The organism is Gordonia prachuapensis, assembly GCF_036350515.1.
In the GTDB taxonomy this organism is placed as follows: domain Bacteria; phylum Actinomycetota; class Actinomycetes; order Mycobacteriales; family Mycobacteriaceae; genus Gordonia; species Gordonia prachuapensis.
Genome location: NZ_JAZDUE010000012.1, coordinates 1 through 57,671 on the forward strand (window position 1 = coordinate 1; position 57,671 = coordinate 57,671).

At 67.6% G+C, this 57,671-nt stretch carries 52 protein-coding genes and 1 riboswitch (1 of these 53 running past the window's edge); of the genes, 22 read left to right on the plus strand and 30 right to left on the minus strand.

Going from position 1 to position 57,671, the window contains the following annotated elements:
- Positions 1-54: 54 nt before the first annotated feature.
- On the minus strand, positions 55-1,311 hold the full coding sequence (locus tag V1Y59_RS14820; protein ID WP_330505733.1) for an ABC transporter substrate-binding protein: 1,257 nt from the start codon (positions 1,309-1,311) through the stop codon (positions 55-57).
- Positions 1,312-1,619: 308 nt separating this feature from the next.
- Entirely contained in the window at positions 1,620-3,206 is a 1,587-nt protein-coding gene (locus V1Y59_RS14825; RefSeq protein ID WP_330505734.1) for an MFS transporter, read from the minus strand.
- Positions 3,207-3,355: 149 nt separating this feature from the next.
- Here V1Y59_RS14825 and V1Y59_RS14830 point away from each other — a divergent pair, with 149 nt between their 5' ends.
- Positions 3,356-4,384 (plus strand): TIGR00341 family protein, encoded by a 1,029-nt coding sequence (locus V1Y59_RS14830; RefSeq protein WP_330505735.1) that lies wholly within the window; start codon positions 3,356-3,358, stop codon positions 4,382-4,384.
- A gap of 18 nt (positions 4,385-4,402) precedes the next feature.
- On the opposite strand, the gene V1Y59_RS14835 is transcribed toward V1Y59_RS14830, so the two are convergent.
- A complete protein-coding gene (locus V1Y59_RS14835; protein ID WP_330505736.1) occupies positions 4,403-5,056 on the minus strand; it encodes a GAP family protein in 654 nt (217 codons plus the stop codon).
- A 126-nt stretch (positions 5,057-5,182) separates the two neighbouring features.
- Here V1Y59_RS14835 and V1Y59_RS14840 point away from each other — a divergent pair, with 126 nt between their 5' ends.
- From V1Y59_RS14840 to V1Y59_RS14850, 3 genes are all read left to right on the plus strand, one after another.
- Positions 5,183-6,133, plus strand: coding sequence for a DUF1214 domain-containing protein (locus tag V1Y59_RS14840; RefSeq protein WP_330505737.1), 951 nt, complete (start codon positions 5,183-5,185; stop codon positions 6,131-6,133).
- 68 nt (positions 6,134-6,201) lie between these two features.
- Complete coding sequence (locus V1Y59_RS14845) at positions 6,202-7,896, plus strand: SulP family inorganic anion transporter (protein ID WP_330505738.1); 1,695 nt, start codon at positions 6,202-6,204, stop codon at positions 7,894-7,896.
- Between the two features lie 58 nt (positions 7,897-7,954).
- A complete protein-coding gene (locus tag V1Y59_RS14850) occupies positions 7,955-9,352 on the plus strand; it encodes an amidohydrolase family protein (protein WP_330505739.1) in 1,398 nt (465 codons plus the stop codon).
- 3 nt (positions 9,353-9,355) lie between these two features.
- Here the strand turns inward: V1Y59_RS14850 and V1Y59_RS14855 are convergent, their stop codons facing one another.
- Positions 9,356-10,528: an ATP-grasp domain-containing protein gene (locus V1Y59_RS14855; protein ID WP_330505740.1), complete on the minus strand. Its 1,173-nt coding sequence runs from the start codon at positions 10,526-10,528 to the stop codon at positions 9,356-9,358.
- 218 nt (positions 10,529-10,746) lie between these two features.
- Between V1Y59_RS14855 and V1Y59_RS14860 the strand changes: the two genes are divergently transcribed.
- The gene (locus tag V1Y59_RS14860; protein ID WP_330505741.1) at positions 10,747-11,715 is read left to right on the plus strand and encodes an EamA/RhaT family transporter; all 969 of its coding nucleotides are present in this window, start codon (positions 10,747-10,749) and stop codon (positions 11,713-11,715) included.
- A 75-nt stretch (positions 11,716-11,790) separates the two neighbouring features.
- Here V1Y59_RS14860 and V1Y59_RS14865 read toward each other — a convergent pair whose 3' ends face one another.
- On the minus strand, positions 11,791-12,675 hold the full coding sequence (locus tag V1Y59_RS14865) for an SCO6745 family protein (RefSeq protein WP_330505742.1): 885 nt from the start codon (positions 12,673-12,675) through the stop codon (positions 11,791-11,793).
- Positions 12,676-12,798: 123 nt separating this feature from the next.
- Between V1Y59_RS14865 and V1Y59_RS14870 the strand changes: the two genes are divergently transcribed.
- Both V1Y59_RS14870 and V1Y59_RS14875 read left to right on the plus strand, forming a co-directional pair.
- Entirely contained in the window at positions 12,799-13,248 is a 450-nt protein-coding gene (locus V1Y59_RS14870) for a nuclear transport factor 2 family protein (RefSeq protein WP_330505743.1), read from the plus strand.
- Between the two features lie 4 nt (positions 13,249-13,252).
- Positions 13,253-13,930 carry a phosphoribosyltransferase gene (locus V1Y59_RS14875; protein WP_330505885.1) on the plus strand — a complete coding sequence of 226 codons (678 nt, stop codon included), beginning with the start codon at positions 13,253-13,255 and terminating at the stop codon, positions 13,928-13,930.
- Here the strand turns inward: V1Y59_RS14875 and V1Y59_RS14880 are convergent.
- The 6 genes from V1Y59_RS14880 to V1Y59_RS14905 all read right to left on the minus strand — a co-directional run bounded on the left by V1Y59_RS14880 (position 13,916) and on the right by V1Y59_RS14905 (position 21,416).
- The gene (locus V1Y59_RS14880) at positions 13,916-16,531 is read right to left on the minus strand and encodes a helix-turn-helix transcriptional regulator (RefSeq protein ID WP_330505744.1); all 2,616 of its coding nucleotides are present in this window, start codon (positions 16,529-16,531) and stop codon (positions 13,916-13,918) included. The two genes, V1Y59_RS14875 and V1Y59_RS14880, sit on opposite strands and share 15 nt — an antisense overlap.
- A gap of 86 nt (positions 16,532-16,617) precedes the next feature.
- Positions 16,618-17,370 (minus strand): ABC transporter permease, encoded by a 753-nt coding sequence (locus tag V1Y59_RS14885; RefSeq protein ID WP_330505745.1) that lies wholly within the window; start codon positions 17,368-17,370, stop codon positions 16,618-16,620.
- Entirely contained in the window at positions 17,367-18,323 is a 957-nt protein-coding gene (locus V1Y59_RS14890) for an ABC transporter ATP-binding protein (RefSeq protein ID WP_330505746.1), read from the minus strand. Before V1Y59_RS14890 ends, V1Y59_RS14885 begins: the two co-directional genes overlap by 4 nt.
- A 79-nt stretch (positions 18,324-18,402) precedes the next feature.
- Positions 18,403-20,097 carry an alpha/beta hydrolase gene (locus V1Y59_RS14895; protein ID WP_330505747.1) on the minus strand — a complete coding sequence of 565 codons (1,695 nt, stop codon included), beginning with the start codon at positions 20,095-20,097 and terminating at the stop codon, positions 18,403-18,405.
- 12 nt (positions 20,098-20,109) lie between these two features.
- The gene (locus V1Y59_RS14900) at positions 20,110-20,622 is read right to left on the minus strand and encodes an LppA family lipoprotein (RefSeq protein WP_330505748.1); all 513 of its coding nucleotides are present in this window, start codon (positions 20,620-20,622) and stop codon (positions 20,110-20,112) included.
- 197 nt (positions 20,623-20,819) lie between these two features.
- Positions 20,820-21,416 carry an LppA family lipoprotein gene (locus V1Y59_RS14905; protein ID WP_330505749.1) on the minus strand — a complete coding sequence of 199 codons (597 nt, stop codon included), beginning with the start codon at positions 21,414-21,416 and terminating at the stop codon, positions 20,820-20,822.
- Between the two features lie 87 nt (positions 21,417-21,503).
- On the opposite strand from V1Y59_RS14905, the gene V1Y59_RS14910 reads away from it, so the two are divergent.
- Positions 21,504-21,836 carry a WXG100 family type VII secretion target gene (locus V1Y59_RS14910; RefSeq protein WP_330505750.1) on the plus strand — a complete coding sequence of 111 codons (333 nt, stop codon included), beginning with the start codon at positions 21,504-21,506 and terminating at the stop codon, positions 21,834-21,836.
- A gap of 36 nt (positions 21,837-21,872) precedes the next feature.
- Entirely contained in the window at positions 21,873-22,163 is a 291-nt protein-coding gene (locus tag V1Y59_RS14915) for a DUF1330 domain-containing protein (protein WP_330433231.1), read from the plus strand.
- Positions 22,164-22,169: 6 nt separating this feature from the next.
- Here the strand turns inward: V1Y59_RS14915 and V1Y59_RS14920 are convergent, their stop codons facing one another.
- The gene (locus V1Y59_RS14920) at positions 22,170-22,736 is read right to left on the minus strand and encodes a TetR/AcrR family transcriptional regulator (RefSeq protein ID WP_330505751.1); all 567 of its coding nucleotides are present in this window, start codon (positions 22,734-22,736) and stop codon (positions 22,170-22,172) included.
- A 117-nt stretch (positions 22,737-22,853) separates the two neighbouring features.
- Between V1Y59_RS14920 and V1Y59_RS14925 the strand changes: the two genes are divergently transcribed.
- On the plus strand, positions 22,854-24,053 hold the full coding sequence (locus V1Y59_RS14925) for an oxygenase MpaB family protein (RefSeq protein WP_330505752.1): 1,200 nt from the start codon (positions 22,854-22,856) through the stop codon (positions 24,051-24,053).
- Between the two features lie 29 nt (positions 24,054-24,082).
- Here V1Y59_RS14925 and V1Y59_RS14930 read toward each other — a convergent pair whose 3' ends face one another.
- The 4 genes from V1Y59_RS14930 to thiO all read right to left on the minus strand — a co-directional run bounded on the left by V1Y59_RS14930 (position 24,083) and on the right by thiO (position 26,746).
- Positions 24,083-24,472: a hypothetical protein gene (locus tag V1Y59_RS14930; RefSeq protein ID WP_330505753.1), complete on the minus strand. Its 390-nt coding sequence runs from the start codon at positions 24,470-24,472 to the stop codon at positions 24,083-24,085.
- Between the two features lie 180 nt (positions 24,473-24,652).
- A complete protein-coding gene (locus tag V1Y59_RS14935; RefSeq protein ID WP_330505754.1) occupies positions 24,653-25,453 on the minus strand; it encodes a thiazole synthase in 801 nt (266 codons plus the stop codon).
- 1 nt (position 25,454) lies between these two features.
- Positions 25,455-25,652: a sulfur carrier protein ThiS gene (thiS, locus tag V1Y59_RS14940; RefSeq protein WP_330505886.1), complete on the minus strand. Its 198-nt coding sequence runs from the start codon at positions 25,650-25,652 to the stop codon at positions 25,455-25,457.
- Entirely contained in the window at positions 25,652-26,746 is a 1,095-nt protein-coding gene (gene thiO, locus V1Y59_RS14945) for a glycine oxidase ThiO (RefSeq protein ID WP_330505755.1), read from the minus strand. Before thiO ends, thiS begins: the two co-directional genes overlap by 1 nt.
- A riboswitch (TPP riboswitch) is annotated at positions 26,740-26,854 on the minus strand. It overlaps the preceding gene by 7 nt.
- Before the next feature lie 356 nt (positions 26,855-27,210).
- Between thiO and thiE the strand changes: the two genes are divergently transcribed.
- Both thiE and V1Y59_RS14955 read left to right on the plus strand, forming a co-directional pair.
- Positions 27,211-27,888, plus strand: a complete 678-nt coding sequence (gene thiE, locus V1Y59_RS14950) for a thiamine phosphate synthase (RefSeq protein ID WP_431309184.1) — start codon at positions 27,211-27,213, stop codon at positions 27,886-27,888.
- 200 nt (positions 27,889-28,088) lie between these two features.
- Positions 28,089-28,619: a hypothetical protein gene (locus V1Y59_RS14955; protein WP_330505757.1), complete on the plus strand. Its 531-nt coding sequence runs from the start codon at positions 28,089-28,091 to the stop codon at positions 28,617-28,619.
- On the opposite strand, the gene V1Y59_RS14960 is transcribed toward V1Y59_RS14955, so the two are convergent.
- Positions 28,594-29,076: an NUDIX hydrolase gene (locus V1Y59_RS14960; RefSeq protein ID WP_330505758.1), complete on the minus strand. Its 483-nt coding sequence runs from the start codon at positions 29,074-29,076 to the stop codon at positions 28,594-28,596. The genes V1Y59_RS14955 and V1Y59_RS14960 overlap by 26 nt on opposite strands.
- Before the next feature lie 356 nt (positions 29,077-29,432).
- Here V1Y59_RS14960 and V1Y59_RS14965 point away from each other — a divergent pair, with 356 nt between their 5' ends.
- The 3 genes from V1Y59_RS14965 to V1Y59_RS14975 are packed head-to-tail and all read left to right on the plus strand — an operon-like array spanning position 29,433 to position 34,450.
- Positions 29,433-30,878: a hypothetical protein gene (locus V1Y59_RS14965; protein ID WP_330505759.1), complete on the plus strand. Its 1,446-nt coding sequence runs from the start codon at positions 29,433-29,435 to the stop codon at positions 30,876-30,878.
- Positions 30,875-31,882, plus strand: a complete 1,008-nt coding sequence (locus tag V1Y59_RS14970; RefSeq protein ID WP_330505760.1) for a glutamate ABC transporter substrate-binding protein — start codon at positions 30,875-30,877, stop codon at positions 31,880-31,882. The genes V1Y59_RS14965 and V1Y59_RS14970 overlap by 4 nt, the downstream gene beginning before the upstream one ends.
- A gap of 39 nt (positions 31,883-31,921) precedes the next feature.
- Positions 31,922-34,450 (plus strand): serine/threonine-protein kinase, encoded by a 2,529-nt coding sequence (locus tag V1Y59_RS14975; RefSeq protein ID WP_330505761.1) that lies wholly within the window; start codon positions 31,922-31,924, stop codon positions 34,448-34,450.
- A gap of 246 nt (positions 34,451-34,696) precedes the next feature.
- Here the strand turns inward: V1Y59_RS14975 and V1Y59_RS14980 are convergent, their stop codons facing one another.
- The 5 genes from V1Y59_RS14980 to fgd form a co-directional block, all read right to left on the minus strand.
- Complete coding sequence (locus V1Y59_RS14980; protein WP_330505762.1) at positions 34,697-35,899, minus strand: acetate kinase; 1,203 nt, start codon at positions 35,897-35,899, stop codon at positions 34,697-34,699.
- Positions 35,896-38,016: a phosphate acetyltransferase gene (pta, locus tag V1Y59_RS14985; protein ID WP_330505763.1), complete on the minus strand. Its 2,121-nt coding sequence runs from the start codon at positions 38,014-38,016 to the stop codon at positions 35,896-35,898. Before pta ends, V1Y59_RS14980 begins: the two co-directional genes overlap by 4 nt.
- Before the next feature lie 91 nt (positions 38,017-38,107).
- Positions 38,108-39,721, minus strand: a complete 1,614-nt coding sequence (locus tag V1Y59_RS14990) for an FAD-binding oxidoreductase (RefSeq protein ID WP_330505764.1) — start codon at positions 39,719-39,721, stop codon at positions 38,108-38,110.
- A 96-nt stretch (positions 39,722-39,817) separates the two neighbouring features.
- The gene (locus tag V1Y59_RS14995; protein WP_330505765.1) at positions 39,818-40,366 is read right to left on the minus strand and encodes a TetR/AcrR family transcriptional regulator; all 549 of its coding nucleotides are present in this window, start codon (positions 40,364-40,366) and stop codon (positions 39,818-39,820) included.
- 145 nt (positions 40,367-40,511) lie between these two features.
- On the minus strand, positions 40,512-41,528 hold the full coding sequence (gene fgd / locus V1Y59_RS15000) for a glucose-6-phosphate dehydrogenase (coenzyme-F420) (protein ID WP_330505766.1): 1,017 nt from the start codon (positions 41,526-41,528) through the stop codon (positions 40,512-40,514).
- A gap of 140 nt (positions 41,529-41,668) precedes the next feature.
- Between fgd and V1Y59_RS15005 the strand changes: the two genes are divergently transcribed.
- A complete protein-coding gene (locus V1Y59_RS15005) occupies positions 41,669-43,573 on the plus strand; it encodes an ABC transporter ATP-binding protein (protein ID WP_330505767.1) in 1,905 nt (634 codons plus the stop codon).
- 93 nt (positions 43,574-43,666) lie between these two features.
- Here V1Y59_RS15005 and V1Y59_RS15010 read toward each other — a convergent pair whose 3' ends face one another.
- From V1Y59_RS15010 to V1Y59_RS15025, 4 genes are read right to left on the minus strand one after another with little or no spacing between them, the layout of a single operon-like run.
- Positions 43,667-44,077 (minus strand): TIGR03668 family PPOX class F420-dependent oxidoreductase, encoded by a 411-nt coding sequence (locus V1Y59_RS15010; protein WP_330505768.1) that lies wholly within the window; start codon positions 44,075-44,077, stop codon positions 43,667-43,669.
- Between the two features lies 1 nt (position 44,078).
- Positions 44,079-44,321 (minus strand): hypothetical protein, encoded by a 243-nt coding sequence (locus tag V1Y59_RS15015; RefSeq protein ID WP_330505769.1) that lies wholly within the window; start codon positions 44,319-44,321, stop codon positions 44,079-44,081.
- Positions 44,322-44,337: 16 nt separating this feature from the next.
- Entirely contained in the window at positions 44,338-44,718 is a 381-nt protein-coding gene (locus V1Y59_RS15020; protein WP_330505770.1) for a YidH family protein, read from the minus strand.
- A 10-nt stretch (positions 44,719-44,728) separates the two neighbouring features.
- Positions 44,729-45,703, minus strand: coding sequence for an alpha/beta hydrolase (locus tag V1Y59_RS15025; RefSeq protein ID WP_330505771.1), 975 nt, complete (start codon positions 45,701-45,703; stop codon positions 44,729-44,731).
- A gap of 263 nt (positions 45,704-45,966) precedes the next feature.
- Between V1Y59_RS15025 and V1Y59_RS15030 the strand changes: the two genes are divergently transcribed.
- Entirely contained in the window at positions 45,967-49,836 is a 3,870-nt protein-coding gene (locus V1Y59_RS15030; RefSeq protein WP_330505772.1) for a Pls/PosA family non-ribosomal peptide synthetase, read from the plus strand.
- 238 nt (positions 49,837-50,074) lie between these two features.
- Here V1Y59_RS15030 and V1Y59_RS15035 read toward each other — a convergent pair whose 3' ends face one another.
- Positions 50,075-50,500: a DoxX family protein gene (locus tag V1Y59_RS15035; protein ID WP_330433252.1), complete on the minus strand. Its 426-nt coding sequence runs from the start codon at positions 50,498-50,500 to the stop codon at positions 50,075-50,077.
- 220 nt (positions 50,501-50,720) lie between these two features.
- On the opposite strand from V1Y59_RS15035, the gene V1Y59_RS15040 reads away from it, so the two are divergent.
- Both V1Y59_RS15040 and V1Y59_RS15045 read left to right on the plus strand, forming a co-directional pair.
- Positions 50,721-52,076, plus strand: coding sequence for a M1 family metallopeptidase (locus tag V1Y59_RS15040; protein ID WP_330505773.1), 1,356 nt, complete (start codon positions 50,721-50,723; stop codon positions 52,074-52,076).
- 7 nt (positions 52,077-52,083) lie between these two features.
- Positions 52,084-53,343: a lipopolysaccharide biosynthesis protein gene (locus V1Y59_RS15045; RefSeq protein ID WP_330505774.1), complete on the plus strand. Its 1,260-nt coding sequence runs from the start codon at positions 52,084-52,086 to the stop codon at positions 53,341-53,343.
- Here V1Y59_RS15045 and V1Y59_RS15050 read toward each other — a convergent pair.
- Entirely contained in the window at positions 53,286-54,152 is an 867-nt protein-coding gene (locus V1Y59_RS15050) for a glycosyltransferase family 2 protein (RefSeq protein ID WP_330505775.1), read from the minus strand. The genes V1Y59_RS15045 and V1Y59_RS15050 overlap by 58 nt on opposite strands.
- A gap of 70 nt (positions 54,153-54,222) precedes the next feature.
- Here V1Y59_RS15050 and V1Y59_RS15055 point away from each other — a divergent pair, with 70 nt between their 5' ends.
- Together V1Y59_RS15055 and V1Y59_RS15060 are read left to right on the plus strand one after the other, a co-directional pair.
- Positions 54,223-54,927, plus strand: coding sequence for a glycosyltransferase family 2 protein (locus tag V1Y59_RS15055; protein ID WP_330505776.1), 705 nt, complete (start codon positions 54,223-54,225; stop codon positions 54,925-54,927).
- 7 nt (positions 54,928-54,934) lie between these two features.
- Positions 54,935-55,276, plus strand: coding sequence for a DUF2304 domain-containing protein (locus V1Y59_RS15060; protein ID WP_330433257.1), 342 nt, complete (start codon positions 54,935-54,937; stop codon positions 55,274-55,276).
- Positions 55,277-55,406: 130 nt separating this feature from the next.
- Here the strand turns inward: V1Y59_RS15060 and V1Y59_RS15065 are convergent, their stop codons facing one another.
- Together V1Y59_RS15065 and rfbA are read right to left on the minus strand one after the other, a co-directional pair.
- Complete coding sequence (locus tag V1Y59_RS15065; protein WP_330505777.1) at positions 55,407-56,027, minus strand: dTDP-4-dehydrorhamnose 3,5-epimerase family protein; 621 nt, start codon at positions 56,025-56,027, stop codon at positions 55,407-55,409.
- A complete protein-coding gene (gene rfbA / locus V1Y59_RS15070) occupies positions 56,028-56,903 on the minus strand; it encodes a glucose-1-phosphate thymidylyltransferase RfbA (protein ID WP_330505778.1) in 876 nt (291 codons plus the stop codon).
- 96 nt (positions 56,904-56,999) lie between these two features.
- Between rfbA and rfbB the strand changes: the two genes are divergently transcribed.
- A protein-coding gene (rfbB, locus tag V1Y59_RS15075) for a dTDP-glucose 4,6-dehydratase (protein ID WP_330505779.1) crosses the window boundary here: on the plus strand, positions 57,000-57,671 show its 5' portion. Its footprint extends 333 nt past the window's final position; the window shows 672 of its 1,005 coding nt (coding positions 1-672); it begins with the start codon at positions 57,000-57,002; its stop codon lies off the right edge, out of view.

The window sequence follows — 57,671 nt, forward strand, 5'->3', positions numbered from 1 at the left end:
CCCCCCCCCCCCCCCCCCGACCCGTTGATCACCGTTGCGCTGGATTCCGTTGCGCTAGATGGCGCCCGGAATCAGTCGGAGCACGTCCGGGTTCGGGGTGATGTAGCCACCGCCAACCGGTTCGGTGGTGCGGTCACCGGTCACCTCGAACAGCAACATCTCGGTGGTGCAGTTCGGCGTCGTCGGCTTGTTGCAGGTGAGCTGCGGGCCAAGGAAGCTCTGGAAGTCCGTGAGCCCCTTCAGTCCTGCCAGGACGTTAGGTCCGGTGAAATCGGTGACGTTGGCCGTGTTGAGACCGTTCACGAAGTCGACCAGCGTGGCGAAGGTGCCGTAGGCGTAGAAGCCGCCGGTTCCCTCGGTGTCCTCGACATAACCCTCGGCGACCTCCAGGTTGGATTTCGCGGGCTCCGGAGCGGACTCCATCGACGGCGGCTGCCAGATCGGCGAGTAGGTCTGCGCGCCGACCGCGTCGGCACCCATGGTGTCGATGAACTCGGTGCACGCGGCCATGAACATGGTGCCCTGATATCCCACCGACCGCAGCGACTGCGCCAACTGGGTGCAGGTGTTGTCGTTGGGTGAGGTCATCAGACCGGCAGCGGCCGGGTCACCGTCGGAGAGCGTGGTCGCCAAGGCGGTGAAGTTGGGTCCCGCCGGCGGATAGTAGATGCCGTTGACGTCGATGCCCAGCTGCTGACCAAGCGGCACCATCAAGGTGTCGAAGACCTGGTGTGCCTGCGGGAGGTCGGCGTTCGCAAGGGTCAGCGACGTCTTGTCCGCCTCACGCAGCGACTGCATGAAGCCGACCAGGAATGCGGCGGCAGGAGGTCCGAAGTAGACGCGGTTGTCCGCGGCTGCACCGGTGGCCGTGTTGAACGGGATCTGACCGACCATCGGGATTCCGGCGGAGGTCAGGATCGGGACGGCCGCCTGCGACTCCGAGTTGTACCCGTCGATCGCCGCCACGACGCCCGCCTGGACGAACTGGTTCGCACACGAGATCGTCGATTCCGGCGCGGTCTGGTCGATGCCGCAGTCGATGATCTCGAGGGGGCGGCCGGCGATTCCGCCGATCTGGTTGTTGATGTACTCGAGTGCGGCTTCCTTGCCGGTGGTGACGCCGGGCTGGGTGCCGGGTCCCTGCGACGGATTGAAGAGTCCGACCCTGATCGGCTCGCCGCTGGCCGCGACGCCGCTCTCGTCTGCGGCACCACCCCCGTTGTCGCCACTGTCCTCGGTACACGAGACGAGGGCGAACGCACATGCCGCGGCCACGGCGGCCGCGAACACGCGACCAGTTCTCCTACGCATACTCACATGCCTTTCCCGCCGGTTCCGGGCACGACTGTTCGACCCGGGAGGGCTTCGAGTTTTCAGAGTTGAGCGCCGGACCGCCGGCGGCGGTTCGGGGGCCCGATCGACAGATTGTGATCTGAACCACTCGCAACGTAGCTGCTGCCTTACAGCCGTGTCAAGCTGTTCTGGGAACCCAAATGTTCTGTCCCCGAATGTCACCCGCACCGCAACGTGGGTCAGATGTCCAGAAAGTCACGCGTTCATCAGACACGTGACAACGCCTATCGTCACATTTCGGACATCGAGATAACGGCTGGTGCGGCTCAGTCGGTGAGCCGTTGCTGCGACGCGTAGCGGGCCATCGCCTCACGCTCTTTCGCGCGGTTCGGATACCCGAACGCCACGATGACCGCGCCGAGGACGACCACGATGATCGCAGCACCGTATGCGCGGGAATCTCCGTCCACGAACGCATTTCGGGCGGCGTCCATGATCTGCTCGGCGTACTGCGGGTAGCGGGAGGCCAATACCTCGGCGCTCGAGAACGACTTGGTGAGCGCGGCCTCGGTCTGCGCGGTGACCTGGTCGGCCTCCGGCGAGGACGCGATGGAATCCGACAGCGCGCTCGCATAGCCGGCGGTGAGGATGGCGCCGAGAAGTGACTGCATGATGGCCCCACCGAGATCCCGCTGCAGATCCGACATGCTCGACGCCATCCCGGCACGCTGCACCGGAACCGAACCGGTGAGGGAATGGGACGCAGGGGTACCGGCGAAACCCACACCGATGCCGATCAGCAGGTACGCGCCGATGACCGCCCAGACAGATGCCCCTTCGTCCCACGTGAGGAATGCGACCAGGAGTCCGGCGACGATGAAGACATAGCCGACGAGCAAGGTGAATCGCGAGCCCATGGACTCCACCAGCTTCGCCGATTGCGGAGCCACCACCACCATCGCGCCGGCGGCGGGGATGATCATCGCCCCCGCCTCCAGCGTCGAGTAACCCAGCACGTTCTGCAGGAACTGCTGCCCGATGAACATGGCGCCCATGAGTGTGCCGAACACGATGATGCCGCCGACCGCGGCGACCCAGAACGTTCTTCGGCGCGCGATGCGCAGGTCGAACAGCGGCACCCGGACGCGCAGCTGACGTATGACGAATGCGACGGCCGCGACCAACGCGATCGCGGTGAGGACGAGGACGGCCGTCACCATGTTCCCGAGCGGCGCGAAGTTGAGCGCGAGCACCGTGGCGCCCACCAGGACGATCGACAGGATGCCGCCGATGTTGTCCGGGGTGGCGGCAGCGTCGCCGTCGTCGGCGGGCACCACGAACCACGCACCGACGAGCGCGACCACGGCGAGCGGCAGGGTCACCAGGAACACCGAGTTCCAGTCGAACACCTCCAGCAGCCCGCCCGACAGCACCGGTCCGGACGCCGAGATCGCGGCTCCGAACGCCGACCACGCCGCGATCGCCTTGGTGCGCCTGGCACCTGACCAGAGAGCGGTGATCACGGCCAGCGTCGTCGGGTAGGCGAGGCCCGCCGAGATACCTCCGACGACGCGGGCACCGAACAACACCTCGAAATTCGGTGCGAGACCGGCCACCAGCGACGCCGGTATCGACAGTGTCATGCCGTACACCAGCATTCGTTTGCGTCCGTAACGATCTCCGAGGGCGCCGAAGTAGAGCACCGACGCCGCCAGGCCGAGCGAGTAGCCGACCGCGATCAGATTCAGCTGTGTCGAACTCGCATCGAGCGCCTCACCGATGTCGGGTAGGGCCACATTGGCAACGGCGAGATTGATGTTCGCGACACCGGCCACGAGGATCAGCGCGGCCAGAACGATGGGGGCGCGCAGCGGCGCCACACCGTCCTCGGTCCGCGAACCCGTGGCCACCACGCATCGAGCGTAGGCCGACATCCGAGGGCGGGTATCTCACGTGCGGGAATTCGTGCTGCGAGAGTCACATTCGGGCCACTTTCGGGCGCGCGGTCGGCTTTGCTCCCGGGCGTCTGCCTAAGATCACCGACGAAGGCACACCGACCACGGTGGTGTGGCACGAACAGAAAGGCGCCGCCGCGGTGCTCAACCTCATCCCCGACTCGCAACGACGCACACTCGACGAGCTCCGCGAACGACTCGACTTCGACGCGGGTGAGAGGTCGTCGAAGCGTTCGGCCTTCTGGATCATGCTCACGCTCTCCGGCATCATCGCCGTCTCGGGTGTGCTCGCCGACAGCACGGCGACCGTGATCGGGGCGATGATCGTCGCGCCGCTGTCCACACCGATCCTCGGAATCGGCCTCGGGATCGTCACGGCCCGGGCCCGGCTGGTGTTGTCGAGTTTCACCTACGTGCTGAGCGGCCTCGTCCTGGTCACGTTCTTCGGGTGGCTGTTCGCCCAGTTGATGCCCGATCCGATCAGCGTGCTCTCCAACTCTCAGGTTCTGGGACGGACCTCGCCGACACTGGTCGACCTGTTCGCGGCGATAGCCACCGGATTCGCGGGCGCCATCGCCATCACACGACGAGACGTCGGGGACGTGCTGCCCGGTGTGGCGATCGCGATCTCGCTGGTGCCGCCGCTGGGTGTCGTCGGAGTCTGCCTGGGGACCGGCTCCCCGTCGCTGGCGCTCGGCGCATTCGTCCTGTTCGCGTCGAACGTCATCGCGATGATCATCACCAGCATCGTCGTGTTCACGACGGCGGGCTATGGGCGCGAGGCCGTCACGGAGGCCACCCACGAAGGGCAGGCCGCGCCGCGGCGCGGACGGGTGTACGTGATCCTGACGGCCGCGCTGATCGTGGTGGCCGTGCCGATGATCATCAACTCGCTGTCCTCGTTGTGGTCGAGTCAGATCGCCGCCGCCGCCGACAGCTGGCTCACGGACGCCGGCGACACCGGCGGCGAGGTCACCGACGTGTCGTGGAGTGGCAGCACGGTCACGGTCAGTGTGCTCGCGCCGCAGGAACTCCCGCCGATCGACGACCTGCAGACGACCGTCGACGACCTCGTGCCGTGGGACCCCGAGGTCGTGGTGGTGCACACAGTGGGTGGTCGGCAGGGCGGGGACTGACGCCCCGACGCGGGGGGACTAGCTGATCCCGGAGATACCTTTGCCGATCAACACGAATCCGATCACCAGGATCAGCACCGCCATGACCGTCGAGTTGTTCGCTTCGAGCCAGACCTTGAGGCGATCCAATGGCTCACGTAGTCGTTGCGCCGCAACCTGGTATGCGATCACCGGGACCGCCACGGTGGTCGCCGCCAGCACGGTGAACACGATCACCGCGACGGTGTCGGAGCCCGCCGACAGGCCGGCCGCCGCGATCGTGACGCCCGCGGCGATGCACATCATCAGGTTCTTGGGATTGATCGCCGACAACGCGAAACCCAAGCCGAGGGCGGCCGGCACCTTCATGTCGTCGATGGCGGCCATCCACTTCGGTGTCGCGTGATCGCCTGTTCGCGACCGCCATTGCCGCAGTCCGACGCTGAGCAGCACGACACCGAGGACCAGCTTGATCCAGCCACCCGCAGTCGATGTCGAGTCGCCGAAGGCCCCGCCCACCAGAACGAAAACCGTTGTGGCGACAGCGATTCCGGCAATCCATCCGATCATGAACCCGATACTCGTGGTGCGCGCGTGGCGACCGAGCAACATGAGGATCGCGCCGATGATCGGGATCGGCGATATCGCGACACCGACGGCCAACGGGAGCAGATCACCGATTACCGAACCCATGTCAATCCCTTCACACGAGGACATCGCCGGTAAGCAACGTACCCGAACGCGAGCCACCCGAAGCAGAACTCACCGTCACGGCACTAGGCTTGTCCACGGCACCGACGCCGATGACAGGGAGAAACGATGACCACCACCGTGACGCCCGAGAGCTATATCCGCGCGGAGGTGGACGGCCGGTTCGCCGTCTTCCAGCAACGCGCCGGCGGGAAAGTCAACGAGTTCTATCTGATCGCGCGACCGGTCCCGACCGACGAGCAGCCGGTGGTGCGGATGAATCGCGACACGCTGTATGGCGGCGGCGTGATCGACACCGCTGAGGGGGCAAGAGTTTACGTCCCCGAGGTCACCGACGGCCGCTACATCTCGCTCATGGTGATCGACAACGACCACTACACCGTCGACATCTTCCACGAACCGGGCTGGCACGAGATCACCTCCCCCACCCGATACTGCGTCGCGGTGCCGCGAGTCGAACTCCACGACATGCACGACGAGGACGAGATCGCCCACGTGGTCGGCATCTTGCACCAGTTCGAGATCGACGCGAAGAGCGCCGAGACCTTCGTCCCAGCCGACTGGGACTACGCCTCGATGTTCGCCTTGCGAGCACAATACGAGGAGGAATTCCGCACGTTCACGCAGTACCCGACCGGTTGGATGGGTCGCCGAGGTGAGACCGATGACGCGACCCGCCATCTCGCCGTCGCCGGCGCGTGGGGACTGTTTCCCGAACACGAGGCCGTGTACATCAATTACGCCGGGCCACGTGATGCGACCAAGGCGTATTCCGCGACCTACACGGTGCCACCGTGTGACGCGTTCTGGTCGATCGCCGTCTACGGCAACGACGCGTTCTTCCACTCGGACAACGCCACCCTCAGTCCCGCCACCACGCAGTACAACGACGACGGCACGTTCACCGTCTACTTCGGCTCCGCCGATGTCGTCGGCGACAAGCCCAACCGGCTCGACATCACCGACGGGTGGAACTTCCTCTTCCGCGTCTACAAGCCGGGTGACAGCGTGCTCGCCCGCGAGTACACGCTGCCCGACGTCGTCGAAGTGAGCGAGTGAATGAGCCGGGCCTCGCAGGCGACATCGCCGGACCGCCGATGATCGGCACCACGTTCTAGGATTCTCCCGTGGCTGTCCTGACCGATCGGCTCAAGCGTCCACGCCTCCGTCTCGGTCGGCCACGCCCGGCCGACGCGGTCTCGGGTCTTGTCACCGCGCTGTTCTCCATCCCGGAAGGCATGGCTTACGCCAGCATCGGCGGATTCAATCCCGTCAACGGCCTGTATTCCGGCATGGTGTCGACCTTGATCGGTTCGGTGTTCTCACGCACCGTCCTGATGGTGACGACGCTGACCAGCGCGATCGCGTTGTCGTCGAAGAGCGTGCTGGAAGCTGCCGACCTCGACCCCACCGACGTCGGCAACATCGCGATGCTGACCATCGCCGTGGGCGCGGTGATGCTGTTGTTCGGCCTGCTGAAGGTCGGCGCGATCATGGACTTCGTCTCCAGCGCGGTGATGACCGGCTTCACCCTCGGCATCGCGGTCCAGATCGTAAGCGGCGTCCTCAAGGATGTGACCGGGTACAACCCGACTTCGCACAACACGCTGGTCAAGTTCGTCGACGCAGCCGCCCATATCTCCCAGTGGTCTGTCGCGGCCGTCACCATCTCGCTGACAACCGTCGCGGTGTGGGCCGTGTTCCGCCTCGTGAAGTCCATCGAGTCCTACGCGATCCTCATCGCCCTGGTCCTCGTCACCGCGATTTCGGCGATCATCGACCCCGACATCGAGACCGTCGGCGACATCGCCGAGATCCCCAACAGCCTCCCGCCGGTCACCGTGCCCGACCTGACGAAGCTGCCCGAACTCATGCTGGGCGCGTTCGCCATCGCACTCGTGGCATTGGCGCAGGCCGCGGGTATCTCGGCGGCCGTCCCGAACCCGGACAAGTCCCGGCCCAGCGCATCCGGCGACTTCGCCGCGCAGGGTGCCGCCAACGTGATCGGCGGATTCTTCGGATCACTGGCGACAGGCGGTTCCCTCTCGCGCACCGGTGTTGCGGTATCGGCCGGCGCACAGACCCGGTGGGCGGGCATCTTCGCCGGCGCCTGGCTGCTCGTCCTGGTCCTCGCCGTCGGATCGGTCGCCCAGATCATCCCGATGGCCGTGATCGGCGGCCTGCTCTTCGTGATCGGTTTCGAGCTCATCGCTGGTCGCTGGGACGACGTCCTTCTGGTCTGGCGCTCGGCCCCGTTGAGCGCTGTCGCCATGGTGGTGACGTTCGTCGCGACGACCCAGATCCCCTTGCAGAACGCGATCCTGGTCGGTGCGGCGATCTCGCTCGTCCTCTACTGCGTACAGGCAGCCAGGTCAGCGGAATTGATCAGCCTGGTCAGGACTTCCGAAGGCTGGCACACCGCGGATCCACCGGCCGAACTCGTGTCGGATTCGGTGACGGTGCTGCATTACTCGGGGGTGTCACTGTTCGCCGAGGTTCCACGGATCTCGGGCGAGTGGCCGCGAGTCGCAGAGCGGGCCACCAGATGTGTGCTGATCCTGAGCGTGCGGACACTGCCTGGCGTCCCGTCGGCGACAGTGCAGAAGCTACTCATGCGTCAGGCGGACATCCTCCGGGAGAGCGGCGGGCGCTTGATCATTGCCGGGGTCCCACCGGACCTGCGGCAACGGATGCAGCGGGCCGGGCTGCTCGACGACATCGGGGCGGACAACGTCTTCCTCGCCACCGGCGTGCTCTTCGAGTCACTCGAGAAGGCCTACACGGAGGCCGAGCGCTGGGTCGTCGAACAGAAACAGCGGTGACCACGATTCGAGAGCACTCATCCGGCCGTTTCGGTCCGTGTGTGTTTTCGTGTTCCGGGTGAGCACCACTCATCTCGGTCAGATCTTCCATGTCGCCGGCAGCCCGACGGTCTTCGGCGCCGACGACTCGTTGGCGTGGTTCTCCGACGGCGCGCTCGTCGTCGACGACGCGGGCACGGTCGTCTACTGCGGGCCGCGTGAGGGGCGGCCGGCCGACGATGCAGAGGTGATCGACGACCACGGCGACGCCTTCCTGATCCCCGGTTTCGTCGACACCCATATCCACTTCCCGCAGACGTACTCGGTCGACGCCTATGGAGGCGGCCAGTTGCTGGAGTGGCTGGACTCGTGCATCTTTCCCGCCGAAGCGCGGCTCGCCGATCCGGCGTTCGCCGAGCAGATCGCCCGCGACTTCACGGCCCGGCGGATTGCCGCAGGCACCACAGCGGCGATGGTATTCGGGTCAGCGTTCAGTCACGCCCAGGACGCGCTGTTCGCCGAGACACGACGCGTCGGGTTGCGGCTGATCAGTGGCCGGGGCATCCAGACGGTCGGCGGACCGTCGGCGCAGGCGTTGCTCACCTCCGAGCGCGATGCCGTCGAGCTCACCGCCGCGGAGATCGACCGATGGCACGCAGCGGACACCGGATCGGTGGACACTGCCCTTCTGCACGCCGCGATCGTGCCGCGGTTCTCGTTGTCGGTGACCACCGACACCCTCGCCGCGCTGGGCGAACTGTACGACGACGTGCGCGATCGAGGGGTGTACGTGCACACCCACCTCAACGAGAACAACCGACCCGGGACCGGCGAGATCGACATGGTGAAGCGGAGTTTCGAGGTCGCCTCCTATCTCGACACCTACGACGGGAAGTTTCTGCCGGGCGGCCGCGTGGGCGGCAAGAGCCTGCTGGGTCGGCGCACGGTGATGGCACATGCGGTGCACTGCACCGACGGCGAGCTCACCCGAATGGCCGAGACAGGTACCTCGATCGCGCATTGTCCAGTGTCGCAATTATTCTTGGGCTCGGGCACCATGCCGTGGCGTCGCACCGTCGAGGCCGGGGTGACCGTCGCCGCCGGCACCGATGTGGGGGCCGGCGACGAATGGCTGATCTCGCGCGTCCTGTCCGACGCGTTCAAGGTGCATCTCAGCGAGCCCGGCGATGCGAGTGTGGCGATTCATCCGGCCGAAATGCTGTTCACCGGAACGCTTGCCGGCGCCCGAGCGCTCGACATGGAGGAGCGCTTCGGCAACTTCGACGTGGGCAAGGAAGCCGACTTCCTGGTGATCCGGCCCGAGCGCTGGGCACCGTTGGAAGCGATTCTGGCGCATGGTGTTCGCGCCGACGACGACCGGACAGCCCGCGACCAGACCCTGTTCGCGCTGCTGATGGGTCTGCGTGAACCCGCCATCGCCGAGGTCTATGTCCGTGGCGCACGTGTCACGGCCTGACCCTCACTCCGAGATGCGCAGACCGTCCCAGGTGTGGTCGTGCATGAAGCCCTCGGCCAGACCCACCCGGTACTTGATGCAGCTCCGCATGATGCCCAGATATGCCAGCGGCAGCATGAGTGCCGGCCGGTTGTCGCCGGGCGCACCGACGACGTCGCGCGCACCGCGGAAGTCGTGGAGGAACTGCCACAGACTCCGGTCACCCCGGGAATCCTTGCGCCAGCCGTAGAGCAGCATGCCCAACCCGATCATCTTGTCCACGGTGGCATCGGGGGTGATCACGTCGTCGTTCTCCCCGAAGAACGCCCGATCGACCCGGTCCTCCGGGGCGAACATCATGATGCCGCTCGTCGCACGTGGATTGCATTCGATGCAGTAGAGACCGCGTTCGGGATGCTCGATGAAGTCGAACCCCACCTGCCCGGTGAAGTTCATCTCGCGCACGAAGTCCTCGATCCACGCGTAGATCCCGTCATGCTGCACGGACCGGAAGTTCAGACATGAACTGCCGCCGATGGCGTAGTCGACCGGATACGTCGCGTGCGCATGTATGCGGCCGTCGTGCACGACCGAGTACGTGCAGTACTGCGTCCCCGACACCCATTCCTGCGCGAGCCACGGATTGAGCGGATCGAACTCCAACCAGTCGAGCGAGTCCCCCGGCGACACTTTGTGAACCGTCTGTGAGCCTCGGGAATAGCATTCTTTGAGAGCGAACGGGGCATCGAAATCGAGCGCGGCCACGTCCTGCGGCCCCCGGACCTCGGCGTACTTCATCGTCTGAATGCGCCGTGCGGTGAGCAGTTCCTGGAACTCGAACTTGTTGTGGAGACGGTTCTCCGTGTCGAAATCGGAAAGAAACAATTCGCATTCCGGCGGGAAGATGTCCACCATCATCGACAGGATGTCGGTCTCCTCGTGAATGGGGATGACCATGTCGACCTTCTCGTCGGCGACGATCTTCGCCAGCGCGTGACAGTAGGCGCGGGGCTCGAACTTCGGCGCCGGCACTCGATGAAACGCCGACGTCGCGTGGGAGAACCTGGTGATCCCGATCGGGATGCTGTCGACGATGGCGACCCGGTGACCGGCCGCCGACATCAATCGGGCCAATTCGAGGGTCAGAAACGACCGCCCGAAGGTGATCAGGACGTGCTTGCGCTCGGAAGTGCCCACCGACGTGAGTGTAGGGAGACCCTTCTCGGGTTCTGTTGTCGGTGTCGGGGTCTACGGTGTCTGTGTCTGTATTGCCTGTACCCGGGTCATCTGATACCTGCGTCATCCGATACCTGAGTCATCCGATCGCTCGAAAAAGGAATAGGCACTCAGAAGGCAGCGTTGCACAATGCTGTCGTGTGGCCCGGCCTGTCGAGACCAGTGCAGGAGGTTGTCGAATGTTCGTGATCGGCGTCATCGCCGCGTGTCTGGCTGCCGTGGCCTACGGCATGTCGACCGTGCTGCGTGCGCTCGGCGCACGCCGGGTCGCGATGACCGCTCGCGACGAGGGGACCGAATCGCGGCACACGAACGCCGCCGGCGGTCCGTCGCTGCATTCCACCACGTCGACATTCATGGACCCGGCTTTCATCCTCGGCACCCTGCTGGTCGTCATCGGTTTCGCCGGTGGCGCCTTGGCGGCGCGGTTCCTCCCGTTGTTCCTGTCGCAGACCATCGTCTCGGCCAACCTCGTGGTCACCGCACTGCTCGGCACCATCATGTTGAGTATCGCGCTGCATCTGCGGGACTGGGTCGCGATCTGGCTCGTCGTGCTGTCGCTGTGCCTGCTCGGGCTGGCGGCCGAGAAACACACCGGCGGCGGCGAGAGTGCCATCTTCCACTGGGAGCTGTTCGTCGCCACGCTGATCCTCTGCGCATTCGCGCTGTTCGGCGTCTACCGACTGGGCAAGCACGCCGCGATCGTGGGTGGCGCCATGGCGGGCCTGCTGTTCGGCATGATCGCGATCGCGGTGCGTGTCCTCGACGGCGTACAGCCCACCTTCGACCCGGTCGTCCTCCTGCGCGACCCGGCCGCGTGGACGATCGCGGTCGCCGGTGCGGTCGGCTTCTTCGTGCAGACCGTCGCGCTCCAGATCGGCGCCGTCAACGGGGTCACCGCCGTGCTCGTGGTCGGTGAGACCGCGGGCCCCAGCCTGGTCGGCGTACTCTTCCTCGGCGACGCCGCCAAACCCGGCCTCGAGTGGCTTGCGATCGTCGGCTTCGCCGGAGCGGTGGTCGGTGCGGTGCTGGTGGCCTGGTACGGCGCCGGCGATCCCGACCATTTCGGCGAGGCCCCACCCATGAAGGGCGGCTGGCGTCGCGGCCGCGAGACGGAATCCGAGTCCCGGTCCGAGTCGGCGTCCTGACGTTCCGGCCGCACCTTCCGCTTCTGGCCGCAGTTCCAGGTCCAAGCCGGACTCCGGAACTGCGGCCAGAACGCGTCAGTCCTTCTTGCGAGTGCCGGGCAGGATGCCCGCGTCGATGACGGCCTTCACGTATGGGCGGGTGCGCGCCAGCAGGTCGTCGACTCCGCTACCGGACCACGCGGGTGCCGACAACAGATCGGTCTCGTCCTCGATGGCCCCATAGAGCGTTGCGCCCGCATCGGTGAGCCGATGGCCGTCGTCGGTGCGTTCGACCACACCGCGGGCGGCGAGGCGATCGACCGAGGCCTCCCATTCCTCGTCGGACCAGCCACGGGTGAGCTGGACCAGTTTGCGGCCGAGCACGCGACGTTGGACGGTCGGGTCCGGGAGTTCGGCCTCGTGGAACACCACGGCGTCGATCCCGCCGAGCTGATGGTTGACGAGCGCCGCGATGTGGTTGTCGCCGCGCCACTCCCGGATGATCGCGATGGCATGCCAGAGCGCGACGTGCGGAACGTCGGGGACGGCCGACGCGCCCCACCCGGCCGCCAGCGGACGCCCACCCATCGGCAGGTCGACAGCGATCTCGCGGTAACGCTTCTCCAGTTCGCGGATCTCGGCGTCGTCGATGCGGTCGCCGAGCACGGCCCGGAGCTGTTCGTCGAGCATCTGGTCACGCCGGGCGGCGACCCGGTCGAGTCCGACCTCCCGGGCCGCGGTCCAGGCCGGGACGATCACCTCCGGGGAGAAGTTGTAGAAGGCCGCGGTGACGAGCGCAGCGTCGCAGTCACCCATCGGCGCGCCGCGGGCACCCACGTAGAACGCACGCGAGTCGAGCCCGGTGTCCTCCTGGGCTGCCCGGTGACCTCGGTTGAAGTAGGCGAGAACGTGGAACGGCTCGAGGGTCTCGTAGGCCTTGCGGGCGGTCTGGTGATCGGCGTCGCCGACGGGTGAGGTCATGCGGTCCACACTCGCGTCAGGGGCCGACACTGTCAACCGCCTCATCTGCCGCCACGGCCTACCACCCGCATCCGGTCGGCCAAATCCTCCCGCCGCGATCACCGACCCGGTAGATGTTGACTCATGGACGATCTCGACGCGATCAAGCAACTCAAGTACCGCTACCTCCGTGCCCTCGACACGAAGGACTGGGATGTGTTCGCCGAGACACTGACCGCCGACGTGACCGGCGAGTACGGGTCGAGTCTGAGCTTCACCACGCGCGACGAACTCGTCGACTTCATGCGCACGTCGGTCGGCCCCGCGGTGATCACCGAGCACCGCGTCACCCATCCGGAGATCGACGTCGAGGGCGACGAGGCGACCGGGCGCTGGTACCTGCAGGACCGGGTCATCGTGCCGGACTTCCAGTTCATGTTGTTCGGTGCCGCGTTCTACGCCGATCGGTATCGGCGGACCGAACACGGCTGGCGGATCTGCGCCACCGGCTACGACCGCACCTACGAGGCGAAGATGAACCTGGCCGACGTGCCCAGCTTCGCCCTCGATGTCGGCCCGGCGATCCGGGTGTGACGTGATGTCGCCGCGTGGTGGGACCTTCGCGAACCGGCTCGACGCCGGCGCTGCACTGGGGCGGCGACTGAGCAACGATCGCACGCTGGTCTCCTCGGCGGATCAGGTCGTCGTCCTCGGTCTCGCGCGCGGTGGCGTACCGGTGGCCCGGGAGGTGGCGACCGCGCTGGGCGCCCACCTCGATGTGCTCGTGGTGCGCAAGCTGGGCGCGCCCAGCCATCCCGAGTTCGCGATGGGCGCCATCGCGGCGGGCGAGATCGTCGTCAACGACGACGTGCCCCGCCGGCTCGGTGTCTCGGCGGAGCAGTTCCAGCAGATCGTCGACCGCGAAGATCGCATCCGGGTCGACCGGGAGCACCGTTATCGTGAAGGGCGCGAACCGGTCTCACTCGCCGGACGGATCGTCGTGCTGGTCGACGACGGCTTGGCCACCGGGTCGACGATGGAGGTGGCGCTGCGGGCCGTCCACGCCGCCGGGGCGAGTGCGGCGATCGTCGCCGTACCGACCGGCCCGCGGGATGTGCTGGACCGATTCGGCCGCGACAGGCACGTCGACGACGTGGTGTGCGTGACGACCCCGGAGCCGTTCTACGCCGTCGGCGGCTCCTACGACGACTTCCGCCAGGTGTCCGACGACGAGGTGCGGCGCTGTCTGAGGTCCGCGGACTCAGGCGGTGGGTGAGTTCGCCTTGAGCAGCAGCGCGGCGATCTCGGAACGGTCGGCCACGTCGAGTTTGGTGCACGCCCGGTAGATGTGGCCCTCGACCGTGCGAACCGACACGGTGAGCCGTTGAGCGATCTCCTTGTTGGACAATCCGGCGGCGACCAGATTCGCGATCTCCCGCTCACGGGTGGTCAACGGTAATGGCTGTGCAGCCTCCACCAGCGCCGGGGTGCGCAGGCCACCGCACTCCGAGGCGAGACGGTTGGCCACCGCAGCGGACGCCACGGTGGCGGCCCGACTGCCGTCGGCCTCGTGCAGCACACTTGCCTGCGCGGCCGTGTCGGCAGCGGAGAGCTTGAACCCGAGTTTCTCGAATTCGGTTGCGCACAAATCGAGTTCGACCGCGTCGCGCGCCTCCAGCGCTTCCGCATGCCGGGCGTAGAGACCCACGAGCGGGCCGTCGATCCGCGTGGCCAACTCCTGCAGCCGGGCGGCGCCGGATGCGTCGGAGAACCGTGCGGCGGAGTGCAGCGCCTCCGCCTCGATCGCGAACTGGGCGGACGCACGCGCGTCGTCGGCAGCTTTCAGCGCGGTCTGCACGGCCAGCGAAACAGTGCCCGCGGCGGCCTCCTGCCACGACTTCGCGATGGCGAGCATCGGACCGAACACCGCGATGTGCCGTCCGTACTTGTCCTGGGCCTTCCGCAACTCGCGCGCCGCGGAGTCGACCTGGCCGCCGGCGCTCAACGCCTGCACCAGATAGAACATCGCCGGATAGTTCCAGGATTCGGCGACGCCGCGACCGCTGTCGAGGGTGGCCAGTGTCTGCTCCATCCGGCGGCCGACCGATGCGCTGTCCCCGCGGGCCATGTCCACCACCGAGACGAGGATGCCCGCCATCCCCCAGCCCAGATACTGCCCGACCGTGGAGAAATGCACGTAGCGGTCGGCGCGCGACGCCGCCTCGTCCAACTGGCCGGTGAGGGTGAGGGCGAGGATCTCACCGAGACCCGCGGGAAAGCGGAGCAGACCGTCGGTCACGGCTTCGGCAACCCGCGCGCGTGCGGCCAGCGCGGCGACCTCGTTGCCCCGACCGGTCACGGCCAGGGCCAGACTGCCGCCGAACACGCCCCACGCCACCGCCCACGGACTGGGGTTGGGCGAGTTGAGCACCTCGTCGGACAACGCGATGGCGTCCTCCACGCGGTTCTCGAAGATCGCACACGTCGACGCGATCCCGGTGACAACGAGCGCGAGGTTGGGGTCGGTGACCTTCTCCTGGAGCATGGCGAGGATCTCGTCGGCGCGATCGGCGTCGCCGATCGCCCAGAAGACGGTGGCGAACCGCAGGCCGCCCCAGAACACCAGCTCGATCTCGTTGAGGTCATCGGGCCGGAATCCGGACAGGACGTCGTCGGCCTCGACCGCGTAGCCCTGCCACATCAGCGACCGGGCCAGTGGTTCGGCGGCGGCGAAACCGCTGCCCTCGGCGACGGCGGCGCGCGCGAATCGTTCACCCAACGGGGCATTGGCGAAGGCCAGGGCGTCGCGCGCGGCAGCGCTCATCAAGCCCGGATCGATGGCGACATCGCTCTCCAGCGCGAGGTCGGCCAGTCGGATGCGTTCGGCGGCGGTGTCGGTGCCGCGGCCCTGCAGCGCCTTGACCAGTTTGCCGCGCAGCCGCCGCGACGACGCGAGCCCGAGCCGGTGGCGGATGACCTCACCGAACAGTGGATGGTTGTACTGCACGGTGAGTCGTCGACCGTCGCGCAGAATCCGCACGAGACCGGCGATCTCCGCCTCTTCCACCGCCTCGTCGCCGGCGAGATCCCCGAGGACGTCGATGTCGAGCGGTTCACACAGGGCCAGATATTTGAGGACCTTGAGGACCGGGTCGTCGAGCTGCTCGATGCGGCTCTCCAGCAGCGACGCGAGTTCCGAGGTGATGGCGGCGCGACCGCGCAGCTGCCAGATGCCGTTGACCTGCCGCAGCGTGCTGGCCTGCCGTGCACCCTCGACGAGGTGCCGCAAGAAGAGCGCGTTGCCGCCGGATGCCTCCCACATGAGGTCGGCCGACAGGCCTTCGAGCTGTCCGCCGAGCACCGATTCGATCAGCTCGACGCTCTGACGTTTGGTGAACGGCGAGAGCGTGATCCGGGTGAGGTGGTTGTCCTTCCACAGTGAGGTCACCGCGTCCGGGACCGACTCGCCGGACCGGACCGTGGCCACGATGTGCACGGCGCGGTCGATGGCCAACTGGTGCAGCAGGGTCGCGGAGAGCTCGTCGAGCAGGTGGGCGTCGTCGACGCCGATCACGACGTTGCCGTCGGCCAGCAGCGACTCGCGGGCCGCCGCCAGATAGGTCACCGGGTCACTGGAGGTCGCCGGCCCCACCAGGTGCGCGAACACGCCGAGAGGGATGCTGCGCGCGGATTCGGTGCCCGCAACCCACCGCACGCCGCCGTCGAGGGCCGAGGTCACGTGGCGCGCCAGGGTGGTCTTGCCGACACCCGAATCGCCGGTCAGCACAACACCACACGCATTCGTCTCACCGCGCAGTGCGGCTTCGATGATGCGGAACTCTTTCTCGCGCTCGACCAGAGGCCAATCGGAGGACATGGCGGAGAGTTTAGTCTCACCGGGTCATCGGTGACACAGGTCAGGGTATGTGTACCGCCGTGGGTGCCCGCCCGGCGACGCGGCGCTCAGGCGTCGCGACGGTCGGTGACGACGATGCCGAGCGCGAAGAGGACGATCGCGAACACCGCGAAGTAGATCAACGATCCATACGCGTTCCAGTGGTAGTCGACGCCGCCGAGCTCCGGGTTGAGGAAGCGGGAGCCGTTCGCGAAGGGCAGGAACGGAGCGATGGCGTCACCGACCCTGGGCAGGATCGACAGGATGCCCTCGATGGCGAGATTCCAGATCAGCACGATGACGATCGCGCCCGCCGTGTGCCGGACGATCGCGCCGACGCCGAGACCGATCAGCACGTAGAACAGCGCCAACAACGGGGTGCCCCAGAGCTGGCGGAGCACCACGGAATCGCCGAGGTCGATGCCGGTCGCGGCGCCACCGGCCGCACGGGCCAGCACGACACCCACGACGGCGAGGACGAGGGTGACCAGGAAGGCGAGCAGACCGAACACCGCGGCCTTCGCGATCAGCACCCGCGACCGGGTCGGCACCGCCTGAAATGTGGTGCGGATGGTCCCGAAACGGTATTCGCTGGTGACGGCCAGCACCGCCATGATCATCAGCACCAGCACGCCGAAAGAGTTGAGGCCGACGAGTGCGGTCCATGCGGCCTGTCCGGGGGTGGGTCCGAGCGATCCGCTGGTGCTCAACGCCGTCACCAGCGCGAGGCCGACGGCGAGGATCGCGACGATCGCGACGCACCAGTACGGGGATCGGGTGGACGTCAGTTTGATGCGCTCGGCATCCATGGTCGCGATCATCGCGGCCCTCCCTGCGTGGGCGCGCCGGCCGGTCCGTGTGGCCCACCGCCCTGGTACTGCACCGCACCCGCGGTCATCGACATGAACACCTCTTCCAACGATGCGGTGGCACCGGTCAACTCGTGCAGGGCGATCCCGGCATGGGCCGCGATGTCGCCGACCTGGTCGGTGACGACGTCGGCGATGTTCAGGACGGGCCGCCCGTCGTTCGCCATTCCCGGGCTGACCGACAGGCCGGCCTCGGCGAGGACGCGGTGGAGTTCGGGCAGTTGCGGGCTGCGCACGCGGACGCTGCTCGATGCCCGGCTGGTGAATTCCCCGACCGAGCAGTCGGCGATCAACCGTCCCTGGCCGATGACGACGAGGTGATCGGCGGTCAGCGACATCTCGGTGAGCAGGTGGCTGGAGACCAGCACCGTGCGGCCTTCGCGCGCAAGGTTGCGCATGAATCCACGGATCCAGACGATGCCCTCGGGGTCGAGCCCGTTGACCGGTTCGTCGAACAGCAGGGTGTGCGGATCGCCGAGCATCGCGCCGGCCAGACCGAGACGTTGCTTCATGCCCAGCGAGAATCCGCCGGCGCGTTTGGACGCCACCGACGAGAGTCCGACCATCTCGAGGACCTCGTCGACCCGCCGCTTCGGGATGCCGTTGGATGCCGCCATCCAGCGCAGATGGGACCGGGCGCTGCGGTTGGGGTGAATCCAGCCGGCGTCCAGCAGCGCGCCGACCTGCCGCAGCGGATGGTCCAGGCCACGGTAGGGCTGCCCGTTGATGGTGACGATGCCCGAGGTCGGACGGTCCAGTCCGAGCATCATGCGCATGGTCGTGGATTTCCCGGCCCCGTTGGGCCCGAGGAATCCGGTCACCACCCCTGGCCGGACCTCGAAGGTGAGGTCCTCGACGGCACGCACCTGCCCGAAGACCTTTGTCAGGTTCTCGACTCTCAGCACGTCCTCGACCTTAGACATCGCGGGTGAACGACGGAGAACGCCGACCGTCTGTGCGTGTCGGGTCATTCGGCGTGTCGGGTCATTCAGGTGGCAGCCCGGCGATGATGCGCGCCATCAGGTACCCGGACACCCTCAGTTCGCCGTTCGCGCCATTGCGTGGGTAGTCAGGGTGCTCGTAGGCACCCTCGCGGTCGACACCGTCCGGTGTCGTGCGGGCGTCGACGTCGAGTTGCACGAGGTCGGTTTCGTTGGGCGCCGGCCCGTTGGTACCGATCGGGCCCTTCGACTGGGTGTGCCGAATCCAGTCGTCGTCGCCCTGCATGACGTAGCCGTGGTCCTGCTCGAGGCCGAGTTCCGGCTCGTCATTCGCTTCGAAGCCGGGTGAACCGTAGAAAACCGCGTCGTCGACGGGATGGCCGCCAGGCTCCTGCAGCGCGAGGCCCTGGGTGACCGAACCGTAGGAATGGCCCAACGCGACGATGTGCGGGTCGTCCTTCGTGGACGTGGCCGCGAGTCCGCGGTAGAAGTCGGCGAGGTCGTCGGCGCCGTCGGAGGCACGGTCCTGCTGCGCCGCCTCGCCGAGGTACCAACCTGGCGGCCTGCTGCCGTCGGACACGGGCGGTTCGAATCCGAGCCAGGAGATGGTGGACACCGTCTGTCCACCGCGTCCCTCACGCTGGAGTTCGTCGAGCACCTCGTCGCGCATGTTCTCCGACTCACCCATCATCGAGTCGAAGCTGCCGTGGATGGTCGTGTCTACGCCGGGTGTGGTCACCGAGATGTGGTCGGCGTCATCGGGATTGCCGATCGCGATCGCCGCTTTCCCCTGTTCCCCCGACTGCATGTCCATCAGGACCAGCATCTTTCCGCCCAGATTGTCCGGGCTCCACGGGTCGGCGTCGATGATCTGCCGCAATTTCTCGACATCGGCGATCTTCTTCTCGACGTGCTCGAGTTCGGCGTCCTCGTTCGTGAAGGTCCCGTCGAACCAGTGGTCGTCGATCTGTCGCCGCAACCGGTCGCGGCGATCCTCGAGGCGCTTCTGTTCGCGGTCGAGCAACGACACATTCGCCGTGTGCCGCACCGGCATCGGTATGCCGTCCACATTGCCGAGCCAGTCCGGGTGATCGGTCAGGACCTGCTGTTGCTGCTCCGGGGTCAGCGCCTCCCAGTACGCGGTCACCTCCCGGGGCGGAGCATCCGCAGGGGGTTCGAGCGGAGTCAGACCACCCTGGTCGGCGCCCGCTCGAGTCGCTTCCTCCATGGTCGCCGCACCGCGGGCGGAGATCTCACCGGCCTGGATCTGCGTGAAGACCCGCTGGGCATCGGCATCGACGTCTGCCGCCTGCGCGATCAGCGCTTTCGCGGACGCCTCGAGAGTGAGACGTTTCGACTCGCGGGCAGCCTGCTCCTCTTCCGTCCCGTCCTTGGGCGCGGCCACGACGCTGCCGTCCGGGTTGATGGTCATCGATTCGGCGGCGGCATCGCTCCGCAAGGCGGCCAGACGGGCCTGGAGGTGTTTGACGGCGGCGCTGGTCTCGGTGGCGAGACGCTGCGCCGCACCGAGGACCGCAGCCTCGTCGCGGAGATCGTCTGCGGTCACGGTGTAGAGCGAGCGGGCACTGTCACCGCCCTCGGAGAACCACCCAGGTAGTTGCGCCGCCGTCCGCAGCGCACCTTCGACTTCTCCGACCGTGGTGACCCGCGATCCGAGGGTGTCGGCCATCGTGTCCAGGGCCGCGGTGTTCCATCTGTCGATCGCTGTGAGGTCCATCGACGAATCGGCTCAGGACTCGGGTGGGGCAGACGAATCGCCGTGCTCGGGCAGGCGGCACGGCGTACGGACCGACAGCACCGCTGCGACCTTGCTGCCGAGGTTGACCTTTGCACCCGCGGCGTTGGTGAACGCGACGCTGTGGTCCCCGGGCCGATCGCGATTCGTCGTCTCGACCGTGATGCCCTTCTCCGCCGCGGCAGCGCGGGCAACCTCCAGTGCTTGGCCCCAGGCGGCATCGGGGATCGGAGCGGCCGACGTCCATCGGCGGAGCTGGATCTGCCTTCCCGCGGTCGGCAACCAGTCGCCGGAACACGTGTTCAGGTTGTCCCCGTGCTGCGGGTCCGGCGTCCAGACGACAGTCGGTGCGATCCGCGTGATCTGCTCGGTGATCGAGTCACCCATCTGCCGGTATTCGTCGACGGTCGCCTCCAGCGAGGGCATTGCCCGGAGTTCGGCGTCGAGTTCATCGATACGCTCCTGCGGCACCTCGGTGTCACCGCCCGAGAACGTCGCCTCGTTCACCGCGTCACACCCCCCGACCGCGATACACACCGCCAACAGCACACAGACAATCCGGCTCCCCCGACGCCTCATCACCACCCCCACGGGTCCTTTCCCAGCACTCGAATCGCTACAGTGAAGCAAACTCTGACGTTGCCGGACAACCTCCGATCGAACGAAAGAAGAGCCTGATGAGTGGCGGTGGTGATGTCGCCCGATCACGGGTTCACGGCGCTTGGTGAGCCTGCGTCGGCCGGTAGGCGGCACGGCGTACGGATCGAGAGCACCGCCGCTGTTTCACTACCCAGTGACACCTTGGCCCCCGCCGAATTCGTGAACGCGACGTCGTGATCGGCCGGGCGGTCCCTGTTCGTCGACTGGAAGGTGATGTCCTTCGCGGCGGCGGCGGTGCGTGCGACTTCCAGTGCCTGCGGCCAGTCGCTGTCGGGGATGGGGCTGTCGGAAATCCAGAGCTGCAGCATGACTCGACGACCATCAGTCGCCAACCATTCACCCCCGCAGGAAGTCTCGTCATCTCCCGCCGTCGGATGCGGCCGCCAGACAACGGTCGGCGTGATCCCACTGATCTCGCGGGCGATGGCATCTCCCATGCGACGGTAGTCGTCGACCGTGGCCTCCAACGACGGCAACAATCGCAGTTGTGCGTTCAGCTCATCGACCCGTTCCTGCGGAACCGCGGAGTCCTCGCCCGAGAAAGTCGCCTCGTTCACCGGACCACAACCTCCCACCGCAACGCCGAGCGCGACCATCACACCGGCCATCACGGCCCCCCGACTGCGCATATCCACCCCCATGTGCCGCATGATGCCGCGACCGCGCCGAAGTATAGTCGGGCACATTCGGCCAGTTCACCGAGCATTCGTCCGGATGAGGGGGATCTGATGAGCAGCGATGGACTCGAAGTCGACCCCGCCGTGCTGTGGGCGGCGTCGCGTTCGGTCATGCAGACCGCAGACAGTTCCACACCCCAGCTGCGATCACAGGACTCGGTTGTTCGCGACTGTGGTGCAGGTTGGGCGACGCACGCGCGAGTTGGCTTCGCGGACTTCGCCACCCGACTCGAAGACAACACCGCGGTCCTCGAACGCGCACTGATCGGCCTCGCATCGACCACCGCTGCCGCGGCCGCGCGTTACGAGCGGTCCGACGCAGACAACGCCGCCGGCCTCACGCCTGAGGCCGGAAGTACGGACGAGACGCATCTACGGCTCTGACCTCCGCGGACCGCGTGCCGGCGATAGCGTGGACACGTGCCGGTCACCTTCGCCGTCCTCTTGTGGTCCGTCGCGGGCCGGGAACAGCAACTCCACGCCTACGAGGACGATGTGTTGCGGCTCGTCGGTGAGCACGGCGGGCGGGTGATCGCGCGGGCACGCCGCGTCGAGTCGGACTCGTCGCACCCCGTGGAGACCCAGATCATCGAGTTCGCCGACACCGCCGGATTCGACTCCTACATGGTGGATCCGCGACGGACATCGATGTCGGAACGTCGCGATGCGTGCGTGGAACGCACCGAGGTGTGGCCGATCGAGATGATCTGACCGGTCTCACGTCGCGTCCGCCGGAACCAACGCGGCGAGCAGCATGCGGGCCGCGGTGGCGATCAGCGCGTCACGGTCCGAGTTCGCCGGCCGCAACAGCGCGATCCGCAGACACAGGTTCGCGGTGGCACCCATGGTGATGAAGACGAGGTCGTCGAGTTCGGCCGGGTTGAGGTCGGGCCGCAGGCGCGCGGGCAGGATGCGCGCCAAGGGGACGAGCGGTCCCTCGACCTCCGCCCACGCCTCTCCGAACTCGGTCTCCGACGTCGAGTACGACACGCGAAGCACCGGATCGTGCTTCTCGAAAGACGTGGTCAGCGCCTCCACGACGGTCACCATCGCCGTCATCGGCTCGGCATCCATCGCGCGTCCCACGCCCGTGGCCAATGCGGTCGTGATGTCGCGGATCGCCGCAGCCCTCAGCTCCTCGACGACCGCGTCGATGTCGGCGAAGTATCGGTAGACGGTCCCGATGCTGACGTGAGTGTCGTCGGCGAGTTCCTGGGTCGTCGGGCGCCTACCGGGTCGACGTGCGAGCAGGTCAACGGCGCTCGACAGGAGGCGTTTGCGCATCTCAACGCTGCGCTCCTGCTGTGGACGGGCCCGTTGGGCAGGTCGCGAACCGCGCCCAGATGTTCCGGCCATGAAAGTGAATAGTAAGTGAGGATTCCTCGTGTTTCACTGGTTCGCATGAAGCCGATGCCGAAGGACCTGTGCAACGCCGACCTCGCGGTCGCGCGCTACGGGCCGGTGGGCGAGCGCTGGCTCTCGGAAATGTGGCGGGGTGACGAGCTCGCCGACGCCGTCGTGAACGACACATTTCCGGGATCGTCGTCGACCGACGCGGTCCGCGTCGCGTTGGAACACGGCATCGGCGCCGTCGACCACGCACCCGAGTCGTTGCGCGAGCTGTTCGCCTTCCTCGACGACGAGCCGGAGTGGGTCGATCACGCACGGCTTGACCGCGCCGCCGACGCGCTGATCCGGCACACCGCGGCACTGGGCGTGGTGCTCGCCGCCGCGTCGCTGCTGCGCGGTGCGGGCAACAGCATCGCCGGCAAACCGCTGGTGCAGACGGGCCGCTACGCGTCGATGCCGGCGGTCCGGTCGGTCGAGGTCGGTGAGTGGCTGCGCCACGTCATCACCCCGGGCGGGATGCGGCGCGACGGTGCCGGATTCGCCTACACCGTCCGCGTTCGGATGATCCACGCGCATGTGCGTCGCGGCCTGTACCGGGCCGGGATCTGGGACGAAGCGGCGTGGGGCGTGCCGATCCCGCAGCCGTACATGGCATTCACCATGGCAGAGTTCGGCCACATCGCCCTCGATGCGATGCGCAGCCTCGGGGTGCGGCTGAGCAACGACGACCTCGACGCGATCTATCACCTGTGGCGCTACGTCGGGCACGTGATCGGTATGTGTGAGTTGAATCCGACCGATGCGGCCGATCACATCCGCATCGAGGAGTTGTATCGGCTGACCTCGCCGGGACCCGATGACCACGACCGCGAGTTCGTGGTCGCACTGACCGACGACTACCTGATTCCCGAGTTGGCCAACACCTTTCCCGGCCCGGACGCAGCACGCCGAAAGGTGGCGACCACCCTGGTGCACGGGCTGCAAAGGGTGTTCCTCGGCGACACCGATGCGGAGGCACTGCACATTCCGGACACCCGGCTCAAGTACGTCATCCGGGCCGCCGGCCCGGCCCTGGCGGGTCTCGGACACCTCCGGATGGTGGTCGGCGGTGGACCACAACGGATCTCCCGTCGCGGGTACCGGGTGCGCGACGCGGAGATGGCGCGGATGCGGGCGGCTTACGACGTCACGCACCAGCTCGTCGACGACGCGCCGGCAGCCCCTGTGTCCCGACCGGCCCGGGTGTCCTGACCGGTCTGGCCTCGGACAGGACCCGCTGATCAGCCGAGTTTTCTGATGATCTGCGGTCCGGCGCTTGCGAACATGGCCGTACCGCCTGCGAGCAGCATTCCGATCGTTGCGGCTCGCCTTGGGAGTCCACGCCGAGCCGCCGCAGCCACCACCCCCGCGTCGAGAATGTCCATCACGATCCCAGCTCTCAGCGTCGCCCGCCGAACCGTGCTGTCGGGGTGCAGCGCTGCGGCACCCAGGAGAATGTCGCGGATCCCGAAGGCCTTTATCCAAATCCCCTGGTCTGGGCCCGGGTACTCGATCGCGAGGAGCGTCTGGTGGACAGTGCGCGGAGCAAGCGCGGTCGTGGCACCCCAGACGATTCGCCCGATACCAATGGTGGCCAGAACGCGCCTCTCGGCCAACTCAGCAGTCGTCATTGCAGGTCAAATCCCCCAGGTTGCTGCCCATTGTGTCGACACCCTACTGCACCGCACCGTAGTCCTGTTCGATGAAGTCCTGTTCGATGAAGTCCTGTTCGATGAACGCCGACAGGACACCCAACCGAGACCGCCCAATCACGAACCTGTGCTGGTTGATCCGAGGAGGCCCGACCTTTCCTAGGCCCGAGCAGGCGAGGATGCCCGCGCCCAGAAGCGCTTCGGGATGCGGCCCGCGCCGGCCGCGTACCGGCCGCCGATCACCGCATGCCGCATCGCTGCGGCCATCCGTTCCGGGTCGTCGGCGCGGGTGACCGCCGAGGCGAGAAGTACTGCATCACAACCGAGTTCCATCGCAAGGGCCGCGTCGCTCGCGGTGCCGATCCCGGCGTCGAGGATCACCGGCACCGCGCTGTCGGCGACGATCATCTCGATGTTGTGCGGGTTCGCGATTCCGAGTCCGGTGCCGATGGGCGAGCCCAGCGGCATCACCGCCGCGACGCCGAGGTCCTGTAGCCGAGCGGCGAGCACCGGGTCGTCGTTGGTGTAGGCCAGGACGGCGAAACCGTCGTCGACCAGGGCGCGCGCGGCATCGAGCAGTTCGATCGGGTCCGGCAGCAAGGTCCGTTCGTCGGAGACCACTTCGAGCTTGACCCAATGGGTTTCGACGGCCTCCCGCGCCAGTTGAGCGGTCAGCACCGCTTCGGCGGTGGTGTGGCATCCGGCGGTGTTCGGCAGGATCACGATGCCCAGGCGACGCAGCAACTCGATCATCCCGGTCCGCGAATCGGGGCTGACCCGCCGGAGTGCGACGGTCGTCAGCTCGGTTCCGGACGCGATCAGGGCACGCTCCAACACGGCGAGATTCGCCGCACCTCCGGTGCCCATGATCAGCCGGGAGGTGAACTCGCGCTCGGCGATCCGCAGTGGGGTGTCGCGTTCGGTCATCGTCATGTTCTCGGTCGTGCTGTCCGTCGTCATGTCATCCTCCCTGGACCGCGGTGACGATCTCGATCCCGGCGCCGTCGTGCAGCGATCGGTCCCACCGGCCTCGGGGCACCACCTCGCCGTCGACGGCGATCGCGATCCCACGCTGCGGCAACCCCATCGCCTCCACCAGATCCCCCACGGAGGCGTCGGTACTCATCTCCCGGGCCTCCCCGTTGACGGTGATCGTCATCATCGAACTCCTCCATCATTCGCGGCGCCGGCGACGCTCTCGGCACGGTCGTTGCCCAATAGCGTCGTCACCACGTCAGCGGTGTACGGCGCCAACAGGATTCCGTTGCGTCCGTGGCCGGTGGCGACGACGACCCGCTCGTCGACTCGGCGGACGACGGGCAGACCGTCGGGGGAACAGGGCCGCAGTCCGGCGCCGGCCTCGATCAGTTCGTAAGTCCGAAGGCCCGGCATCAGCTCCACAGCATCGGACAGCAGGTCCGTCACGCCCCCGACATCCGGGGCGACCGCGGTCTCGTCGAAGGGTTCGTACTGGGTCGCGCCAACGACGACACCATCGTGGCGTGGCACCAGGTACACCGACCGGCCGTGCATGCGAGCCCGCACCACATGCGTCGGCGACGGCACCGACCAGCGGGTGCGGCGTAGCCGCAACACTTCGCCCTTGGCGGCGTACAACCCGAGATCTGCGGCGAGCGCCCGGCTGCCCAGTCCCGCGGCGACGACGATCTCGTCGGCGTCGAGGGCCGACAGATCGGTGACCTCGTCGTCGACGATGTCCCCTCCGCTGTCGGTGATCGCCGTCCGCAGGCGACCGAGCAGCCGACGATTGTCGACGGCGCCTTCGCCGGTGGCGAGAAAGCCGCTGTGCAGTCGCGAGCTCAGTCCCGACTCGAGCTGTCGGATCTCACTCGGGCCGACGGGCCGCAGATCGTCGTGCGCCCGAGGCTGTCGCGCCCAGACGAAGTCGGCGAGGGTCCTGAGGTGCTCGGCGTCGGCGGACGCGGCGGCGACGAAGAGTGAGTCGGTGGCCGCGAGGATCTGCGGGTCGTCCAGCCGCGCCAGCAAGGCCGGCCAACGGCGGACCGACTCCACCGACAACTCCAGCAAAGCGTCCTCGCCGGGGTGCCCCTCTCCCAACGAGCCCAACATCCCCGCCGCCACCCAGGCCGCCCGACGATCGGTCCCGGCGTCGTGGACGCGGACCCGCCAACCGGCATCGATCGCGGCCAATGCGCAGGTCAGGCCGATGACGCCGCCGCCGACGACGGCGAGTTCACGGGTTGTTCGATGGTGTGTGTCGGCATGCGCCACGCAGATCATCCTTCCTTCGCCGGCATTACCCGGATCAGGTCAAACGGTCAGCGGAGGGTCGTTCCGCACTCTCAGCCCGGCGTACCCCGGACTCCCGTGTCGTACTCCTCCAGAGTAGCGGTGACCAGAATCTGCATCGTGAGGGCCGTCCGAGGGGCTATTCCCCTCGGAGCGGCCTGAGGACGCAGATTTTCGTCATGTCCGTGCCGCACGGCCGGACGAGGGAGGCCTTCGTGACGCACGCTCCTTCGTTGCGGGCTCCTCAGGCAGCGGTGGTGACGCACGCTCCTTCGTCGCGGGCTCCTCAGGCAGCGGTGGTGACGCACGCTCCTTCGTCGCGGGCTCCTCAGGCAGCGGTGGTGACGCACGCTCCTTCGTCGCGGGCTCCTCAGGCAACGGTGGTGACGCACGCTCCTTCGTCGCGGGCTCCTCAGGCAGCAGTGGGGTGACGCACTAGCGTGACCATCGTGACCGACATCCGAACCACGAGGATCGCGCGCCTCACCGACTCCCGTCTGTACCTGTGCACCGACGCCCGCCGTGAGCGCGGCGACCTGGTCGACTTCGTGTCCGCCGCGGTGGCCGGTGGGGTCGACATCGTCCAGCTGCGCGACAAGGGCTCACCGGGGGAAGCGGCGTTCGGTGCGCTCGAGGCGCGAGAGGAACTCGAGATCCTGGGGCGGATACGTGAGGTGGTCGACCGCCGTGGCGCGCTGCTCGCCGTCAACGATCGTGCCGACATCGCCTCGCTGGCCGGGGCAGATGTCCTGCACGTCGGCCAGGGCGATCTGCCCGCCGACATGGCCCGGCGGGTGGCCGGAGACGGGATCGCCATCGGCATCTCGACGCACGACACCGACCAGATGCGGCACGCTGTCGACGACGACGATGTCGACTACTTCTGCGTGGGACCGTGCTGGCCGACCCCGACGAAGCCGGGCCGGTCGGCACCCGGCCTCGACCTGGTCGCGGCGGCTGCGGCGACCGGGACCGACAAACCCTGGTTCGCCATCGGAGGCATCGACGCCGATCGCCTCGACGCGGTCACCTCCGCCGGTGCGCGACGAGCCGTGGTGGTCCGCGCCATCACCGCGGCCGAGGACGCCACAACAGCGGCGGCGGAACTCCGCGGCCGCTTCTGAGCTCCCACGCGTCGCCCGTTCGGCCGATAAGTCGGTTGCTACCCGGAACGGGCGAGGTCTATGGTTGGCGCCATCATGATGTGCAAGCAGAGCGCGCTCGTAACCCGCCGCAGCGGGGTCTGATTCGACCGACCCCCCGCTGCGGGGTCGCCTGCGTTGCCTGCCCGTCGGTCTCCATCTCCGATGAGAATTCAGATCCGATGCACACCATTCAGCGTTATCCCAGTCATGGTCATCCCAGTCATGGTCATCCCAGTCCCGGCACATACGAGCCGTCGCGATGCGACCCGTTCCACGACCGATTCGGCCGCCCACTGCCCCGCGGTCTACGTGAGCAGGCGACCGGCCTGAACTGGCAGGACTTCCTCGAGGAGTTCGCGCCGCGCGGAGCCATCCGGCTCGGCACGTGGACCTCGACCCGCGACCATCAGGACTCGGTCACCTGCCGGGCCACCATCGCCCTCGCCGACCGGATCATCTCCCTGCAGGCCACCGCGGCCGGCCCGATCGGGGCGCTGACCTCGATGCTGTATGACCTCGGCGCGCCGGTGCAGATCGTCGGCCTGCATCAGTACGTCGTCGACGACATGGTCATGACGTTCCTGCTGTGCGAGCACGATGACCGCCAGTGCTGGGCCTACGGAACCGGGCCGACCGCCGACGACGCGAACGTGAACGCCCTGATCGCCGGCGCCAATCGGCTGCTCAGCTCTGCGGGTCGAGCGCGCTGATCCGCTCCTGCAGACGGGGCCAGGCCTTCTCGAATCCGGGGTGCAGCGGCAGGTTCGACACGTCGCCCTCCGGCACCCAACGCAGTTCGGCGGACTCGAAGTTGGCGATCGTGTGCACGGGCTCGTCCACCTCGGCGATCACGGTCGTATAGGTCCAGCCGCTCGGCGCCTGGTGGGTCACCAGCGCGGCGACCACGCGCAGTTCGCTGTCACCGATCCCGGCCTCTTCGTCGGCCTCCCTGATCGCGGTGTCGATCGCGCTCTCGTGGGAGTCGCGGGCGCCGCCCGGCAGCCCCCAGGTGCCGCCTTGATGGGACCACACGGCCCGGTGTTGGAGCAGGATCGCGATGGATCCGTCGGGCATCGGTGCCCGCAGCAACAGGCCTGCCGCCCCGTTACGGCCCCAGTAGCGTGAACCGTCCGGATCGACCACCCAACCGTCGCCGTCTCCGCGCACCCTGCCTCCTGAATTCGTGACGCACCCCGACATGAGTCCGAGGCCGGACGACACCCACCGTATGTGAGTCATTCGACAGTGACCAGTGCGCGAACCCGGAATTCACCGTGTGCGTCGATCGGGGTGACCCGATTCGGCGAGTCGCGGGACACGCCCCTCCCACCGAGCCGTGCACGCAGGTGAGAGCTAGGGTTGAGGCAGATGATCGGACCGCCGCACCCGTGTCCGGCGGTGGGCGAAACATCTGCACTGCCCGCGGCGACAGACAAGGTGGAGAACCGTGAACTCGACGCCGGCGCGACCGGCACGAACGGAAAGTGACGCCGGCATCATGGAGAGTTCGGAAGGCAGCTGACGTGACCGGCGACGTCTCGCCCATGCGGACCGCGCTCACCCGCGCCGGTCGGACGATCCGACCCGGTCCCACAGCTCCCCCGATCCGGCAGGTCCTGTCCGATCGTCGCGATCTGGTGTCGTCGGCTCGGCAGCGCGCGCAGTCGCCGTTGACGACGCTGCGCCACTACGCGGTCACCAGCCCGGGCAAGCTGATCCTGATCCTGGTGATCCTCGCCGTCGCCTGCCTCGCGACCGGGTTCTACGCCTCCACGACGCTGGAAAACCGGACGCAGACGTTGCGGTTGATGATCGACCGGACCGAACCGCTCGCCGAGGCATCGCAAGTTCTCTACAGTTCGCTGTCGATCGCCGACGCCTCGGCGAACTCAGCGTTCATCTCCGGCGGTCTGGAATCGCCGGAGTTGCGGACCCGGTACTCCGACGCGCTGGCGACGGCGTCGTCGTCGCTCGTCATCGCGGCGGGCTCGGCCGAGGACGTCGGTGATGCGCCCGCCAGTACCGCGGACCGCGAGATCGACGCCGATCTCAACACGCTCGCCATCAGCATCCCCGTCTACAGCGGACTCGTCGAGGTCGCCCGGACCAACAACCGACTCGGCAATCCGGTCGGTTCGGCGTACCTCGGCGAGGCGTCGTCGCTCATGCAGGAGCGGATCCTGCCGGCGGCCCAGCGGCTGTATCAACGCCGCTCGATGGCGATCGCCGACCCACAGAGCGCCCTGACGAAGCCCCCGTGGGGGGTGTACGCCGCGCTCATCGCACTGATCATCGGCCTCGTGATGACCACCCGCTATCTCGCCAAACGCACCCGGCGACGCTTCAACATCGGTGTACTCGCGGCGCTGATCGCGGTGGTCGTCGGCACCGTCTGGTTGCTGACGTCGGGACTGATGTCGGTCGCGGCCACCAACAATGCGCGCATCGACGGCTCGGCCCCGCTGCGGGAACTCACGTCGGCGCGCATCCTGACGCAGCAGGCGCGGTCGGCGGAGACGCTGTCCCTGGTGCGGCGCGGCGATCAGGACGATCTCGACCGCACTTTCGCCGACACGACCGCGGCGATCGAACGTCTCCTCGATCGGGTCGACGGCAACCGTGGCGACTCCAGCGCCGTCACCGACGCGCAGCTCTACAACGCCAACTACGTACTCGACCGGTGGCGCGAGCTCGACGCGCAGGTCCGTCAGGAGATGGCAAACGGCAACTTCGCCCAAGCCCGGATGATGACCGTCGGTGACGGACGCCTCACCACCGCGCAGGCCTACCGCGACCTCGACCGGGCCCTCGTCGACTCCATCACCACCACCCGGCTCGAGTTCCGCGACGACATCAACACCGCGCAACGCGTCCTGGGATTCACCGGCACGGGCATCCTCATGCTCACCCTCTTCGCCGCCGCCGCGGTGGTGCTCGGGCTGATCCCGCGTATCCGGGAGTACCGATGACCGCACGGCGCGCTTCGGGCATCTCGATCAGACGGCTGCTGACGGCCGCCATCGTGCTCCTGGCGATCTGCGCATCGACGACAGCCTGTTTCCGCTTCCCCGCGCCGGATTCGCCCCCGCCCGTCGCGTTCGGCGTCAACCCGACGCCGCCCGGCGCCGAGAGCCAGGTCGCCCGCGAGCCCGTCCCGAACTCGCAGAACTGTGACGCGACGGTGAGCCTGCGACCGGGGCCGCTGCCACCGCCGAATCGGATGCCGCGGGGCAGCACGATGGCGGAGATCCAGGAACGCGGGCGCCTCATCGTCGGACTCGACATCGGCAGCAATCTGTTCAGCTTCCGCGATCCGATCAGCGGCGACATCCAGGGATTCGACGTCGACATCGCCCGGGCGGTGGCGCGCGCGATCTTCGGCAACCCGGCCACCATCGAGTTCCGGGTCCTCAGCTCGGCCGACCGCACCCAGGCCCTCGTCGACGGCAGCGTGGACATCGTCGTGAAGACCATGAGCATCACCTGCGACCGGCTTCAGGAGGTGTCCTTCTCGACACCGTATTACGTTGCATATCAACGTATTCTGTCGACACGAAACTCCGGGGTGAACGGTCCCGCCGGGCTGGCGAACAAGCGGGTGTGCGCCGCACGCGGAACCACCTCGATCGGGCGCCTCCAGGCCATCGCGCCCCGTGCCAGAATGGTCACGACGACCACCTGGGCGGATTGCCTGGTTCTGATGCAGCAGGGACAGGCAGACGCCGTGAGCACCGACGACGCCATCCTCGCCGGTCTCGCCGAACAGGACCCGTGGGTGCAGCTGGTCGGACCGAGTCTGGGCGCGGAGTTCTACGGCGTGGGCATCCCCAAGGGTCGCGACGACATGGTGCGCTTCGTCAACGGGGTTCTGGACCGACTCCGGCTGACCGGAGAATGGCAGGAGATGTACAACCGGTGGCTGTCCATCCTGGGGCCCGCCTCCGGACCTCCACAACCCGTGTACCGAGACTGATAGGGGAGAAACCGATCGAGTGACGACGGCCGAGACGATATGAGCGAGCACGAACAGCCCACTGACGCACCGGAGTCCGCACCGGACACCGGCGGTGTCGACGTGGGTACGCAGGCCGCCTCGGCAGACGACCCGGACGTGGGCACGCAGGCCGTGTCCGCAGACGAACTCGACGTCGGGACCCAGGCCGCGTCGGCCGACGACCTCGACATCGGCACGCAGAAGGCGGATCTGGCCGACCTCGACGTCGGCACGCAGTACACGCCGGGCCCTGCGGCGGACGACGACGCGTACGAGGGTGACGAACCCACCGATCGCGTCGCGAACCGTGCCGGGTCGACGATCCCGACCGATGTGATCTCCGCACTCGGCTCCGGACGCCGCCTTGTTCCCCGCAACCGATCGATGGTGCACGATCGCCGGCTGGGCAGCGGACTCGTCGAGCTGCCGAAGATCATCGACATCGAACCGGCGGATGCGGTCCTGAGCGAACCGGTCATCGCCGAGGGCAAGCGCAGCTGTTGGAAGTGCGGAAAAGCGGTGGGGCGCAGCTCCGGACCCGGTGAGGGCGATCTCACCGGCGAGTGTCCGCACTGTGGGGCGCACTACTCCTTCGTCCCCGGACTCGCGCAGGGCACGGTGGTCGCCGACCAGTACGAGATCACCGGCGCCATCGCCCACGGCGGGCTGGGGTGGATCTATCTCGCGATCGACCGCAACGTGTCCGATCGGCCGGTCGTCCTCAAGGGCCTGCTGAACTCCTCGGACTCCGAGGCCCAGGCCGTCGCGGTCGCCGAGCGGCAGTTCCTGGCGTCGGTGAATCATCCCGGCATCGTCAAGATCTACAACTTCGTCGAGCACGCCAACGAGTACGACGACCGTTTCGGTTACATCGTGATGGAGTACATCGGCGGCCAGACCCTCAAGCAGATCACCTCGGAAGACGAGGGCGGCACCGGTCTGCTGCCGGTCGAGCACGCCATGGCCTACATGCTCGAGGTGCTCCCGGCGGTCGGCTACCTGCACTCCGTCGGCCTGGTCTACAACGACGTCAAACCCGAGAACATCATGGTGGGTAGTGACGAGGTGAAGTTGATCGATCTCGGTGCGGTGTCGGCGATCAACGGGTACGGCCACCTGTACGGCACGCCCGGGTTCCAGGCGCCGGAGATCGTCAAGACGGGGCCGCAGGTGGTCACCGACATCTACAGCATCGGCCGGACCCTCGCCGCACTGACGGTGGACATGCCGAAGCGCAACGGCCGGTATCTCGACGGACTGCCGAGTCCCGAGGACACCCCGGTCTTCCGCGACAATCCGTCGTATTATCTTCTGCTGCAACGTGCTACCGCCCAGGACCCGGCCGATCGATTCGCCACCACCGACGAGATGACCACGCAGGTCCTCAATGTGCTGCGCGAGATCGTCGCGGTGCACACGGGAGTGCCGCGCCCCTCGCTGTCGACGGTGTTCACCCCGCAGCGGTCGACGTTCGGGACCGACCTGTTGCTGGCACCGGTCGACGGCTTCTTCGATCCCGAGCAGGCGGCGTTCTACGACCCGGTCGACATCGCCCGCGCCCTCCCACTGCCGCTGGTGAATCCGGCCGATCCCGCCGCGGGCATGCTGACCTCTGCCGCGTTCTCCGACCCACGGCAAACCCTCGACTCCATTCATGCCGCGCGGGCCGACGGCTTCTCCTCGCTGTTGGGGAGGGCCAGCAAACGCAAGCACCCGTCGCTGGAGATCGACCTGGCCGAGGTGCGCGCCCACCTCGAGCTCGACGACGTGGACACCGCGCTGGCACTGCTGCGTGACGTCTCCGCCCATCACGGCGACTCGTGGCGGGTGCAGTGGTATCTGGCGATCTGCGCGCTGATGAACGACGAACCGGAACTGGCATACGAACGATTCAGCGATGTGCTGCAGGCCATGCCCGGTGAGGTCGCGCCGAAGCTGGCCGTGGCCGGTACCGCCGAGCTCATCGGCCGCTGGCTGTCGGATGAGTCGCCGCCCTCGGAGCGCCACGACTCGCGCATCGCGGAGCTGTTCGACGTTGCAGCCCACCATTATCACGATCTGTGGCTGACCGATCACGGGATCGTCACCGCCGCATTCGGATTGGCCCGGCTGTCGGTGGCCGCCGGCGACGTGACGGCGGCGATCGACCCGCTCGACGAGGTACCGCCGACCAGCCGGCACTTCAACACCGCACGCGCCACCGCGGTCCTCGCCCTCGTCCACGGGCGCCCGATCGCCGACGTCACCCGCGATCAGGTCGTCGAGGCGGCGCGGCGGGTCGGCATGATGCCCGAAGGTGAGCCGCGCAAACAGCGGCTGCTGCTCATCGTCTTGGGCACCGCGCTCGGGTGGGTGCACGAGAACCCGGACACCGATCCGTCGCTGCAGCCGACGACGCTTCTCGGCTACCCGTTCACCGAGCAGGGGCTGCGCGCCGGCACCGAACGCTGCCTACGCGCCCTCGCCCGACAGACCCGGTCCAATCGTGATCACCGCTTCATGCTCGTCGACCTCGCGAATTACGTTCGACCCGATACGATCTTCTGACTGCGCCTCGGCCGGACCTGAGGAACGAGGCGCCAGCCGAGTGTCACGACCCTTCGAGACGCTCGCAAGCTCGCTCCTCAGGGAACGAAAAACGAACGCTCGCAAGCAAGCCACCCGCCCCCTGAGGAACGAGGCGCCAGCCGAGTGTCACGAAGGGCCCCTTCGAGACGCTCGCAAGCTCGCTCCTCAGGGAACGAAAAACGAACGCTCGCAAGCTCGCTCCTCAGGGACCGGGAATAGCGCGCCTCAGGGGGCGATTGCGGCGGCCTGCCGTGCGATGGCGAGTTCCTCGTTGGTCGGCACCACCAGCACCGCGACGTCGGTGTCGTCGGCGGAGATTCGGCGGGGTTCTTTGCTGCGCAAAGCATTTCGCTCCGAATCCACGGCGATGCCGTAGCGCTCCAGGCCCGCGAGCGCGTCGGCGCGGACGCTGGTCGCGTTCTCCCCGACCCCGGCGGTGAACGTGATCGCATCCACCCGCCCCAGCGCGATCATGTACGCCCCGATGTAGTGGCGCAGCCGGTGGATGTAGACGTCGTAGGCGCCCCGTGCGGCGTCGTCCCCGTCGTCCATCTTCTGTGTGATCGTGCGGAAATCGTTCTCGCCGCACAGGCCTTTGAGGCCGGACTGCTTGTTGAGCAGGGTGTCGATCTGGTCGACCCGCAGCTTCGCGACCCGATTGAGGTGGAGGACGAGGCCGGGGTCGACGTCGCCGCTGCGTGTGCCCATCACCAGCCCCTCGAGCGGGGTCATACCCATCGACGTGTCGATCGGCCGGCCACCGGCGATCGCAGACGCGGACGCACCGTTGCCGAGATGCAGGACGATCTGGTTGATCTCCTCGGCGGGCCGGCCGAGGAACTCGGCGACCTTACCCGAGACGTACTCGTGACTGGTGCCGTGGAATCCGTAGCGCCGGATCGCATGCATACTCGCGACCCCACGGTCGATGGCATAGGTCGCGGCCGCGTCGGGAAGCCCGTGGAAGAACGCGGTGTCGAACACGGCGACCGACGGCACGTCCGGCAGCAGTGACCGGGCCGCCTCGATGCCGATCAGGTTGGCCGGGTTGTGCAGCGGGGCAAGGCTGGAGATCCGTTTGATCTCGGAGATCACCTCCTGGTCGATCACGGTCGGCCGATAGAACGTCCGTCCGCCGTGCACCACCCGGTGCCCTACCGCGCGGAGATCGGCGCTGCGCAGGTCGGTGCCGTGGTCGGCGAAGAACCGCATCGCGCGTTCGATGGCCGCATGATGGTCGGGCAGTTCCACGTCGTCGGTCTCGGACTCACCGTCCTGCTCGTGTGTGATGGACGAGCCGTGGTCGCCGATCCGCTCGGCGATCCCGTCGGCCAGCACTTCGTGCGTGTCCGGATGCAGCAGCTGATATTTCAGCGACGACGACCCCGCGTTGAGGACCAGGACCGCCCCGGCGGTGCCCCCGCTCATGCGTCGGCCTTCGCTGCCGTCTTGTTCGTCGCCGCCGCCTCGGCCTGGGCCTGGATGGCGGTGATGGCGACGGTGTTCACGATGTCGGAGACGAGCGCACCACGGGACAGATCGTTGATCGGCTTGTTCAGCCCCTGCAACACCGGGCCGATGGCCACCGCATTGGCGCTGCGCTGCACCGCCTTGTACGTGTTGTTGCCGGTGTTCAGGTCGGGGAAGACGAGAACCGTGGCCTGTCCCGCCACCGGCGAATCCGGCATCTTGGTGGCCGCCACGCTGGGTTCGACGGCGGCGTCGTACTGGATCGGACCTTCCACCAGGAGTTCGGGCTCGCGTTCGCGAACGAGATCCGTTGCCACTCTGACTTTGTCGACGTCGGCGCCCGATCCCGACTGACCGGTCGAGTACGACAGCATCGCGACCCGTGGATCGATGCCGAACTGCGATGCCGTCTGCGCCGACGATATCGCGATGTCGGCGAGTTGCTCGTCGGACGGATCGGGGACGACGGCGCAGTCGCCGTAGGCCAGCACCTTGTCGGCGAGGCACATGAAGAAAACGCTCGACACCGTGCTGACGCCGGGCTTGGTCTTGATGATCTCGAACGCCGGGCGGATCGTGTGGGCGGTGGTGTGCACCGCACCGGACACCATGCCGTCGGCAATTCCGGTGTGCACCATCATGGTTCCGAAGTACGACACGTCGTGCATCAGCTCGGCGGCACGTTCGATGTCCATTCCGCGATGCTTGCGGAGCTCGGTGTATTGCGCGGCGAAGTCGTCGAGCAGTTCCGACGACGCCGGGTCGATGACGTCGACGCCATCGAGATCGACGCCGAGTTCCTGTGCGCGCGTGTAGATCTTGTCCTGCGGACCCAGCAGCGTGAGGCGCGCGACGCCCCGACGGAGGAGTTGGCCTGCCGCGCGGAGGATGCGATCCTCGTCGCCCTCGGGGAGCACCACGTGCTGGGGCTCCGACCGCGCCCGCGCGATCAGCCCGTACTCGAACATCTGCGGGGTGACCACCGACGGGGCACGAACATCGAGCACCTTGAGGACGGCCTCCGGATCGATGTGGCGCTCCATCAGCCCGAGTGCCGCGTCGATCTTTCGGACGGAGTCACGACCCAACCGGCCACGGGTGTGTGCGGCCGTGCGGGCCGTCTCGTAGGTTCCCTGGCCGCAGGAGATGATCGGCAAGGTGGGCTTGAGACCCTTCACGAGCGCCTCGATCATCGGGTGCGGCCGCAGACCACCGTTGAGGATGATCCCGGACAGGCGCGGAAACCCGTGTGCGGTATTGGCATTGACGAGCGCGAGGAGAACGTCGGAGCGGTCGGCGGGCGTGATGACGACGGTTCCGTCGGTGAGTCGCTCCAGGATGTGCTCGACGGTCATGCCGCCGGCCATCACGTTGAGGGCCTCCCGGTCGAGCAGGACCTCGTCGCCGCTGTACATGTTCGCGCCGAGCGCATCCTTGAGTTCGGCCATGGTGGGCGCGAACAGCACCGGCTCCTCCGGCAGGCACCAGGTGGGCACCCCGGATTTCTCGACCTCCTGTCGGGTGACCGTGAGAAGTTCGGGCGCACAACGGTTGACGATGATCGCCGCGGTGGTGGCGTGAGCGGCCGCGATCTCGGTCAGCAGCAACTCGGCGATACCGGCCATGTCGACCGCACTGCGCTCGGACGCCTTGATCGCCAGGATGATCGGCGCAGACAGGTTCGCCGCGATGCGGGCGTTGTAACTGAGTTCGGATGGGTTCCCGACGTCGGTGTAGTCGGAGCCGACGATCAGGACGGTGTCGCAGCGTGCCTCGACGGCATGAAATCGTGCGACGATGTCGCCGATGGCCGCCTCCGGATCGGCGTGGACCTGGTCGTAGGTGACGCCGATGCGGTCCTCGTAGGGCAGATCGATGGAGTCGCGGTCCATGAGGAGATCGAGGATGTAGTCGCGTTCACCGGACGTGGCCCGCGAGATGGGCCGGAAGACGCCGACACGGCCACCCCGAGCGGACAGCAACGCCAGCAGCCCGAGCGCGATGGTCGACTTGCCGGTGTCCCCCTCGGCGGAGGCCAGGTAGATGCTGCGCGACGTGACGGTGTCTGCACCCATGGGGTTCAGCCTATCGGCGATCGGGCGGCGACAGCGCGCTGATTCACGCCCCGTTCACCGTCCCGGTGGGCTCGCAGCGTCGTCATCGACCTCAGATCAGGACGCCCGGGTTGCACACACCTTCCGGATCGAGGGTGTGTTTGACCGCACGCAAGGCGTCGAGCGCGAGGTTCCCGATCTCGTCGTGGTACCCGTCGCGGTGGTCGCGGCCGACCCCGTGGTGATGGGTGATGCTCGCTCCCGCCTGCCGGATCGCGGTGTTGGCGGCGGATTTTGCGGCCGACCACTGCGCGATCGGGTCGTCGGCCTGTGGGCACACGACGGTGAAGTAGAGGGACGCGCCCGAGGCGTACACGTGACTGATGTGGCACATCACCAGCGGCGGGGTGCCCTGGTCGGTGAGGGCGTCGGTCAGGGCTGCGGTGACCGCGGCCTTCACGTCATTCAGCCGCGACCAGAAGGTCACGGTCTCGAGCGTCTCGACCAGCACGCCGGCGTCGAGTAGCGGATCGCGCAGGTAGGGTGCCCGGAACCGGCCCGTCCGCCACGCCTCCCCCGGCTCCGTCCCGGCGGAGACGCCGCCGGCGGCACGCAGCGCGTCGGTGACGGCGGCACGTCGTCGTTGCACCTCGTCGTCGCGGCCTTCGTAGCCGACGACGACCAGACATCCGCCGGCGTCGACGCCGAGTTCACCCGGGTCGGCGAGGTTGATCGAGGTCTCCACCTCGTCGGACAGACGGAGCACCGTGGGCATCGGTCCGTCCTGGGCCAGTGCGCGCAGGGCTGCCGCGCCGGAGTCGAAGTCGTCGAACCGCCAGCCCTCGAAGATGCGGTGCGTCGGGGCGGGCCGGACGCGGACGGTCACCTCGGTGATGATCCCGAACACCCCCTCGGAGCCGAGAAGCAGCTGACGAAGGTCCGGCCCGGCCGCCGACCGGGGGGCGGTGCCGACCTCCACGGTGCCGCGCGGCGTGGCGAGGACGATGTGTTCGACCATTTCGTCGAACCGTCCGTATCCCGCCGACGACTGTCCGGCCGAGCGCGTCGCCGCGTAGCCGCCGATGCCCGCTCCCTCATAGGACTGCGGAAAGTGTCCGAGGGTGTACCCCTTGGCGCGCAACAGTTCTTCGGCGCGCACCCCGCGCAGTCCGGCCTGCAGGGTCGCGGTCCGGGAGATCTCGTCGACGGCGACCAGCCGGTCGAGGCGGCCCATGTCCACCGACACCACGCCGGAGAAGCCGTCGCGCTGCGGAGCCAGGCCGCCGACCACCGATGTGCCCCCGGTGAACGGAACCACCGCCACGCGGTGCTCGGCGCAGATCGTGAGTATCCCCAGCACGTCGTCGTGGGAGCCGGGGGTGACGACGAGATCGGGCGCATCCGATCCGTCGCCATGCCGCAGGGCCAGGATGTCGGGAGTCGAGTAGCCGCGGGTGTGGTCGATGCGTTCGCGGCGGTCGTCGGTGACATGACCGGAACCGAGCAGGTCGGTCAGTGCGGCGCGCGCCGCGTCGGGCACCGCCGGCGCGGGGAGTGCGACGTCGTCCGGGTCGACGACGTCGGTGGCGCCGACGCCCGCGCCCACCAGCGCCGCAGCTGCGGCCGGCAGTTCCGCGGGGGCGCCGGGGTCGCCCCATCGTGGCCGTCGCATTCGGACGACGGGCAATGCGGTCTCGTCGTCGTGATCGGTCGTCTCGTCGGCCATCGACCCCACCTCCTCGTGAGCGTTACACATTCAGCGTAACTGTCACGTCGGTGCGCTCACGCGCGCCGGTGGGCGAGTTACCTCACGGCAGCGAAATCACTTCACGATGGCGCGGACCACCAGATCGGCGATGTCGTCGTCGGACAGGGCACTGTCCGGGATCAGCATCAGCGAGTAGATGGTGCGTACCAGGAACTCGGCGGCTCCCCGGGGGTCGGGGTTCAGCTGCTCGGCGATGTCGGGCTCGAGGTCGGGCAACGTCTGGTCGACGATCTGGTGGATCAACGTCGGCCCCGACGCACCCTTGGTGGCGACCAACGCCCGCACGACCTCTTCGGGTTCGTTGCGCAGGATGTACTGCAGCGCTTCGTGTTCGCGAATGTACGGCAGCACATTGAGCACTTGGACACGCACCTTGGCGGCGGCGTCGGACTCGTTCTCGGCCCATTCGCGGAGCTTGGCCCGCAAGGTCACCACCTCGCGTTCGACGATGGCCGCGATGAGCGCGTCCTTACCGCCGAACATCCGATAGGCGGTGGCCCGTGCGACGCCGGCCTGGCGTGCGACCGACGTCAGGCTGAGGCCCTTGGCGCCGAACCGCGACACCAACGCCACCCCGACGTCCACCATGCGATCGCGCTCCATGGGAACAAAGTATCGGACGCACACCATCGACCGGACCGGTCGCCGGGCCGGTCGTGGTGACCGTACGGATCACCGCTGCGCGGGCCGAACCGGATTATCCAGTCGATGACCGCGAGCGGTGATGCTCGCGGTCATCGACTGAGTACTACACCGACAGCTTGCGCAGGCGCGGCGCGAGGTCCTTCTCGAAGTTGTCCAGGAAGCGGCGCTGGTCGTGGCCGGGTGCATGGAACACCAGGTGGTTGAGCCCGGCATCGGTGTAGAACTTCACCTTCTCGACCGCCTCGTCGGGATCGGAGGCGACGATCCACCGCTTGGCCACCTGCTCGATCGGCAACTCGTCGGCGAGACGTTCCATCTCGGTCGAGCTGTTCACGCTGTGCTTCTGCTCGGCGGTCAGCGACAGCGGGGCCCAGAATCGGGTGTTCTCGAGCGCCAGATCCGGATCCGGGTCGTAGGAGATCTTGATCTCGATCATCCGGTCGATGGTCTCGAAGTCACGCTCGGCCTTCTCCGCACCTTCTTTGACGGCCGGGATCAGCTTCTCCTGATAGAGCTCGGCGCCCTTGCCCGAGGTGCAGATGAACCCGTCCCCGGCGCGCCCCGCATACCGCGCGACCACCGGGCCACCTGCGGCGACATAGACCGGGATGGGCTGCTCGGGGACGTCGTACATGTAGGCGCCCTGGGTCTTGTAGTACTCGCCGTCGAAGTTCACTTCCTCGCCGGTCCACAGCTCACGCATCAACCGGATCGATTCACGCAACCGGGCGAAGCGTTCCTTGAACTCCGGCCACTCCCCTTGGAAGCCGGTCGCGTACTCGTTGAGCGCCTCGCCGGTGCCCACACCGAGCATGATCCGGCCCGGATACATACAGCCCATGGACGCGAACGCCTGCGCGATCACGGCGGGGTTGTAGCGGAAGGTCGGCGTCATCACCGAGGTGCCGATCATCACGCGCTCGGTGCGTTCGCCCACCGCGGCCATCCATGCCAGTGAGAACGGCGCATGTCCGCCGTTGTGACGCCACGGCTGGAAGTGGTCGCTGACCGTCACCGAGTCCAGACCGTGCTCTTCAGCCGCCACGGCGATCTCCACCAGCTCGCGCGGATCGAACTGCTCCGCCGACGCCTTGAGTCCGAGTTTGAGTTCTGCTGCCACGCTGCTACCTCGTTCCTTGTCGGCCGCGGCCGGACGAACACTCTGACTCCAACGTACTCAGCCGGTCGTCGGCGCGTTCATCCGCCAGCGGACCTCGGCCAGTGTACCTCAAGTGGACTTTAAGTTCTACTGTGGTCGGCATGAGTATGGAATCGGTCGGCTGGGACACGATGTACAAGTCGATGAATGCGCCGCAGGCGCGGGCGCTCAAGGGTGAGCGCCGTGCGACGCTGCGTCGGATCGGCGGTTTCGCGCGTCCGCATCGTCGTCGGATCGCGATCTTCCTCGTGCTGTCCGTGCTCACGGCGTTGTTGACCGTGGTCACGCCGCTGTTGGCGGGGCGGGTGGTCAACCTGATCACCGAAGGCGGTGCCAGTGATGCGATCGCGGGGTTGGCCCTGCTGATCGCGGCCATCGCGGTGGTCGAGGCGGCGGCGGGCGTCGCGACCCGGTGGTTCTCCTCGAACATCGGCGAGAGGCTGATCCTCGATCTGCGTCGCTCGGTGTTCGACCACGTCCAGAAGATGCCGGTCGCGTTCTTCACGCGTACCCGCACCGGCGCGCTCGTCAGCCGGCTCAACAACGACGTGATCGGCGCGCAGCGCGCCTTCAGCGACACGTTGTCGGGGGTGGTGTCGAATGCGGTCACCCTCCTGCTGACCCTCGGTGTGATGCTGGCGATCAGCTGGCAGGTCACCCTGCTCGCGCTGGTTTTGTTGCCGGTGTTCGTCGTCCCGGCACGTCGCATGGGGCGGCGGATGGCGGCGTTGTCGCGCGAGGCAGCCGAGTACAACGCGCGGATGTCCACGCAGATGACCGAGCGGTTCTCGGCGCCCGGCGCGACCCTGGTCAAACTCTTCGGCCGCCCCGACCGGGAATCCACCGAGTTCTCCGACCGAGCGGATCGGGTGCGCGACATCGGGGTTCGCCGCGCGATGCTGCAGGCGTACTTCATGACGGCGCTGACGCTGGTGTCCGCGCTCGCGCTGGCGTTGGTGTACGGGCTGGGCGGGTGGCTCGCGGTCGCCGGGCACCTCTCCGCGGGAGCGGTGGTCTCGCTGGCATTGCTGTTGACCCGGATGTACGCGCCGCTGACCGCCCTGGCCAACGCCCGGGTGGAGATCATGAGCGCGCTGGTGAGTTTCGAGCGGGTGTTCGAAGTGCTCGATCTCGAACCGCTGATCGCCGACAAGCCCGACGCGCGGCCGGTTCCCCGCGGACCGGTGTCGGTGCGGTTCGACGACGTGTCGTTCGCCTATCCGTCGGCCGACAAGGTCTCCCTGGCGTCACTGGAAGAGGTCGCCCAACTCGACAACAGGGGCGGCTCGACGGTGCTGCACAACATCGACCTGGACGTGCCGGCGGGAAGCATGACGGCTCTCGTCGGGTCGTCGGGAGCCGGCAAGTCGACGATCGCGAACCTCGCGACCCGCCTTTACGACGTCGACTCGGGGTCGGTGTTGCTCAACGGGGTCGATGTCCGCGACCTGCAGAGCGCGTCGGTGCATCGAGCGGTCGGTCTGGTCACGCAGGACGGGCACCTGTTCCACGACACCGTGCGGGCCAACCTGGCGCTCGCCGACCCGACCGTGCGCGAAGAACAGATCTGGGACGCGTTGCGTCGCGCCCGTCTCGACGAGCTGGTGGCGTCCCTGCCCGATGGGCTCGACACGGTCGTCGGGGAGCGCGGATACCGGCTCTCCGGAGGTGAGCGCCAACGGCTGACCATCGCACGTATCCTGCTGGCGCAGCCGTCGCTGGTGATCCTCGACGAGGCGACCGCGCACCTGGACTCGACGTCGGAAGCCGCTGTGCAGGAGGCGTTGTCGGAAGCGCTGGAGGGCCGGACGTCGATCGTCATCGCGCACCGGCTCTCGACGATCCGGGCGGCCGACGAGATCGCGGTCCTCGAGCAGGGCCGCATCGTCGAACGCGGCGACCACGCCACCCTGTTGGCCCGCAACGGCCGCTACGCCGAGCTGTATCGCACGCAGTTCGCCGACGAGGCACGCCAGGAGCTCGCCTGCCGCGAACTCACCGCCTGACGCCTGCTCGCCCGTCCGCCGACAGAACCCGGAATCTCGCCGACAGAACCCGGATTTGCATCAATAGAACTCGGTTATGCGCCCACAGAATCCTCACGACGATGCGGACCACGAGCTCCAGCGCAATGCCCGCACGACGATGACCTGTCCGTCCGGGCGGTTCGCGCGATACTGGTGGTACTTGGCGGCCAGGAGGTCGATGGCCTCGGCGCCGACCTCGGAGTCCGCGTCGACGATCTCCGCATGTCCGTCGACACGTACCCACCACAACGCGGTCCAGTCCTCGGCGTAGTGGTCGGCGAGCATGCTCACAGCGGGATTGGCGGTGATGTTGGCGAGTCGTCGAAGCTGTCGGGTGCGCTTGGGCTTGTGATCGACGCACATGTAGATCGTGTCGTCGGCGACCGTGAACACCACTGGAACCAGGTGCGGGACTCCGCCTGCGCCGACCGTGGCGAGACGCGCGATCCGGGCGGATGCGAACTGTTCCCGCGCAGGGGTCATGTCATTCGGTGGGGTCGTCGGACTCGGGCTTCGGGTCCGGCGGCGTGCGCCGACGGAACTGCAGCACGACCAGCACGATGTTCACCACGACGACGGCGATCCCGATCGCCACCCAGAACCACCGGCCGTCGCGCCACCAGCCCACCGTGAGAACCCCGACACAGACCATCAGGATCAGGGAACCGGCGATGGTCATCCCCCGGGACACGTTCTGGGCTCCACGGGCGAAGTCGTTGTTGATCATCGAACAGCTCTCAATCTCAGGTCTGGACCACCATGACCACCGCGATCGCGACGGCCGCGATCACTATCCCAATGACCAGAAACGTGACGTGCGAGGGCCCCGGCATCTCGCCGCCCTCGCGGAGCGCGCGCATCGTCTTGCGCCACCGCCAGGCGCCGAGCAGTGCGATGACGCAGCCGAGCGCCACCATCATCAGTCCGAGGGCGGTCTCCAGGATCGGGTGCTCGATGTCGGCGGCGACATAGACGATCGCCACGCCGGCCGCCATGAACCCGAGGGACGTGCGAACCCAGGCGAGCACCGTTCGTTCCGCAGCAAGGGTGAACCGGGCGTCGACGGCCCCGGGCACCGTCGACGGGGTCGCCGCGGCACCAGCGGTGCCCGCGTCAGATGTCACCGCGTCGGGCTCAGCCGGCCCGTTGGTCCTTCCGGTCCTCAGCGTTCTTGGCCTTTCGGATGGCGTCGCCGACGAACGAGGCGATCGCGTCGATGGCGTGCAAACTCTCCGGATGCCGTGTGGTGAGCACCGGGAACGCGTGCACCTGCCAAGCGTAGCTGTGCGCGACCGCGTCGACACCCGCGTCGGTGAGCCTCTCCACGAGGTCGATCACGTCCGCCTCGAGCATCTCCCCCTCTGCGGCGACGATGACCGTGGGCGGGAAGTCTGCGTCGACGACGTCGGCGATCCGTCGGACGCCGTTGAACACGACGGGCCCCCGACCGAACAGTGCCGCGAGCTCGGCCATCTTGCTCTGCGGGATGTAGGCGTCCGAACGGCTCGACCGATCCGGATTGGTACCGACGTCCAGATCCAACAGCGGAGAGATGCCGACCATCGCCGCCGGCGGGGGCAGGCCCTCGTCGCGCGCGGCCTCGACGACCTTGCCCGCCAGGAACCCACCCGCGGAATCGCCCGCGACGATGACCCGGCGGTACCCGCGCTCGCCGACGAGCTCGCGATAGGCGGCCACCGCATCGGCAACCGAGGTCCCCACGCCGGCGGACGGCAACTGTCGATACTCCAGTGAGAACACGGGCAGCTCGCACGCCCGCGAGATACGGCTCGCGATCGACCGATGGGAACCGAGACCGCACACCACAAACGCCCCGCCGTGCAGGTACAGGACGGCCGTTTCCGAATCGCGGCGCGACGGGCCGACGGGCATGATGAGCTCGACCGGACGTCCTGCCAGGGTCATCCGTTCGCGGACCACACCGGCCGGCTTCGGGCCGACGGCGAGGACCCGGTCGATCAGGAACAGACCGGCCATGCCGGGCGTGTTCAGCGGCCACAGCGACAACGTGGGCCGCAGCATGGTGCGGCTACCGACCCACATGGGATAGGACAGGAGACTCGGTGTCCGGTGGTGCACGATCGACATTGCTCAATCCTCGTCGTCCGGCGATCGGCGGCACACGAGCCGAGGCCTGCACAGCCGGCACGGCAGTCGCATGCTGAGATACGTCAGTGCGAAAACTACACGGGTCGGGCGCGACGTTCTCGGTTTCGCTCCGGGTTTCCCGCACGGCCACGCCGACTGTGCGCACCCGGATCGACGCCACGAGGTGTTCACCTACGTCACAGACACTACGGAGACCCGTCGGCTATATTTGCCGCTCCGCGCTGAAACGATGGTGGTGACACGTGGTCATTCCGACCCAATTCCTGTTGTCGACGCAGGCCAGCGCACCGCGCACGCTGTGCGACGTTCTCGACGAGACGGCTCGCACGCACCCCCACGAACCCGCGATCGACGACGGTGACCTGACCCTCACCTACACCGAATTGCTGGCGCTGGTGCGGCGCGGGGCGGAGTTCCTCGGCGACCACGGCATCGGCCGTGGCGGGCGTGTCGGCATCCGGATGCCGTCGGGTAGTCGCGAGCTGTACGTGGCGATCCTGTCCACCCTGTACGCAGGTGCGGCCTATGTGCCCGTCGACGCCGACGACCCGGACGAACGCGCCGAGTTGGTGTTCGGGGAGGCCGGCGTGGACGCCGTCGTCGACGCCGACGGAGTTCACGTGACGCCCGGCCGCGAACCCGGCCCCGCCGGAAGACCGACCGTCGACGACGACGCGTGGATCATCTTCACGTCGGGCTCCACGGGCACACCCAAGGGAGTGGCGGTCACCCATCGCAACGCGGCCGCGTTCGTCGACGCGGAAGCCCGGATGTTCCTGCTCGACGACCCGCTCGGGCCCGACGACCGGGTCCTGGCCGGGCTGTCGGTCGCGTTCGACGCCTCGTGTGAGGAGATGTGGCTGGCGTGGCGGCACGGCGCCTGCCTGGTGCCCGCGCCCCGGTCTTTGGTCCGCAGCGGCATGGATCTCGGCCCGTGGCTGGTGCAGCGCGACATCACCGTCGTGTCGACCGTGCCCACCCTCGCCTCCCTGTGGCCGCCGGAAGCCTTGGAGGCAGTGCGGCTGCTGATCTTCGGCGGCGAGGCGTGCCCACCGGAACTCGCCGAACGACTGGCCGTCGACGGTCGGGAGGTGTGGAACACCTATGGGCCCACCGAGGCGACGGTGGTGGCCTGCGCCGCGCCTCTCGACGGCGTCGGCCCGGTTCGGATCGGGTTGCCGTTGCCGGGTTGGGATCTCGCCGTCGTCGGCGCGGACGGCCGGCCGGTGGCCGAGGGCGAGGTCGGCGAACTCGTCATCGGTGGCGTCGGCTTGGCGCGCTATCTCGACCCGGCCAAGGACGCCGAGAAGTACGCCCCGATGCCCACCCTCGGCTGGGAACGCGCCTATCGCAGTGGCGACCTGGTGCGGCTCGATCCGGCCGGCCTGCTGTTCCAGGGACGCGCGGACGACCAGGTCAAGGTCGGCGGACGGCGCATCGAACTCGGCGAGATCGACAACGCACTGCAACAACTTCCGGGTGTCAGTGGCGCGGCCGCCGCGGTCCGCAAGTCGGCGGCGGGTAACAGCCTGCTGGTCGGCTATCTGGTGTCGCCCCATCCGGACTTCGACGTCGCCGCCGCGCACCGACAACTCACCGAACAACTTCCCGCGCCGATGGTGCCCCGCCTCGCCCTGGTCGAGGAACTGCCGACCCGGACATCGGGCAAGGTGGACCGCGACGCCCTGCCCTGGCCGCTCCCGGGGAGCGTGGATTCGGCAAAAAAAGACGGTGACGCCGACGACCTCACCGAGACCGAGGCGTGGATGGCGCAACGCTGGACCGATGTCCTCGGCGTCACCGTCGACAGTCCGCGAGCCGACTTCTTCGCCGAAGGTGGCGGATCGCTCGCCGCCGCTCAGCTGGTCACCGCCCTGCGCGAGCGCCATCCCGACATCACCGTCGCCGACCTGTACGACCATCCGCGCCTCGGGTCGCTCGCCGAACTGCTCGACGAGCGGACCCCGACGACCGTGGTGCAGACCCGCGACGTCGCGCCGACCCCGCGGAGCACCGGGATCGCCCAACTGCTGCTGACGGTGCCGCTGACCACGCTGACCGGGCTGCAATGGGCGACCTGGCTCGGCGTGGTGAACAACATCGCGGTGGAGGTCGTCGATCGCGCCGGCCGTGATGTGCCGTGGCTCGTGCACGTGAACTGGTGGGTGTTGTTCGTCGCGTTCCTGCTGTTCATCACCCCACCCGGCCGCATGGTGATCGCGGCCGCCGGCGCACGGATGCTCCTGGCGGGCGTCACCGCCGGCACTCATCCGCGCGGCGGAAACGTGCACATTCGACTCTGGGTCGCCGAGCGGCTGCTCGATGCGAGCGGCGCCGCCAACCTGTCCGGCGCGCCCTGGATGATCTACCTGGCGCGGGCACTGGGGGCGTCGGTCGGCCGCGGCGTCGACCTGCACACCATTCCGCCCGTGACCGGCTTCCTCACGATCGGCGACGGCGCGTCCGTGGAACCCGAGGTGGACATCGCCGGATGGTGGATCGACGGCGACGTCGTGCACATCGGCGAGATCGTGATCAAGCGCGGGGCGTCGATCGGGGCCCGGTCCACGCTGCTGCCCGGCGCGGTGGTCGGCCGCGACGCCGAGGTCGCGGCCGGTTCGGCGGTGCGCGGCCGCGTCAAGGCGGGGCAGCACTGGGCGGGCTCGCCGGCCGTGAAGGTCGGCAAGGCGTCGCACCCGTGGCCCGATCACCGTCCGCCGCGCGGTCCGCTGTGGGTGCCGATCTTCGGCCTGTCGTCGTTAGCGCTGGCCGCCATCCCGCTCATCGCGCTCGCTGCCGGGCTCGCGGTGATGGGTTCGTGGGCGATCCACGCCGACCGATTGCGCAGCGTCGTGCTGCGATGCCTCGCCCTGCTGCCGGCCGCGACGATCACCAGCCTGATCGTGTTCGCCCTCCTCACCGCGATCCTGGTGCGGCTGCTGTCGATCGGCCTGACCAAGGGCTATCACCCCGTCCGATCCCGCGTCGGCTGGCAGGTGTGGATGACCGAACGCCTCCTCGACTCGGCGCGGACCTACCTGTTCCCGCTCTACGCGAGCCTGCTGACGCCGTGGTGGTTCCGACTCCTCGGCGCCAGGATCGGCGCCGGCACGGAGATCTCCACCGCCCTGGTGCTGCCGAAGTTCACGATCGTCGGCGACGGCGCCTTCCTCGCCGACGACACCATGGTCGCCTCCTACGAGCTCGGCGGCGGGTGGATGCACATCGACGAGGCGAAGGTGGGCAAACGGTCGTTCCTGGGCAACTCGGGGATGACCGGGCCCGGTCGAAAGGTGCCGAAGAACAGTCTGGTCGCGGTGTTGTCGGCGACGCCGGATCGCGCGAAGTCGGGGTCGAGCTGGCTGGGCAGCCCACCGGTCCGGTTACGTCGCACCGCCGCCGAGACCGACACGGCACGCACCTTCGATCCCCCGACGCAGTTGAAGGTGGCAAGGGCGATCGTCGAGACGCTGCGGATCATTCCGGTGATGGTGTCGTTCGGCCTCGGTCTGTTCATGCTGCTCGGGCTGCAGTACGTCGCCCAGCACGTGCACTGGTGGGTCGCCGCCGCGCTGAGCGGCGTGCTGCTGTTGGTGGCCGGCGCCGTCGCCTGCTGTGTCGCGGCCGCAGCGAAGTGGATCGTCGTCGGCCGGATTCATGTGTCGGAGCATCCGCTGTGGAGCTCGTTCGTGTGGCGCAACGAACTGTCCGACGCCTTCGTCGAGACCGTCGCCGCACCGTGGTTCGCCAACGCCGCCACCGGAACACCGATCCTCAACCTCTGGTTGCGGATGCTCGGTGCCCGGATCGGCCGGGGCGTCTGGTGCGAGACCTACTGGCTACCCGAGGCCGACCTCGTGACGCTGGGCGACGGCGCCACCGTGCAACGCGGGTGCGTCGTCCAGACACATCTGTTCCACGACCGTGTCATGGCGATCGATCGGGTGACGCTGGAGGCGGGCTCGACTTTGGGACCACATTGCGTGGCCCTGCCCGCGTCGGGTCTCGGGGAATCCAGCACCGTCGGCCCGGCATCGCTGGTCATGCGCGGCGACGTCGTGCCCGCCCACACCCGCTGGCAGGGGAACCCGATCGCGCCGTGGAGTGCGTGAGGGCCCCCCTTTGCTGATCGAACGCGCCGTGGAGCGCGTGGGGCGCCCCTTCCGCTGATCGAGTAGTTCCGAGCCGCATCCACCCCCGTTGACCGAGTAGACCGAGCCGCTAGGCGAGGTCGTATCGAGGTCTCCGGTGCGCGATCTCGATACGTTCCTCGCCTAGCGGCTCGGAACTACTCGATCAGCGGATTGTCGCGCTCAGCAGACTGTCGCGATCAACAGCGGATTGTCGCGATCAGTCGACCACGGCCCCTCGACGCCTGCGTCGGAACACGTAGTTGTCCGCGGCCGCCGCACCCGCCTGGGCGAAGCCGACGGCGAGCAGGCCGGCGATCAGGGCGAGATTGAACTCGTAGCCGCCGTCGGCGTTCCAGAAGCCGGCATCCCAGTGCGCGTAGTAGATCGCGCCGATCATGTCCGCGATCAGCAGGATCGCCACAATCGGCAGGAAGAGCCCCAGGATCAGCAGGATGCCGCCGACGAACTCCACCCAGGTGGCGTATTGCGCCGCGAGGTTCGGCCACGGGATGCCCATGGCGTCGAAACCCTGCTCGGTCTGGTCGATTCCGTTGGTGTGCAACTTCTGCCACCCGTGCATGATGAAGATGATGCCGAGGATCAGGCGTGCCACGAAGAACGTCACGCTGCGTATGCCGAACATTTCTTCCTCTTCCGTCTCTACCAACCCGACCGAACTACAACTGGACCGAACTACAACCGGACCACGGTCCGGTTCATCACACAGCTTCTCACATCGCTCGCCGCCGAGTACCCGGAGAACCCGGCAGGTAATCTGAGTGTCCGCGACGGCAGCTGCCTGTCGTTGGACATTTGGTGCCGGTGAGTCCTCGCGCGCCGCTCGCGAACAGACAGGAGAGTCAGTGCCGGGAAAGTCGGCCAAGAGTCCACGACAGCCTCTCCTCGGCGCCCCGCTGGATGCACTCGACCCGTACCTGCCCGACAACGGCAACCTCGGCTTCCGGATATCGCGCTACGACCTCGACCTCGAGTACAAGGTGTCACCCAACCGACTATCCGGGGTGGCGACGCTCACCGCAACGTCCTACGTCCAGTTGCGCAAGTTCACGCTGGATCTGGCCTCGCCGCTCTCCGTCTCACGGGTGACCGTCAACGACAAACGCGCCCGCTACAGCCACCGCAACCGCAAACTCTCCATCACCCCCGACGCGCCCGTCCCACCGGGCGGCGCGATGACCATCGTCATCCGATATGCGGGTTCACCACGCCCGATCCGCGGGGCGTGGGGCGAGGTGGGCTGGGAGGAGCTCACCGAAGGCGCGTTGTGCGCCAACCAGCCCAACGGAGCGGCGTCCTGGTTCCCGTGTGACGACCATCCGAGTGCGAAGGCGCCCTACCGCATCTCGATCACCACCGACAGCCCCTACTACGCGCTGGCCAACGGCGTCCTCGAATCCAAACGCACCCGCGCCGCGCAGACGACGTGGGTCTACCAGCAGGTCGAGCCGATGCCGACCTACCTCGCCTCGATCCAGATCGGCCCCTACGTCAAGAAGACGTTGGCGTCCAAGCCGATTCCGGTGGACGCGATCCTCCCGCAGCGACTCGTGCCGAACCTCGACGTCGACTTCGGTAGGCAGCTCGAGATGATCGACGTGTTCGTGGAGATGTTCGGCCCCTACCCGTTCCCGCGCTACACCGTCGTCGTCACCGACGACGACCTCGACATCCCGATCGAGGCCCAGAGTTTCTCCACCTTCGGCGCCAACCACTGCGACGGCTCGCAGCGTGCGGAGCGTCTCGTCGCGCACGAGCTCGCGCATCAATGGTTCGGGAATTCGGTGACCCTCGCCCGCTGGCGCGACATCTGGCTGCACGAGGGCTTCGCGTGTTACGCGGAGTGGCTGTGGAGTCAGCGGTCCGGCGGCAAGAGCGCCGCCGAATGGGCGCGCCACTACTACGACAAGCTCGCGGCGAATCCGGTGCGCGCCACGCTCACCGACCCCGGGCCCCGGCACATGTTCGACGACTGGGTGTACAAGCGCGGGGCACTCACGCTCCACGCGCTGCGGTTGACGATCGGCGACGGCAACTTCTTCGCGCTGCTGAAGCGCTGGACCGACAAGTACCGGTACGGGTCGGCGACCACCGAGGACTTCATCGCGCTCTCCGCCAACTACTCGACCACCTCGCTGACCGCGCTGTGGGACGACTGGTTGTTCAGCGCCCCGCTGCCGGCGTTCCCGGGTCCGTCCTGAACCTGCGATGTCCGACGACGCATCCCTGACGACACCGCGGGCCGGCGGGGCCATCGGCCGGGTCACGGTCGCCACGGTGATCGCCGCGGTATCCGGCTACCTGGTCCTACTGCTGGCGGCGCGTCATCTCGGTGCCGCCGGCTACGCGGTGTTCGCCGTGTTCTGGGCGGCATACGGCATGGTCACGGGCGCGCAGAACGGTCAACTCCAGGAGACGACCCGGGCGGTGCGTGCCGGTATCGACGATCGTGTGTCGACGGCGCGCCCGTGGGTGGTCAACGCGACAATCGGCGTGACGCTGGGTGTCCTCGTCGCCGCGACGTCGCCGCTGTGGAGCGGACTCGTGTTCGACGAGCAGCGGTGGCTGTCGGTGGCGCTGTTGTCCGTCGGCGTCGCGTCGTTCGGTGTCTACGCACATCTTGCCGGCGCGTTGTCGGGGGCGGTGGCCTGGGGTGTGTTCGCGACCCTGCTGTCGGTGGACGCGATGATCCGGCTCGTCGGCGCCGGGCTGGCCGTGGTGTTCGGCGGCGACCTGGTCGCCTTCCTGGTCATCACGGTCATCGGTTCGGTGTCCTGGATGGTCCTGCTCCTCACGTCGTCGGCGGCACGGGCGGCCGTCGGCCTGCCGGGCGATGTCTCGTCGCGACGGTTCGCGACCAACACCCTGACCGCGATGGCGGCGGCCGCGGCGAGCGCTGTTCTGGTGATGGGATTCCCGGTGCTCATCACCGCCACCGACGACGACGCATCGTCCGCCACGGTCGGTGCGGTGGTGCTCGCGGTGACCCTGACCCGGGCGCCACTGCTGGTGCCGTTGAACAGCTTTCAGGGTGTGCTGATAACCCGGTTCGTCGACGGCTCCGACCGGCTCGGCGCCGCCCTCCGCATCCCCGCGGCGGTGGTCGTCGCTATCGGAGTGGCCGGCTCGGGCGCGGCCTGGCTGATCGGGCCGTGGCTGCTGCGCAACGTCTTCGGCGAAGACTTCCGGCTGTCGGGCTTGGCGGTGGCGGGATTCACGCTCGGCGCGACCACCCTCGCCTTGCTGACGGTGACGGGCGCCGCGACCATCGCCGTCGGCGCGCACCGCTGGTATGCCGCCGGGTGGTGGATCGCCACTCTCGCCTCGGTCGGGTTGCTGCTGTCACCGGCCGATGCGGTGGCCCGGGTGACGGTCGCGCTGATCTGCGGACCGCTCGTCGGGATGGCCGTTCACGCCGTGGGACTCGCGCGGCGCAGGCGTCCGGCGGTGGCCAGCGCCCGCGACTGAGCGTGGTTCAGCCGCGACGTCGCGTGCAGACGTGCGGCGCGGGCAGCGCGGCTCCAGCCGCGGTCGGCGCACCGTCGGGCCTCGTCGGCGAAGAAGGCGTTCTCCTCGGCGAATCGTCGGCCGTCGACTGCCTGTACCGAACTGACCGACGCCTGGTGGCGGCGATAGCGGAACACGACGGTCGGGTCATGGACGAGGGCGCCGCCGCGCGCCGCGAGGTCGACGAGCAACGCGAGGTCGAGGACGATGTCGAGGCCTGGCCGGAACCCGACGTCGCGGACCGGGGCGGTGCGCCACAGCAGCGAGGGGAAATAGGTCCAGTTGCCGTGGTAGAGGCTCGTCGCCATGGCCTCCCCGCGCAGGACCACCGGTTCAGTGCTTGTGCGGGGCGTCAGCAGCGACTTGATGCGGTCGCCGAGGGGATGCACGACCTGGTCGCGATCGTCGATGACTTCCACCCCGGGTGCGATGACCGCGGCGTCGGGGTGTTGCCGGGCCAGTCTGCGGACGGTCGCCACGTAGTCGGGCAGCATGACGTCGTCGCATCCCATGACGACGAAATGATCGGCCTCGACGAGGTCGACGCATCGTCGGAAGTTGCCGTTGACGCCGAGGTTGGTCTCGTTACGGAGGTAATGCACCCGCGGATCGGTGAGCGAGGCCAGCCAGTGCGCGGGCTCGGGATCGGGGTAACAGTCGTCGATCACGACGAGCCGCAGATCGCCGTCGCGCTGGTCGAGGACGCTGGTGACGGCCTGCCGGAACTGCGCGACTTCACCGTAGAACGGCATCATCACGTCGATCGGCACCCGCCCAGCGTAGGACACCCGGCGTGGGGGTCACGGGCCGGCGGTCGGGTGCACTACTAGTGTTACCGACATGACCTCGGGCTCCACCAGCAACGATGACGTGTGGCTGGTGATACCCGTCTTCAACGAGGCCGAGGTGATCCGGGAGGTCGCGGCGACCGCGGCGAAGACGTTCCCCAACATCGTCTGCGTCGACGACGGCAGCCGCGACGGCTCCGCAGCCGAGATCCGCGCGGCCGGGGTCCGCCTGGTGCGGCACCCCGTCAACCTCGGTCAGGGCGCGGCCATCCAGACCGGCGTCGAGTACGCCCGCGCACAACCCGGCGCGAAGTTCTTCGTCACCTTCGACGCCGACGGCCAGCATCAGGTCGACGATGTCGTCGCGATGATCGAGCGACTGCGCACCGAACCCGTCGACATCATCGTCGGCACCCGGTTCGCCGAGGGCCGCAGCGAGTCGGTCCCGCTGCTGCGCCGGATGGTGCTGCGGACCGTGGTGTTCTTCAGTCCCCGCACCCGGCGTCTCGGACTCACCGACGCGCACAACGGATTACGCGCCTTCAACAAGAAGGTTGCCGACGATCTCGACCTCGTGATGTCCGGGATGAGCCACGCATCCGAGTTCGTCGCGCTCATCGATCACCACGACTGGCGCGTGGCCGAACAGCCCGTCACCATCCTGTACACCGACTACTCCCGGGCGAAGGGGCAGTCGCTGATCAACGGCGTCAACATCGTTGCCGACGGTTTGCTGCACCCGCGGATGAGGAAGTGAGCGCTCGATGATCTGGTTCCAGATCCTCACCATCGTCGGCCTGGTGGCACTGGTCGCGTTCTTCGTGGTCAATCGCGGCACCGCCCGCGCGTCAGCCGGGGTGAAGATCCTGTTCGTCGCGTTCGTGGCGTTCGGTCTCTACGCGATGCTCCGTCAGGACGACATCACCTGGCTCGCCAACAAAGTCGGCATCCAGCGCGGCCTGGACCTGGTGCTGTTCCTGCTCGTGGTCGCATTCGCGTTCACCACGGTCTCCACCTACCTGCGGTTCCGGGAGTTGGAGATCAAGTACGCGCGCCTGGCCCGCGCCGTGGCGCTGCGCGACGCGGAAAACCAGCAGAAACACTAGGCACCCAAGTCTTGTCACGGCGGTCGACAGAACCCGAGAATTCGTCGAGAGAACCCAGCCATCTCCCGATCGGATGCTGTCCCACCCGCCGATCGAGTAGGCCCCGAGCTTGCGAGGGTCCGTATCGAGATCACGCCTCCGCGAGGTCGCGCACGTACGCCACGACGTCATCATACGACGGCAGCAGCCCCGACTCCCGCGCCTCCGTCAGCCCCGGAGCGGCAGTGTCCTTGGCGGACAGTTCGTACTCGAGCGCCGACCCGTTCCGGGCGGTGGTCGGCCACACGATTCCCAACTCGGGGTCGAGTGGGTTGATGCCGTGCTCGGCTGTCGGGTTGTAGCCCGTGGAGCACAGGTAGGTGACGGTCGAACCGTCGGCCAGCGAACAGAACGCGTGGCCCAGCCCCTCGGACAGGTACACCGCGCGCCGGTCGACGTCGTCGAGCAGCACGGTGTCGTAGGTCCCGAACGTCGGTGAGCCGACCCGGATGTCGACGATGACGTCGAGGATCGCGCCGGACGGACACGTCACGTACTTGGCCTGACCGGGCGGCACATCGGCGAAGTGCACGCCCCGCAGCACACCGGCCGCCGACACTGACAGGTTCACCTGCGCCAGGTCGAGTCGATGCCCGATGGCCTCGGCCAGCAGGTCGGCCTTGAAGACCTCCGCGAAGAGCCCTCGATCGTCCCCGTGCTGCACTGGTGTCAGCTCCCACGCACCGTCGATCGACAATGGCCGCAGCTTCATTCAGAAACCTTTCCCGCGTTCCAGCAGTTCGAGGAGGTAGTCGCCGTAGCCTGACTTACGGAGTTTTTCTGCACGCGAACGCAATTCGTCGTCGCCGATGAAACCGCGTCGCCAGGCGATCTCTTCCGGCACGGCGATCTTGAGTCCTTGCCGTTGCTCGACGGTACGGACGAAGTTGCCTGCGTCGAGGAGCGAGTCGAAGGTGCCGGTGTCCAACCAGGCTGTCCCGCGCGGAAGGACCTTGACGGCGAGTCGACCCTGGTCGAGGTAATGGGCATTGATGTCGGTGATCTCGTATTCGCCACGGGCACTGGGCTTCAGGTTGCGAGCGATATCCACGACGTCGTTGTCGTAGAAGTACAGGCCGGGCACCGCGTAGTTCGAACGGGGTTGAGCAGGCTTCTCCTGCAGGGCGATCGCAGTTCCGCTGTCATCGAAATCGACCACCCCGTAGGCGCTCGGATCGGCCACCCAGTAGGCGAAAATCGCTCCGCCGTCGACATTCTCGAAACCCTGCAGCTGACTGCCGAGGCCCGGACCGTAGAAGATGTTGTCGCCGAGGACGAGTGCGACCGAGTCGTCGCCGATGTGATCGGCCCCTAACACGAACGCCTGGGCGAGGCCATCCGGGGAGGGCTGGGTGATGTAGGACAGGTTGATGCCGAACTGCTCACCGTTGCCCAACAGCCCCTGGAACGCGGCACTGTCCTGCGGGGTCGTGATGATCAGAATGTCCTGAATGCCCGCGAGCATCAGCGTCGACAACGGGTAGTAGATCATCGGCTTGTCGTACACCGGCACGAGCTGCTTGGAGACACCCTGCGTGATCGGGTGCAGGCGGGTCCCCGTACCCCCGGCCAGGATGATGCCGCGCATACCCACACCCTAGTGGCACCTCCGGGCCGGCGACGAGAGGTGCACCCGCACGACGCCCCGGTACAGTGATCGGCGTCCGAGGGAAGGGAACGGGTCATGCGGGTTCTGGTCACCGGGGGCGCCGGATTCATCGGCGCCAACTTCGTGCTGCGCACCCTGCAGCAGCGACCCGATGTGCAGATCACCGTGCTCGACAAGCTCACCTATGCCGCCAACCCGGCGACCCTGGAACCGGTGGCCGACCGGATCGACCTGGTCAAGGGCGACATCGCCGACGCCGATCTCGTCGACTCGCTGATCGCCGCCACCGACGTGGTGGTGCATTTTGCGGCCGAGTCGCACAACGACAACTCGCTGGCCGACCCGTCGTCGTTCGTACACACCAACCTGGTCGGCACGTTCGCGCTGCTGGAGGCGGTCCGCCGTCACGACGTGCGCTATCACCACATCAGCACCGACGAGGTGTACGGCGACCTCGACCTCGACGACCCGGCCCGGTTCACCGAGTCCACCGCCTACAACCCGTCGAGCCCGTACTCCTCCACCAAGGCCGGCTCGGATCTGCTGGTCCGCGCGTGGGTGCGCTCGTTCGGCCTGCGCGCGACGATCTCCAACTGCTCCAACAACTACGGGCCGTATCAGCACATCGAGAAGTTCATCCCCCGCCAGATCACCAACGTGCTCTCCGGGGTGCGGCCCCGCCTCTACGGTGATGGCCTCAACGTGCGCGACTGGATTCACGTCGACGATCACAACGATGCGGTGTGG

What these genes read in the sequence shown, in the direction of transcription:
- V1Y59_RS14820 (WP_330505733.1), bottom strand. Translation starts at nt 1,311, where the DNA reads ATGCGTAGGAGAACTGGTCGCGTGTTCGCGGCCGCCGTGGCCGCGGCA.
- V1Y59_RS14835 (WP_330505736.1), bottom strand. Translation starts at nt 5,056, where the DNA reads ATGGGTTCGGTAATCGGTGATCTGCTCCCGTTGGCCGTCGGTGTCGCG.
- V1Y59_RS14840 (WP_330505737.1), top strand. Translation starts at nt 5,183, where the DNA reads ATGACCACCACCGTGACGCCCGAGAGCTATATCCGCGCGGAGGTGGAC.
- V1Y59_RS14860 (WP_330505741.1), top strand. Translation starts at nt 10,747, where the DNA reads ATGTTCGTGATCGGCGTCATCGCCGCGTGTCTGGCTGCCGTGGCCTAC.
- V1Y59_RS14865 (WP_330505742.1), bottom strand. Translation starts at nt 12,675, where the DNA reads ATGACCTCACCCGTCGGCGACGCCGATCACCAGACCGCCCGCAAGGCC.
- V1Y59_RS14870 (WP_330505743.1), top strand. Translation starts at nt 12,799, where the DNA reads ATGGACGATCTCGACGCGATCAAGCAACTCAAGTACCGCTACCTCCGT.
- V1Y59_RS14875 (WP_330505885.1), top strand. Translation starts at nt 13,253, where the DNA reads ATGTCGCCGCGTGGTGGGACCTTCGCGAACCGGCTCGACGCCGGCGCT.
- V1Y59_RS14880 (WP_330505744.1), bottom strand. Translation starts at nt 16,531, where the DNA reads ATGTCCTCCGATTGGCCTCTGGTCGAGCGCGAGAAAGAGTTCCGCATC.
- V1Y59_RS14885 (WP_330505745.1), bottom strand. Translation starts at nt 17,370, where the DNA reads ATGATCGCGACCATGGATGCCGAGCGCATCAAACTGACGTCCACCCGA.
- V1Y59_RS14895 (WP_330505747.1), bottom strand. Translation starts at nt 20,097, where the DNA reads ATGGACCTCACAGCGATCGACAGATGGAACACCGCGGCCCTGGACACG.
- V1Y59_RS14905 (WP_330505749.1), bottom strand. Translation starts at nt 21,416, where the DNA reads ATGGGGGTGGATATGCGCAGTCGGGGGGCCGTGATGGCCGGTGTGATG.
- V1Y59_RS14910 (WP_330505750.1), top strand. Translation starts at nt 21,504, where the DNA reads ATGAGCAGCGATGGACTCGAAGTCGACCCCGCCGTGCTGTGGGCGGCG.
- V1Y59_RS14920 (WP_330505751.1), bottom strand. Translation starts at nt 22,736, where the DNA reads ATGCGCAAACGCCTCCTGTCGAGCGCCGTTGACCTGCTCGCACGTCGA.
- V1Y59_RS14925 (WP_330505752.1), top strand. Translation starts at nt 22,854, where the DNA reads ATGAAGCCGATGCCGAAGGACCTGTGCAACGCCGACCTCGCGGTCGCG.
- V1Y59_RS14930 (WP_330505753.1), bottom strand. Translation starts at nt 24,472, where the DNA reads ATGACGACTGCTGAGTTGGCCGAGAGGCGCGTTCTGGCCACCATTGGT.
- V1Y59_RS14935 (WP_330505754.1), bottom strand. Translation starts at nt 25,453, where the DNA reads ATGACGACGGACAGCACGACCGAGAACATGACGATGACCGAACGCGAC.
- thiS (WP_330505886.1), bottom strand. Translation starts at nt 25,652, where the DNA reads ATGACGATCACCGTCAACGGGGAGGCCCGGGAGATGAGTACCGACGCC.
- V1Y59_RS14955 (WP_330505757.1), top strand. Translation starts at nt 28,089, where the DNA reads ATGCACACCATTCAGCGTTATCCCAGTCATGGTCATCCCAGTCATGGT.
- V1Y59_RS14970 (WP_330505760.1), top strand. Translation starts at nt 30,875, where the DNA reads ATGACCGCACGGCGCGCTTCGGGCATCTCGATCAGACGGCTGCTGACG.
- V1Y59_RS14975 (WP_330505761.1), top strand. Translation starts at nt 31,922, where the DNA reads ATGAGCGAGCACGAACAGCCCACTGACGCACCGGAGTCCGCACCGGAC.
- V1Y59_RS14980 (WP_330505762.1), bottom strand. Translation starts at nt 35,899, where the DNA reads ATGAGCGGGGGCACCGCCGGGGCGGTCCTGGTCCTCAACGCGGGGTCG.
- pta (WP_330505763.1), bottom strand. Translation starts at nt 38,016, where the DNA reads ATGGGTGCAGACACCGTCACGTCGCGCAGCATCTACCTGGCCTCCGCC.
- V1Y59_RS14990 (WP_330505764.1), bottom strand. Translation starts at nt 39,721, where the DNA reads ATGGCCGACGAGACGACCGATCACGACGACGAGACCGCATTGCCCGTC.
- V1Y59_RS14995 (WP_330505765.1), bottom strand. Translation starts at nt 40,366, where the DNA reads ATGGAGCGCGATCGCATGGTGGACGTCGGGGTGGCGTTGGTGTCGCGG.
- V1Y59_RS15005 (WP_330505767.1), top strand. Translation starts at nt 41,669, where the DNA reads ATGAGTATGGAATCGGTCGGCTGGGACACGATGTACAAGTCGATGAAT.
- V1Y59_RS15010 (WP_330505768.1), bottom strand. Translation starts at nt 44,077, where the DNA reads ATGACCCCTGCGCGGGAACAGTTCGCATCCGCCCGGATCGCGCGTCTC.
- V1Y59_RS15015 (WP_330505769.1), bottom strand. Translation starts at nt 44,321, where the DNA reads ATGATCAACAACGACTTCGCCCGTGGAGCCCAGAACGTGTCCCGGGGG.
- V1Y59_RS15025 (WP_330505771.1), bottom strand. Translation starts at nt 45,703, where the DNA reads ATGTCGATCGTGCACCACCGGACACCGAGTCTCCTGTCCTATCCCATG.
- V1Y59_RS15035 (WP_330433252.1), bottom strand. Translation starts at nt 50,500, where the DNA reads ATGTTCGGCATACGCAGCGTGACGTTCTTCGTGGCACGCCTGATCCTC.
- V1Y59_RS15045 (WP_330505774.1), top strand. Translation starts at nt 52,084, where the DNA reads ATGTCCGACGACGCATCCCTGACGACACCGCGGGCCGGCGGGGCCATC.
- V1Y59_RS15055 (WP_330505776.1), top strand. Translation starts at nt 54,223, where the DNA reads ATGACCTCGGGCTCCACCAGCAACGATGACGTGTGGCTGGTGATACCC.
- V1Y59_RS15060 (WP_330433257.1), top strand. Translation starts at nt 54,935, where the DNA reads ATGATCTGGTTCCAGATCCTCACCATCGTCGGCCTGGTGGCACTGGTC.
- V1Y59_RS15065 (WP_330505777.1), bottom strand. Translation starts at nt 56,027, where the DNA reads ATGAAGCTGCGGCCATTGTCGATCGACGGTGCGTGGGAGCTGACACCA.
- rfbA (WP_330505778.1), bottom strand. Translation starts at nt 56,903, where the DNA reads ATGCGCGGCATCATCCTGGCCGGGGGTACGGGGACCCGCCTGCACCCG.